We start from the raw sequence: 57,671 nt of genomic DNA, 5'->3' as shown, positions 1-57,671 counted from the left end.
ACCTTTTGAAAATAAGAAAAAGAATATAAAAGCAAAAACAATTGGAGGTATAGCTCTAATTATTGACATTATTGCTCTGAAAGGATAATATACTAATTTATTCTTAATAAAATTCTTAGAACTTAAAAGTGCTAGAGGCACCGAAAAAAGAATACCAAGAATTGTGCCCAGTACGGAATAGGAAATTGTAGTTCAGAGATATTCTAAACTTCGAATAAAAGTTTCTTGAGGAGTAAAAGTAGATGCTCCTATAGAAATGGTTTTATTTAAATCAAAAAAGTGTGCTATTTGTTTTCAAAATTTAGTTCAATTTTGAAAATCAGGTCTAGTAAAAATTATTACACCAATAATAAGTGCAAAAATTACAATAGAACCAATAATCTTATCTCATGGAAACTTTTTAGTAACTTTTTGATTATCAATATCAGTAAATTTTGGATTGAAATAATTAATAAAAGATTCAAAATTAATTTTATTTTTTAGATTTTTTTCGCTTTTGGTTTGAGCTTTCTTCACTTTTTGATTGTTCATTTAATTCTTTCATTTTTTGAATTTTTTCAATTATTTCATTTTGAATTATTTGTCTTTTACGACGGTTTTCTTTGAATTGTTCTTCATCGAATTGTTCTAGTTTTTCACCATAAATTTCTTTAAGTTTATCTAGGTCAACCTTATCTCAAGTATCATTAAAAATGATACGACCTTTTTTAACACCAACAATTCTATCGGCATATTGCAAGGCTAAGTCTACGTGGTGTAAGTTAGCAACGATAGTAATTTTTTCCATTTGATTAGCTAATAAAAAACCATCCATAACGCTTTTAGCCATAATAGGGTCCAAAGCACCTACAGGTTCATCAGCTAAAATAATTTTAGGTTTTTGAGCTAGAGTTCTAGCTAGCGCCACACGTTGCATTTGCCCACCACTTAGATCCTTGGCTAAATCATAAGCATTTTCTAAAATGTTCACTTTGGCAAGTGATTGATATGCCAAATCAATATCACTTTTACTATAGATGCCAAAAAGAGCTCTGAATTTATTCATTTGTGGAAGTCTAGCGGAAAGTACATTTTGCAAAACTGTAATATTTTCAACTAAATTATAGTTTTGAAAAATCATTCCAACTTTTGTTCTAAATTTTCTTAGTTCAGCGCCTTTTAAATTATTAACCTCATATGGTCCCACTTTCAGTGTGCCTGAGGTAATGCCGCTTATCTTATTAACTGTTTTAATTAATGTTGTTTTACCAGCTCCAGATAGTCCAATTATCGCAACAAACTCCCCTTGTTTAATAGAAAGATTGACTTCCGTCAATCCTTTTGTTCCATTTGGGTAAACTTTTGAAGCGTTTTGTCAGACTATGTCTCAATCTTTGTTTAAATCAATTTTGTCTAAATTTTTGGATTTCATTTTTATAACCAAAATTTAGTTAATTATTTAAGGAAACTCTTAAAGCCCTTAAAGTGTTTTTTAAATCATTGTTCTGGGTAGGTAAATGAAGCAGCTGATGTTGTTGATGTATATCCATATATAATATGTTTTGCTACATCATTTCATTCTAATTTTCAATCTGAACCTTGTTCTTTTAAAGCTTTGGTTACAATTTTGTAGATCTCAGAATCCTTACGAGCATAAATATATGAACGATAGAAACCAACTTTTGGTAAATCTACATTTTTGGTTTTTGCTTCTTGGGCAATTGCATCAATAACATCTTTAAGTTCTTTTGGATATCCTTTTGCTATTTTACTTGGGTTTTTTGTACCGTCTTTATTAATATATAATGAATTATTATTAAAAATTTTGTATTGATTCATAGCTTCAACTAATAATTTTTCATCAGTGAATTTTGGAGATGAAGGATTAGCAATTGAACTATATGGGTCAATTATTTGTACATCACGACCTGCCTGTAAAATAAACATTGAATCTCCTGATTCTCTTGCTCATGTATCAACAGGTAAGAAAGCAACGTCAGTTGAAGATGCTTTCAAGGCTGCTGCAGCAGCATTATAAGACGTTGAAACTGAAATGTCAATATTACTTAATTTTTTTGTATCTTTAAAATATTTTGAAAGTTTTTCAGTAGCGTTTTGTACTAATGTAGCATCTGAAGAAGGTATGAATAACACTTTTAATGTTTTTGAATCTTTTACTTGTGTGTGAGTTTTGGTGGTTGCATCATATTGAATGTATTCACTAGCACCAGTTGGTTTAGTTTTATAAGCTTTCTTTTTATTACCATTAATATCAAATGCAATTTCAGCATTTTCATCAACAACACTATATGCATCGTGATTATAAATTTTAAAAATACTTTGAATTTTTCCTTTTGAATCTTTATATGTTAATTCTCCTGGTTCTGTTGCTTTAGCATCTGTTAAATCCTTGGCTTCTTTGGCGGCTTTAGCAACTGTTTCTGAAAATAGTGCTTGTAAAGCTGAAATATCACCTTTTTTAAGGTCATGTCTTACTTGAATACCGTCATTTGAAATATATTGTGTAGCTCCGATAACTACTAGGTCATCAGCTTTATCTTTAGCGTAAAATCTAGCATCTGATCATGCTCCTGCTACTGTGATGGTTTTATTAGCCAATTTTAGCATTTGGTCTGCATATCCAGCAGTTTTTTGTGTTTCAATTGAAACTGTTCCACATTTAGCTGCAATTAGTCCTAATGGAATAGGTGCAATAGCTGCTGTTAGAATAGTAGGGATTAAAAATCTCTTTTTATTTGATAATTTCATATTTTTTATTTCTTTCTCCTATATAAATTTAATCTTTGTTTTTATAGCAAAAATTATATATTGGGAATAAAAAAAAGCCAAAATTGTTACTTAATTGAAACAATTTGGCAAATGAAATTTTTGTTTTCATTTTTGGCTAAATTATTATACACAAAAAAACTGCTTTTTTGTTTTCATTTTTATAAGCAATGAGCGACTTTATAATTAATAAACAACAAGTTTTATTTCATAAACTTTATTCTTCTTTTTTGGTATAATTTCGTGTTTTATAATTATGTTTTTAATCTGAATATATTCATTTGGATTGAAGAAAATTAATTTAATTAAAATGCTAAAATTTTTTATTTTTTTAAATAAATGCCCGTTTTTGTACCCTTTTTATTAAAAAACTGTTCTAAATTGTCTAAAAAAATACAATAAAATATTATTTTCATTAAAATTTACGTAATTAAAAAAATAAAACTTTTTAAAAAAAATATTTTGAAATTAAGGAGAAAAAATGAAATCCAGTGCGGATGTAAGCAAGACTAGAATCTTTAATGATTACAATCCTTTTTTTCTTGGTCGAAAAAATAACTTGACCGTTAGAATTTATAAATGAATTTTACTATCATTGTTGGTAGTTGGTTTATTGATGGTTCTAATGTTTATCCAGGAAACCTTTTTTGCTAGAAAAATGTTCAGTGATTGAACTGTTTTAGATTTCTTAAGATTTGATAGTGCGGAAAACAAACAACGAAATGTGTTGATTTTGCTGCGCTTTGGCATATTAACTTTTGTATTTATATATGCAATTTGAAGGAACTATGTAAATATATACTTTCAAAAGGAAGCAATTAAAAAGTATTGACCATGATTTACTAGCTACTTAGTAATGTCAATTACTGCTTTCATACTATTATTTACCTTTTATAGTTCTGAACCAAGTAGAATTGCATATTTATTTTTCATTTTAATACCACTATTTGTACTAAATTTAGCTTATTCTATTTTTAACTACAAATTGAAGAAAAAAACAGATCCAAATTCACATAACAACAAAATTTCACTAATTGTTGGTTTAGTATCACAGTTTTTATTAATTGCAGTTGTAATTATTGGAATTTTAATGTGAGTTTGAAGTGCAAATTCAAAAACTGCAACCAATGAGATGTTATTTGTTAACAATGCATTTTATAACTTTATAAGACAATTAGTAAATGGAGAACAATCAGGTTCGATGTTTATTATATTTGCCTTTGTATTGTTTGTTTTATCAATTGTTATTGGTTCAAACTCAAATACAATTTCATTCTTGGCATTTAAGCAAAATAAACAAGAATACTTTAAGAGCTCAATCTTATTTACAATTACAATCTTTGTAGCTATTATTGCTTGAACAATAAGAATACTAACTATCAAAATAGATAACACTTCAGTTTTAGGTAAAAGTTTAAATAACTACTATTACTTATTTGAAATTCTATTTGCAACAATTATAGTTACTTTATATATGCTATTCCAATTTTTAAATCGTCTAAAATCTAATAGTCATATTATTAACACTGTAAATCTAACTTTTGCACAAGCAATATTATGAGGTTCTTTATTATTAGTGACAACTATGAGCAAGAATAATGATTTTGTTAATTTAATAAATCTATTCTTTGTATCGGTATCATCATTTGTAATTATTGCTTCATATTTCTTTAAAACTTTAAACTACAACTTAGTACTTTCAAGTTTTCTAAAGTTTGGCATTATTGTTATTGTTTTAGCAATTGTAGTTTTCAATATAAACCACATTATGCTAGCAAACAATAATAAGACTTTCCAAATTATAAATTCAAGTTTAGAATTTACACAGTTCTTTACATTAATAGCTTCAGTAGTATGAATTCTATTTCTATTAGGTTCAACAATTTGACTATTGCTAGTTGCTAATAAAATTACATTCTTTAAAAATAAGGTTAAAAAGAACATGAGATTTTCTGAAATTGAAGAGGGGGTGATCATAGATGAAAAAGAATAAAAAAATAAGTCAAGAATTATTTGATGTTTATGCAGAATATAAGGAAGCTAAAACAAAAGAAAATTTAACAACATATAACCAATTAGTTACTTCAGCATTATTTAAAAACAATTTAGGTTTCCAAAGTGAACTATATTTAAGATTTTTAGATTTATTAAATGAAGCAATGAATAAAAAATATGACATCGTTTTTGAAAAATTTGTTGTGACTTTCAATTTAAATCTTAAGTTTAGTCAAACTGTTATGGTACCTATGATTTCAAATGTTGAATCATCAAATACTGAAGCAGTTAATTTTAAAGACTCAACTAAGAGTGATACATATAATCAATTCTTATTAGATTTAAATGAAGAAATTGCTAAAGCATTAAACGCTGGACACTATGTTGAAATAATTCCTGAAATATTAATTTACATTTCGCCTAATACAAATGAAATTAAACTTTTATTTAGCGAAAATATTGTTGTTCCATTAACAGAGACTAAATAAAAGCGAGGTATTTTATGTATTTAAAAACTTTAGAAAAAAAACTATCTAACCTTAAACATATTAGAATGAAAGTTAATAATGACCGAAGTGTGCTTTTGATTTCAATTATGAAAATGACAAAGCAATTACGTTTCTATATTAATGATGCAGTGTTAAACAAGAAGCTTATTACTTCTTTAAACCAAAAATATGATTTAAACGATTCTGTTATTGGATCGGAACTTAAATTTTTAGACGGAAACATCCACACTAAAAAACGTAAAGTAAAACCTTTTAATAAAGAAAGACAAATCTGGATTTATTTAACTGAAGAACAAAAATATTCAACAGACTCATATTCTAGATATGAAGAAAAAATTCTAGAAATGACAAACAAAATTAAAGTGGACTTTATTACTATCGGTGAACAAGCCGCAGAATTCTGTAAGAAAAATAAATTTAATATTTTGTTCGGATTTAAAAACGAAGATGCAAATTTAAAATTTGCTTCTAAACTAGTTCAAGTTATTAGAGCTTTATATGTAGAATCTAATTACACAAAAGTATTTTTTGTAATTAATACTAATAAGAGTTACAACGAACCATTTCAAATTCTTCCAATTCAACAATTTAATTTAACAAGATTAGCAAATATTGATGAATCTAAAAACGTGGTAGATTTAACTAAGTTTAAGATTTATCCTAACATTGAAGAATTTATCGATGCTCAAATTAACATATTTTTAGAAAACTCAATTCACTCATTAATAATTGAATCTTCGTTTTATAATGCTAAAACAGGTTTAGTAATAGCAAATAAATCAATCAACAAATTAGATGACTCAATTACAAAGCTAAAGAAAAAATTAAGATTAATAAAACAAGAAAATCAAATTGAAGAAATTGTTATGTTAACAAGAAAAATGTCAACAGATTTAGATGATATAGGAGACAGTGATGAGCAAATATAGTGAAAAAAGCTTCGATATTCAAATTAACTTTTTAGCTGATAAACCGTTTATTTTAAAAAAGGGCTTAATTTACATTAATTTGAATAGCGAAAACTTATGAGAATTAATTGATAATGAATCAATAGCTAGTTATCCTAACACTATTATTAAAATTGTTGATTTGGTTAATGACGAAACTTGATTTATGTTTTTAACCAACGCAAGTATTTTTGTTGATGAAGATAAAATTGAAATTAATACATTTTCAAAATTCAATCGTTATGTAACTATGGATGTTAAAAAACCAAAATCTGCTGAAATTCTTAAAGCTGTTACTAAAGAAATTGAATATTTTGGTGCAAAACAAAACTTTGGACTGGACTTTAATCAATTTGCTTGATTAAATAAACTAAAAAAAGAACAATATGCACAAAAAATGATTGTTTTACTTAAATTACAAAAAGCAGAAAGGGAGTGAAGATAATGTCTAAAAAACTAAAATTATTTTTATCACTTTCAAGTGCTTCAGTTATTATTGCGCCAACAATTTCATTAGTTAGTGCTAAACCAAAAGAAGTTGACCCAAAATTTGACACTTACTTAGCTAAAGCTAAAGAAGAAACAAAGAAAGCGGTTGAGAAAGCTGTAGAAAATGCGATTAAATTTTTAGAAACCAAACTTGAAGAAGCTAAAAAAGCTTTAGCGACACTTGACCCAAGTAATGCTAGTGAAGTTCAAGCCAGATATTTCTATTTTGAAAAAATTACAAACTTCTATAAAACTAATAAAAATGACATTATAACTAATCCTTCAAAATATGGGGTTCACACCGAATTGCCATTTGTAATTTCACAAGATAAAGATTTACAAGTTATTAAACTGACTTATAAAGGTAGAGTGTATGAAAACGTTAAGATCGGTGTAAGTAGACTTGCTGCTTATGAAGCCGAACTTAAAAAACATGATGATAAAGTCCAAATCGAAAAAATTAAAGTAATTAAAAACACTTTAACAGAAGCAGAATTTAATCTTTCATTAAAAAAATATACCGATAGTTTAGTTGAAAATTTTAATAATATGATTTATCAACAGGCTGATGTACCTAAGTATGAATGAAAAATTTCACTTAAATGAAATCCTGCAACTCAAAAAATTGAAACCGAAATTAAAGCTGAATGAAAATTACCTGAAGGTTTCACTACTTGAGAAGATCATTTCAAAAAAACATTAACTCCAAGATTTAATGAATTTGATATAACACACAGTAAAGAAACAGAATTTGTTCAAGAGGAAGATGAAGATCCTGAAAAACCAGAACATATTCCTTTAGTTCCTGGCGATAAACCAAAACCTATTGAAAGAGATGATATTGACGCATTGCCACCATTGGCTCCATTAGTAAGATCAGCGAACTTAAAACTTAGTGTAGCTGAATTAATTGCGCAATTTAATAAATTAAAATCAGAGGGTAAATTAGCAGATGCAAATAAATTATTTATATTTAATAACCCTGTTAATACTCGATACATATATGAAATTGAGGAATTAAAAGACAGTTCCGGAGCACTAAGTGCTAAAATCAAAATTTCTGATAGTGTTAAAACTAAGAAAAAAAGATTTTATAACACAATTGTAGAACTAAATTCAGCGGATGATTATGTAAAAGATAGACTGATTTTAGAAAACCAAATCGAAGAAATTCAAAGAGTATTTAAAAAGTTCTTTGTTTCATTAGATTTAGATGAAAAAATTGATTATGACCATTTAGGTAATGACAACCTTCAAGAAACAGTATTTACAATGGTTGAAATTGCTGGTAAATTAATTAATTCTGACAAAGAAGGTGTAGATTTTAGAAACACTTGACAATTAGATCGTAAAAATCTAAGAGCAGAATTGAATAGTGCTTCAACTGACAGCGTTATTCAAAAAGCAAAAGATAACATAAAAGATTTATTTATATTAAGCTTGCTTAACTCTGTTGTAAATCTAAATTACAAAGTGGGTGACAAAAAAGTTGAAGAATCACACCGTTACTGAGATTCAGTTACTAAAGCTTATGAAAAAGTTTTAGACCAATTCAAAGATTCAATATTTAAAAATAGAGCGATTATTGAAAATAATTTCAAATCAAATAAACTTAAATCAAGAACACTAGAAAACTTATTTGAAAAAGTTAAAAGAGATTTACTAAAACTTAGAGGTGAATCAGTTGAAAAAAACCCAATTAGTGTAGATGCTTGATATAACAGATATTTAAGTTTAGTTAAAGAAATCAAACACGAATTTAATGTGTTAAGAGATCTTGCAACAATTAAAAAAGCTGATGATACAGACAAAAAAGAAAACAAAAAATTTCTTGATGCAAACGCTGCAGCTAACAAAGTAATTAAAGATAGTAATTTTGCTCAAAGTAACTTAAGAAAAATATTAGGTTCAGTATTAATGGCTATAGGAGCACTAAGTACCTTAATCTCATTAATATCAATGCTAGCAAAATTAAAAACAAATAAAAAACGTAAAGTATTAATAATTTATATAGTAATTTTAGCTATATCGCTTGCTCTATTAGCATCAGGTATAACATTATTTGTTTTAGGAATTAATTAATGAAAGGAAGAAAAATGCCTAAAGAAAAAGAAAAGAAAATTATTTCTGAAGAAGTTGTTCAAACTACAACAACAAGAAAATATGCAATTGGTGCTAAAAAACCAATTACTACAGTTAAGAAAGAAGTTATTAAGCCTGCCTTATATGTGAAATTAAAGGGTATTGGTTCAGAAGAAGAAACTAAAGAAAAGAAAACCAAAACCACTAAAGCAACTAAGGCTGCTAAAGTGATTAAGGCTAAAAAAACAGAAACCAAGGCTACAAAATCAACTGTTGCTGAAAAAACTGTTAAGACAAAAAGAACAACCAAATCTTCAAACCCTCAAGTAGTATCTATTTTTGATTACATTGTTAAAGTTGAAGGAGATTTTGCTTATGAACAAAAACAAATGTTTGTTTTAGCTAAGGATCCTCAAGTTAAATTCTTATTAATTAGTGCTACTAAAGACTCAGCTTTCTTATTATCTAATGCCAGAAGCTCAAAAATTGGTGATGAAGTTGTTTTAGTTAAATCAAAAACAGATGTTCGCACATCTTCACAATACTACGGAAAAATTATTAACATCTATGGTGATATTGTTTTACCACAAAGAATGGAAGTTAATTTATCTGAAGACTTACCTTCAAGTCCAATATTTAAGACTGCTAGCCATTTAATGTCTGTTAAAACATTAAACGAACAACTTTATACAGGTATCACAATTGTTGACTTATTAATCCCAGTTGGAAAAGGTCAACGTGAATTAATCATTGGTGATAGACAAACTGGTAAAACTCACATTGCACTTAATTCAATAATTAATGCAAGTAAAAACGGTATTAAATCTGTTTATGTTGCTATTGGACAAAAAAGAGAATCAGTATCAAGAGTTTACAAAGTTCTAGAAGAACATGGAGCACTAAAAAATACTATTATTTTATATGCACCAGGTACAAACGTTTACGAACAATACTTGTCACCATATATTGGTATGGCACATGCCGAAAATATATCTAAAGATGATGACGTTTTAATAATATTTGATGACTTAACAAAACACGCAAACATATTTAGAGAAATTGCTTTATTAACAAACAAACCTGTTGGTAAAGAAGCTATGCCTGGAAATATGTTCTTTGCTCACTCATCATTACTTGAAAGAGCGGGTTCATTCGAACATCACAAAACTATTACTGCATTACCAATTGTTCAAACAATTGACGGAGATATTACAAGTTTAATTTCTTCAAATACAATTTCAATTACTGACGGTCAAATTGTTACAAGTTCTGAACTATTTTCAGCTGGTAATTTACCTGCTATTGATATTGATTTATCAGTTTCAAGAACTGGTTCAATGGTTCAAAGTAGAACAATGACAAAAGTTGCTGCAGATATTGGTAAAACATACCGTAAATATAAACAGCACTTAAAATTAGCAATGTTAGACTATGACTTTAATGAAGAAACTACACAATTACTATACAAAGGTAAGATGATTGATAAAATGTTCTTACAAAGAGGTTTTTCTCTTTATTCACAAAGATTTTTATTATTAATGTCAAAACTAATTTCATGAAATATTTTAAGTGGAATTAAGGACGAACAAAAAGCATTAGAATTTTTAAATGTTCTAATTGATACTAACGAAGAAGCACATAAAGCATTTGAAACTATTAGAGATACAGCAGATTATGATGACAATATTATGCGTGGATATTTTGCATATGCACTTCAACAATATTCAAATTATGTTAATTTAGGATGAGTAATTAAGCTTGATCACAAATATGTTAATTTTGAAGATTCTTATTTAGAAGAATTAGCAAAAACTTTAGGAGATAAATAATGACTGGAACAATTAGTAAATTTTGAGCAGATATTGTTGAAATAGAATTCAAAAAAGGTAACTTACCAAAAGTTGACCAACTATTAACCTTACATAATGGCACAAGCTTCTTATTAGTAAAAAGAATTATTGATAGCACTACTGTTAGAGCTATTGTAATTAACACAAGTAAAGACATTAATATTGATGATGAAGTAAAAAGTACAGAACAAAGTTTTATGGTTCCTGTAGGACGTAGTTCAAAAAATAATATTTATAACTTCTGAGGTGAACCTCAATTACCTGTTACAGGGGCAAATATTAAAAAAGTTGAGATGAACTCAACAATTAATACAACAAAATTCTTAGATGACAAATTAGAAATTGTTGAAACAGGTATTAAGGCTATTGACTTCTTTATTCCTATTATTAAAGGATACAAACTAGGTATCTTTGGAGGTGCTGGAGTTGGTAAAACTGTTTTAATGAAAGAAATCATTTTTAACGTTAATCGTAAAAATGAAAAAACATCAAATATTTTCATTGGTTCAGGTGAACGTTCACGTGAAGCTATTGAATTATTTAATGAGCTAAAAGATTCAGATTTAATGAAAAACTCAGTAATGTATATTTCAAAAATGAACGAATCTCCAGGTGCTCGTATGTCTATAGTTCCAATTGGTGTAACTGCAGCTGAATACTTAAGAGACACTGAAAGAGAAGACGTTTTATTATTCATTGATAACATGTACCGTTTTGTACAAGCTGAAAACGAAGTTAGTGCTTCATTAGGTAAAAGACCTTCTATTGGTGGTTACCAATCAACTCTAGAAAGCGACGTTGCCAAAGTTGAAGACCGTATGTTTAAAAACGAAAATGGTTCAATTACTTCTTTCCAAACAATATTCTTACCTATGGATGACTTGAGTGATCCATCAGCTGTAGCAATATTCAACCACTTAGATGGAAACCTAGTTCTTTCAAGAGCACAAACAGCTAAAAACTTATTCCCTGCTTTTGATCCACTTGCTAGTTCATCTAACTCTGTTGACGAAAACATAATCGGTAAAAGACATTTCAATGCCATAATTGAAGCTAAAAAAGTTTTAAATGCATACAAAAACTTAGAAGATGTTATTTTAATTCTTGGTTTTGATGAATTGGATGCTGACAGTAAAATCACTGTTAAAAAAGCATTACAACTTGAAAACTTCTTTACTCAAAACTTCTTTATGACTGAACAATTTACAAAAGCTCCAGGTTCATATGTTCCTTTAGAAGAAACAGTTGAAAGTGTTATAAGAATTTTAGAAGGTAAATATATTAAACAAAGTCCTGATATATTCTCATATGTTGGTTCAAACCTAGACATCCCTACAGATGAAGAATTAGGCTTATAATTTAATCACGAAAGATGCAAAACAAACTATGCATCTTTTTATTTATGCTTAGGTGCTCTAAAGCCTTATTTTTAGCGTTTTAGGTGTATAATTTATGTATTATTTAAACTAAGAAATTAATAAAAAAATTAATTTTACAATGGAGAAAATATGAAAGCAAAAATAGCTATTAATGGTTTTGGAAGAATAGGTCGTCTTATTTTTAGACAAATATGAGATGACAAAAATATTGAAATTGTTGGAATAAACGATTTAACGGATGCTAAAACATTAGCACACTTACTAAAATATGACACAGCTCATGGTGTTTTTGCACCTAAAGTTACAAGTAAAGATAATGCAATATTAGTTGATGGAAAAGAGTTTCCTATATTTAGTGAAAAAGATCCATCTAATTTACCTTGACAATCTTTAGAAGTTGATGTGGTTGTTGAAGGAACTGGTAGATTTTTAACAACAGAATTAGCAGGTCTACATATTAAAGCAGGAGCTAAAAAAGTTTTAATTACCGCACCTTCAAAAAGTCCTGAAGTTAAAACAATTGTATATTCAGTTAATGAAAACATTTTAACAAAAGATGATGTAATTGTCTCAGGAGCTTCATGTACAACAAACTGTCTAGCACCTGTTTTAAATGTAATGGAAAACAAATTTGGAATTGTTAAAGGATATATGACTACAATTCATGCTTACACAGCAGATCAAAGATTACAAGATGCACCGCACTCTGATTTAAGAAGAGCAAGAGCAGCAGCTTCAAATATGATACCTACTACAACGGGTGCTGCTAAATCAATTGGTAAAGTAATTCCAAGTCTAAATGGTAAACTTAATGGTATAGCTCTAAGAGTACCTACAATTACAGGTTCAATTATTGATTTAACAATTGAACTAAAAAAAGATACTACAGCACAAGAAATTAACAAAGCAATAAAAGATAATGCTTCAGAGTCTTTAGTATATACAGATGAACCAATTGTTTCAAGTGATATAATCGGTTCTAGCGCTGGTTCAATTTTTGATTCATTACTAACACAAGTTTTAGAAGTAGATGGCAAAAAATTATATAAACTATATGCTTGATATGATAACGAAGCATCATTTGTACATCAATATATAAGAACCTTAAAACACTTAGTTAATTTGAAATAATTAAGATCTAAAAAATACTCGCAAGCACGAGTATTTTTTTGTCTATTATTTTCTAAAAATTTCATTAAATATTTCTTCATAATATTTAACAGGTACAAAAGTAACCTCTTTTTTAACTTCTTCAGGAACATCAATTAGGTTCTTTTTATTTTCAAATGGAATAAAAATCTTTTTAATTCCATATTGACAAGCTGCTAATGATTTTTCTTTTAAACCACCGATAGGCAACACTTTACCTCTTAGTGTAATCTCTCCCGTCATACCAATATTAGCTGGGACTTTTTTATTTGAAAGTGCACTTATAATAGAAGTAGTAAATGTTACACCTGCTGAAGGACCATCCTTTGGAATCGCACCTGCAGGAACGTGAATATGAATTGCATTATTTTCAAAATCAAAATCAATTCCAAACTTAGTGGCATTAGCTCTTACATAAGCTAATGCAATTTGAGCAGATTCTTTCATAACATCTTTAAGATGCCCTGTAAGCTTTAAACCTTCTTTTCCCGGGAATTTAGTTACTTCAATTGCTAATGTTGAACCACCAAAACTAGTATATGCTAAACCATTAACTACACCAACTTGGTCCTTATTTTCATTTTCATCATCTTCAAATTTAATTGGACCTAAAAATTCAATTGCAATTTCCTTGGTAACTTCAAAACTATTTTTAACTTCCTTGTCAAGAATTTTAACAACAATTTTACGAGCAATATTATCAAGAATTCTTTTTAATTCACGCACTCCACTTTCTCTTGTGTATGAACGAATTATAAATTCTAAAACACTGTCTGATAATTTGATTTGCTCTGGTTTTAAGGCATTTTGTGATATAACTTTTGGCATTAAATGGCTTTTAGCTATTTCTAATTTTTCACGTGTTGTATATGTTGATAATTCTAGTAATTCCACACGATCTATTAAAGGGGCAGGAATTGAATCATAACTATTGGCTGTAGCTATAAATAGAACCTTAGATAAATCATATTCTAAATCTAAATAATGATCTTGGAAATTAGCATTTTGTTCTGGATCTAAAACTTCAAGCATTGCGCTAGTTGGATCTCCTCTAAAATCCGAAGACATTTTATCTATTTCATCCAACAAGATAACAGGGTTAGATACACCTGCTTTTTTAATAGCTGAAATAATTTTTCCTGGCATAGCACCAACATAAGTTCTTCTATGTCCCCTTATTTCACTTTCATCTTTTACACCACCTAAAGAAACTTTAATAAATTTTCTTTTTAGAGCTTCAGCAATTGATTTAGCCAGTGTGGTTTTACCAGTACCTGGAGGACCTATTAATGTTAAAATAGGAATATTATTAACAGGATTGTTAAATGTGTCGCCAGTTTTATTTACAAAAAGTTTATTGTCAATAAAGTGCTCATCATCGCCCTTAATAGGACTATATTCATTTTCAGGGTTTTGAGCTTTAGTATGTGTTAAAACTGAAATAAATTCTAAAATTCTTTCTTTTGGTTTTTCTAGACCGAAGTGATGTTTATCTAGTATTTCTCTTACGTAATTGATGTCTATAAGTTCCTTGCTCACTTTTCTTCAAGGTAATTTTAAAATCAATTCAATAAAGGTTTTAGAAACATTAGCTTCTGGACTTGAAGCCATCATGCCCGCTAATCTTGCTTGTTCTACTCTAAGTGCTTCTAAAACATATTTAGGATATCTCTTGCTTTGTTCAGGGTCATTTTCTAAAGCATCAGCATTTTCACCCTTTTCATCACTTAGCATACTTCTTAGATGCTTCATTTTCTCTCTTAGTAAGAAATCTCTTTGAGAATTTTCCATTTCCTCATTTAGTTTCTTATTAAGTTCCATATCAACTTGGTTAGATGTTATTCTTAGTGACATTATTTTGGTTAGACCATTAATAATTTCTTCACCAGATAATGGAAATAAACTTAGTAGTTCTTCTTTAGTATAAAGCTTTCTATTTTTTTGAATGACATCTCAAATATGAATATCTGCCATTTGTGCAAAATCTTCATTATTATAATCTTCAAAAATATATCCAAGTTGTTCAAAGTTTTTAAAATTAATTTCGGTAGGCTTTTCTGGCATTATAATACCAAAGCCCTTGCCTTTAGCACTTTCTTTGTGTTCGATTGTCTTAAGTTTTAAAAGGTCTAATGATTTTTTGAAACTTTCGATATTAAATTCTTTTTGTTTCTTAACCGGTTCATATTCTAAATATAAATAAGGATTATTGTCGCTAAATTCTTCTTTTTCATTTTTAAGAACTAATTTCTTAATTTTAATTGGTTCTTTGGTGTCAAATGTAAGCTTATAAACACCTGATTCTGAAGATGTTTTTTGTATTACAGCAATTACCCCATATTCTTCCAATTGTGAAGAATCATTTATTGTATCATCATTAAAGTGTTTTTCTTTAATGAATGTAAAAGCAATTTTTCTTTTATTAGAAGTTGCTGCCATTGCAACTTCCATAGCCATAATTGAATTAGGTTTACCAACTCTGATATTATCAAAGTCATGTGGTAAAACAATTTGTTTTTTTATTGGTATAAATGGTAATTTCATTTTATCTCTTTTCTATGTTTGAATTTTATTGCAAATTTATTATTAAATCTTTCATTTTAGGAAAAAAATACGAACTATTTAGAAAGTATTACTAAAGCAGGTTTAATAACGCGGTCATTTAATTTATAGCCTATATTTTTTACTTCTAAAATTGTGTCTTTTTCCATATCTGAAGTCACCACTTCATATACCTGGTGAAAATCAGCATTAAATATTTCCCCAACTTTAGGTTCTATTTTTGCTAGTCCTATATCAAACAATTTGTTTTCAATTTGACTAAATAACATTTCAAAACCAACAATAAAATTTTTTAAAACTGGATTGTCGTTTTTCTTAGCTGCTAATATAGCTAATTCAAAATTGTTCAAGGGCATAATTAAATCTTCAATAAAAGATTGCAAGGCATATTTTTTAATCTCATTAATTTGTTCTTCTTGGTGCTCAGTAGTTTTCTTTTTGTGCTCACTAACCATTTCTTGAGCCTTAGCTTGAATATTTAAAACTTCTTGTTTAAATTTGAGTGTCTCTTCTACATTTTTCCGGCTTAATTCTTCATTTTTAAGTTGTAATGAATTTATAGTTTCTTTAGATACTTTTAATTCATTACTCAAGGTTTTAAGATTGTTTTTTAGACCTTCTATATTGTCAACCAATCTCTTATTTTGTTCATCTAATTGATTAATTGAATTTAGCTTTAGTATATATTTTTCATTTTTTTGAGCATATGTTAGTTCATTATCTTTAGTTAATTTACCTTTATTTATAATATTTAGTACTAAAGGTTCTAACTCATCAAATTCTCATATGTAAGAGTATTCATTAACTATTTCTTGAGGTTCTTTTTTTGTTTTCTTTGAAGTTATTAATGAAAGTTTTATGACATCATATTTATTAAATTTTCACATTATTTACATCCTTTTTCAACTAACTTTTCCAATACTGTAATAGCTTCTAAACCCTCTTCGATATCAATATATTTAGGTCCAACAATTGATATTTCTTTTATATTTTTATCATTTTCAAAATTAATTTTTTTACTAATAATATTTAAATTAGGTCTCGAATAATCAAGTTTAATATTGTTGTCTTCATCAATGTTGTTTTCAATCGTTTCCCAAACTGATTGGTGTTCAATAAAATCTAATACCTTAACTATTTCATCCCGTGAAATGTTTTTAGATAGAATTATAGCATTTTTGTTGTATGTTTTATTTTCGATTTTTTCTTCAAAAGTAAATATAGTTTTAATAAATTTTTGAATGATTAATTCATAGTTACTAATGCGTTCTTTGAACAATGGTAAAAGTGCTTGAGTTTTGGAAGCTAGTTCAATTAGGGGTGTATCTATTAATCTTTCTTTTAGTAAACGAATTGCAATTCGTAAGTCATTTAGTTCAATATCTTTTTCAAAATTGAAAATTTTATTTTGAACATTACCACTGCTTGTAACAATAACAATAACTGCTGATAAATCATTAAGAGGTATCAGCTGAATACTTCTTAGTTTTTCATCTTGATTGTTTGAAGAAGCCACAACAGTAAAATGAGCCATTTTACCAATTAAGTTAGCGGCTTCATCTAATGTAGTATCAATACTTAGGCGCCTTTTAGCTAATAGGTCTTCTAGTTTTTTGTTTCAAAATTTTTGTGGATCATAGGCAATATTTAAAGTGTAGTATTCCAAACCCTTAGTTGAAGGTATACGCCCACCAGAAATGTGTGGCTTTTCTAAAAAATCAATTTTTTCTAGATCTGACATTATATTTCTAATAGTAGCTGAAGAAATTTTTAAGTTCCTTAATTCAACTAATTTCTTAGAACCAACTGGTTCTCCTGTTTCAAAATACATTTCAACAATCATTTTGAAAATCTCTAAATGCCTGCCTTTTAGGACATTATCTTTATTATTTTGCATTTATCCTCCACATTAACAAATATATTTTAGCACTAAATTAGCACTTTCGTCATTTAATTGCTAAAAATATATTATTCAGAGCATTTTTTGAATATTTCAAGTTTCTTTTCTTGATAAATAGATATTCGAATGTAGTTAGGAATATGTTTAAGTAAAATAATAATAGAAGCAAAAACTAAAATATAACTATGTGACCATAGTGGAATGTCTTTGTTCATAAAAGCTAATAATCAAGTGCCATAATATTGAGGAATAAAACTAATAAAAGCAAAAATGATAGTTGCAATTACAGAGCATAATGAAATATATTTAATTGTTAAAACAAAAATTAAATAAATTAAAACTAATCATAAAAAAGTAGGAAAATCAAAAGCTAAGACTAGTCCAAAAAATGAAGCGACTCCCTTACCACCTTTAAATTTAAAATATAGAGGAATAATATGACCTATAAAAGCTCCAAGTCCTGCAAATAAAGGAATAATATAACTATTTTTTGTAGTAACTTTCACTATAAAAACAATTAGAGTTGGTATAAAAGATTTTAATAAATCAAATGCAAATACTAAAGCTGCAAATTTAAAACCAAACACTCTTAAAGCATTAGTAGCGCCTGCATTTTTAGAGCCTTCTTGTCTAATGTCTTTATTTTTTGTTTTCGAAAGAATAATACTAATATTAATTGAACCAATAAAGTATCCAATAATTAAAATAATAAAATTAATTCAAACATACTCTCATTTAAACATAAATATAATGATACATTATATTTGGCACTTCTAGTAACAAAAATCTGGCTAAGCCAGACCTTAAAAATTATTTTTTGATAATAAACCTTGCTGTGTTTCGAACAATAATGTTTTTATTTTGCAAAAAATCATAATTAAAACTAATTTCAGTAGCATCAATACTAACATTTAATAAATAAGCATCCATAAAAAAAGATTGGTTTTCAGAAAGCTTAAATTCATTAGAAATATATGTGTTTTTAATCATATGCAGACTTTGTTTTGCATATGATACTTTTATTTCATTCAATGAAGCTAGTAGTTTACAATTTTGTAAATTAGGGTCGGTGAATTCAATTTTTATGAATTTATCTTCAGTATCCTCAAAATAATCCACATATTCTGTTTCTACAACAGTGTTTTTAGTACCATCAATTTCTGATTCTAATATATATTTTAGTTTCACTTTTCTAATCTTTCAAAAACAACATCTTTACCAAAAAGAAAAATTGCTTTAGCTAGCTCCGGACCATGCTCTTCATAGGTTGTCGCAATTCTTATCGGCATAAATAATTCTTTACCTTTTAGATTTAGTTCACTCTTAACTAAATCAATGCAATGCTGAATTTTTTCTACACTAAATTCATTATTTTTTAAATGGCTATAAAACTTGGTTACAACATTCATATTACCAATTTTCAAATCGGTACTCTTCTTAGGGTTTTTATAAATTGAAAGAGATTCTTGAATGCTTTGAATTGTTGGTGCTGATTGTTTGTATGTTTCAATAAATAAATTGTTTCATTCTTCATCAAAAGGAGATTCTATTTGAGACATTATTACACTATTGTCCATCTGTTTCATATATTGTTTTGAAAATCATTCCATTTTTACGATGTCGAATTTAGAAGGAGATTTAGAAAGTCGTTCGGGATTAAATTTTTCTATTAATTCTTCATGTGACATAATTTCATTATTATCACCCGAAGTTCAACCTAATAAGGCTAGAAAGTTAAATATTGCATGATGGTGGTAGCCCTCATTACGATAATCTTCAATAAATTGTTTAAGAGTCTTATCTCTTTTAGACAGCTTCTTACCTTCCATATTAGTAATAATTGTCATATGTCCAAAAGCAGGAGGGTTTCAATTTAAAGCTTCATAGATTGCCAATTGCTTTGGAGTGTTAGTTATATGTTCTTCGCCTCTAAGTACATGACTGATGTCCATTTGGTGGTCATCAACTACAACTGCAAAATTATATGTAGGATATCCATCACTTTTAACGATTACAAAATCGCCAATATCATTACTGTTAACTTCAATTTTTCCTCTTACAATATCTTGTCATTCATAAATAGTATTTTTTTTAAGTTTTAGTCTAATTGAATATTGATGTTCTTTATCACGACGTTGTTTTTCTTCTTCAGATATTTGTAATCAGTTTGGGTCGTATCTGAAAGAAGCAATTTTAGCCTCTTCTTGTTCTTTACGTTGTTGTTCTAATTCTTCTGAAGTATCATAAGCCTTATAAGCACAGTCCTTATCAATTAATTTATTAGCAAAATCTTGATAAACCTTAAGTTTTTCTGATTGGCGATATTTTCCATATTTTTTATTTGGTGTTAAGGGACTTTCATCGGGAATAATGCCCAATCATTTTAAATTTTCTAATTGACTTGCTTCTCCACCTTCAACATTACGTGCTACATCAGTGTCTTCTAATCTAAAAATAAATTGACCACCATAGTGCTTTGCAAATAAATAATTAAATAACGCAGTTCTAGCACCACCAATATGTAAAAAACCCGTTGGACTAGGTGCATATCTAGTTCTTATAGTTTTCATTATATTATTCCTCCTCAAAAAGAACCACTAATGGTTCTGTAACAAATTCTCAAAAGCCCCTTCGATTAGTTTCAATAATACCTTTTTTAAAAGCTCACGGCGCCTCTTCTAATCTTTCTGGACCAGCAACTTCTGGAAAAAACGTTTTTGAAGGTTCAAGTATTTTTTCTTTCCAATTTGGAGCAGCTTCTTTTGTTTTATCAACCCAATATAAAACAATATAAACAGCTTTAGTATTATTTTTATGTTTAGTATATTTAGATTTAGTTGCAACTCCAGGTATATTTTCAACTAAATCATCATATTTAAATGAAAAAACTCGATAACTGTAAGCGCCAGTTAAATTATCTAATTTTAAAAATTTAAATGATTCTTTCAACTGAAATTTATGATTAGTATCATGCCTATTATTTAGTCTACTACCATCAGGTAAGTAAAGCTTATAAAATTTATCTTCACCACTTATCGGATTAAAAAGTCTAGTTGTGTTTAAATCATAAAAATCTTTTGCGCTACCTTTTGCTACTCTAACATTATCAATAACCGTTGTATATTCATCGTCTTCCGAAAGTGAAATATAAGGTTTTGCATGTGCACAAGAAACAACAGCAACAGCTGGTATTACAAGTGCTGCGCCAGTAATAATAGCATTAAGCAAAAAAAGGTGCTTTTTTTTGTTAGTTATTTTCATAATAAAAATTGTATACAAAAAACATATTCTTAGGGCTTTTTATTATATGTTTCTTAAAGTTTTATTAATTTAGAACAAAAAATGCCTAGGTAATGTAACAATGACAATATGAAAATAAGGAAGCAAGAATATGTTAAGGATTGTGGTATTTTTGTAATTCAAGGATTACATCATTTTTATTATAAAAAATGGCTAAATATAAATGAACTAAAATATTTAGCTAATTATGATAGAGACGGTATTTCAATATCTAGTTTTATTGATTTAGCAAAAGAAGCAAAAATTAACATTGAAGCATATAAAGCTTCTTGAAATGAATTTCTAGACAATAGTTTTAAATTTCCTATTATTACTATGATTGAAATAAATGGATTATTACATTACATTTGCATAGAGGAAATTACTAAAAATCAAATAATAATAAATGATTCAGTAAATGGCAGAAGAATCATGCAACTTGAAAATTTTAAGCTTATGTTTACGGGAATTATTTTACTATCTTCAAAAGCAAATGATAAACCAATAAATTCAAAATTAATCACCAAAGATAAAATAACTTTTCTAACTAAACCTAGTTTAGTAATTTTGAGCCTTATAATTGGTTGTGCTCTACCATTATTGCACTACTGTCTTTCTTTTATAAACAAAGCAATTTTTAGTTATATTGAAATTAAAAATTTAAATTTTGCAACGCAAAATATTATTTTGTTTGTTTGAATTTCTATAGTTACTATTTTGTTAACTTGAATTAACGATCTATGTATTTCAAAAATTAAAAACTTGTTTCAAAAAAATATAAAACAAGAATTTTCAAATAAACTAAACAAAATAGACCAATCTCAACTTAGAAAAATAAATAGAAATGAAGTTTTAATTAGATATAACCTTATTGAGATAATGAGTGGTTTCTTAGCAAATAAATATTTTTTATTATCTAATTTTGTTGTCTCTTTAAGTCTTGCTTGTTCGTTATTTTTATCTATTGACCAAACAACAATTTTGTTTATCTTTTTATTTTGTTTAGTTAGAATTTTAATTTCAGTTATTATTGATTTCAAAATAAAACAATTAAACCAACTAATTTTAAAAAACACTATTGAAGAAATTAATGATATTTCTTTTCTTGCAAATAATCAAAGTAATTATGATTCTTACATTTGGAATCAAGAAAGAATAATGAACTTTAATAATTGCTTATTAGTAAATAATAATTTTCATAAAAAAATGGACAAATTTTTATCTTTTAAAAAGCTACTAAATTCCGTTTTTGTTTTGATTACTAACTTTATAATAATTTATTTTTTTATCCAATATTCAAAAGAACCGATTTCACATTTGTTTTTCATTATTAGTGTTCAAGGACTGATAAATAATCCAATTGTTTTAGTTCAAGGTTTTTTAACAAATAAGTCAATTAATGAAATTTTTAAATCAAAAATTTGTTTCATTTTAAATGCTCCCCAAAACGACATAATTTGTTCAAATATTATTGATAAAACAATTAACAAAATTGGTATAAAAAATTTAACAATTTCTTATGGTAGCAAAGAAATAATTCAAAACTTAAATTTAAACATTGAAAACAATTGCAAAATTGTTGGCAAAAATGGAGCAGGAAAATCTAGCTTAATTAAAACATTAGCGGGTAATTTTATTCAATATAAAAACAGAGTATTTTTCAATAATGAAAGCTTGAATAAAATTTCCAATTATTGGTTAGAAAGTAATGTATTTTACATTGACAATAGTTTTAATTTTCCTAATGTTGACTTATATACTTACTTATTTTTAAATATAGACAAAAAAATTGTTGATATTTTATTAAATGATGCCAAATTTAAAGAAATTTTAAATACTCTTAATTTAAGCATATTTTCCAACTTAAACCATTCAGAAGACAAACTATCACTTGGTCAAAAGCAACTCATAAAAGTTTTACCATTAATAATCAGAAAATATAAAATTATTTTACTTGATGAAGCGTTTGAATTTATATCGTGAAAGCTATTTAAAAAACTAAGAGAAATAATAATTCATTTTCAAAATGAAGCACTGATTATTGAAACTGGCCATTCACAGAGATTTATAGATAAAAAATCTCCAATAATTACAATTTGCCAACCTTAATAATTTAAGGTAATTTTTATAGATTAATTTATAATTATCTTTATGAATAAAATTACCTTCAAAAATAGCAGTTTTTCGACCTTTAATTTCATGAAGGAATTTTTAGATATTTTAGACGCTTCAGCTAAAGAATTTGGAGTGCAAAAAAAACTATTAGTGGATGTTTTATTTGTGAACAAATTTAAGATGAAAAAATTAAATTTTAGATATCGAAATAAAAACTACACTACGGATATTTTAAGTTTTCCATTGGATGCACAAGATGAGCTTAGTTTTTTAGATGAAATTTATTTAGGACAAATAATAATATCCCCTTGAAAAATTAAAAAACAAGCCAAAGAATTTAATCATAGTATTAGAAGAGAGTTTTGTTACATATTTGCACACGGCATTGCACATTTATTTGGTTATGACCATCAGACTGAACAGGAAGCTTCTACTATGAATGCACATGTTGATAATATAATGAATATTTTAGGAATAAAAAGACAATAAAAAGGTGGTGAAATGAAGAAAGTTTGTTATGTTAGTTTAATTGGTAGACCTAATGTAGGAAAAAGTACATTAATCAATGGAATACTAGATTATGAATTAACTATTGTATCTAATCTAGCACAAACTACAAGAGACAATATTAGAGGAATATACAACGACAATGATTCGCAAATCATTTTTATAGATACTCCAGGAATACACAAGCCAGAACAATTGCTATCTGAAAAACTAAACCAAAAAAGTTATGATGCTATTGAAAACACAGATCTAGTTTTATTTTTAAGTCCTGCAGATGAAGAATTGGGTAGAGGCGATGAATTCATTATTAACAAAATTAAAGAATTAAAAATACAAAATAAAATTGCCATTATTACAAAAGTAGATTTGATAAAAGAGCATCAAATTTTAGATCAAAGGGCAGCAAAATTAAAAGAGCTAGGATTTCAAGTAGTTTTAGGCGTGGGTAAAAACCTAAAACAAAGCTATAAGGATTTAATTGAAGAAATTAAAAAATATGCTTATGATTCTGAAACTATTTATGAAGAAGATCAAATTGGAGACATTAGTTTAAGGTTCATGGCAAAAGAAATAATTAGACAACAAGCTATTGAAAATTTATATGAGGAAGTTCCACATTCAATTGCCATAGTAATTGACGAGTTCAAAGAATCTGAGGAAGAACCAATTGCAATTAATGCCACAATTTTGGTTAAAAGTGAATCGCAAAAGGGAATTGTTATAGGAAAAGGTGGGTCTAAAATTAAAGTCATTTCAATGAATGCTCGAAAAAAAATGTCCGAGTTATTTAACCGGCCCACTAATTTGTTTTTAAAAGTAAAAGTTGATAATGATTGAGTTAATAAAGAACAAAAAATTAAGAAATATGGATATTAATAAAGGGAGAATAGTATGGATAAAAAGAAATTAAAAATTGAAAATGCTCCTATTATTGAATTAGTTGACATTGTTAAAGAATATGAAGATAAAACTGTTTTAGATAATGTTAATCTAAGTATTCAAAAAGGTGAATTTATTACTCTTCTTGGTCCTTCTGGTTCTGGAAAGACCACAATTTTACGCATTATCGGTGGATTTGAATGAGTTACTCGTGGAGAAGTTAAACTACATGGTAAAGACATTAAAGATTTGTCGCCCCACAAACGTGATGTATCTACAATTTTTCAAGATTATGCGCTTTTTCCACATTTAAATGTTGAAAACAATATTAAATATGGACTTAGATTAAGACGTATTAGAAAAGATAATATTCCTAAAACTTTTGAATCAAAATTAAAGGTTCAAAAAAGAAAATGAAAAAAATTTGCTCTTCAAAAAATGAAAAACTTAGACAAAGAATTTGAGCTTTACGAAAAAGAGCTAAAAAATAATCCTCAACTGTCACAAAGAAAAAAAGATAAATATCAAAAATGAATTGACGATATGGATTTTACATATTCATATTGAGAAAATTATGTTGACCTAAAAACTGAAGCATATGAGAAGCGTTATTTAACAAGAAGAATTAATAATGAAGAAATGGATGCCGAAGTTCAAAAAATAATGAGTTTGGTTGGTTTAAGTGGAAACGAAAAAAAGAATGTAAATTTTTTATCAGGTGGAATGAAACAGCGTGTAGCTTTAGCTAGGTCTTTAGTTATTGAGCCTGAGATATTACTTCTAGATGAGCCATTAAGTGCGTTGGATGCCAAAATTAGAGAGAGGATGCAAAACCTTTTACGTGACATTCAACAAAAACTAAAATTAACATTTATTTTTGTCACTCATGACCGAAATGAAGCTTTGCAATTAAGCGATAGAATAGCTGTTATTAGAGATGGTAAAGTGGAGCAATTTACTACACCAAGAGAGTTGTATGACTACCCAATTAATAAATGAGTAGCTAATTTCATTGGGGATTCAAACTTTTTTGAAGCTACTTATTTAACAGCTAACAAAGTAAAATTTATGGGCAAAACATTTGACACCATTCATAATGAATTTGAAGAACAAGAAGAATTAGATGTTCTAATACGCCCTGAAGACATATTGATTACCCAAATAAAATCAAAAGCTAAATTGATTGGAAAAATTATTAAGTCAACATATGGTGGAAGTTACTATAACTATGATGTTGATGTAAATGGTAAAATTATTCACATTGAAACTTCATCTAAACATGATGTTGATAAAGAAGTATATTTGGATTGAGATGTTGATTCAATTCACTTAATGAAAAAAGACAGAAAAATGGAAGCAATGGAAAAAGAGTTGGAGCAAACTAATGAAATTTAGATCATTCTTGGCTCAAAAAAAGAAACATAGCAAGGTTTCTGTGCCAATTACAAAATTACAAATTTCTTTATTAGTTCCATATATTATTTTTTCAATACTTTTTATTGTTTTGCCCCTAATTTTTGTTTTTATTTATGCTTTTAAACCTCTTAATAATCAAGGTACTGAACAGAACTGAGAAGTAGCGTTTAAACCTTCTACTTGAATTATTATTGTTCGTTCGTTGGGCACAGGAATTTTTGCTGGTTTTTTTGCTTTAATAATAGGTTTTCCTTATGCATACATCGTTTCAAGGTCTAAATCCAAAACTATTAAAATTTTAGGTTTAACGCTAATTTTAAGTCCTTTAGCAATATTTACAATTTCAAAAGCATTAGCAATTAGAGGTTTATTTTCTGCGATTTTTGATGAAAATATGCTTAATAACAATTTCTTTATGGTTTTTGGAATGGTTTATTTATATTTACCTTTTATGGTCTTGCCTCTTTATCAAGTTTTAAAGGATATGCCTAATAATATCTTGGAAGCTTCTGAAGATTTAGGGTATTCTAAATTCAAAACTATTTTCACAGTAATTCTTCCTTATTGTTCTAAGGCTATGCTTAGTGGATTTGGAATTGTTTTAATGATGTCAGCAACTTCAATCATTATTTCAGATAAGTTATTACCTAATGGTTCACAAAAACAATTGATAGGTAATTTAATTAATCAGTTTGCCAACACCGCAAATCCTTTTGATTTAGCAAGTTCTTCAACATTAGTTATTATTACTCTTGCAGTTCTGCTATCAATTTATGCAATTATTTATGGCATTCCATATTTAATAACAAAGAAAAGACAAGGGGGTACTTATGAATAGACTGAAATCATTTTTCAAATACTCATATGTATTTTTTGTCTTAGCTTTCTTATATATTCCAATAATTTTTGGAGTTATTTTTAGTTTTAATGCTCCTTCATCAAAAGGGACATTTTCAGTCACAACTTGAAATAAGTTTTCTTTTGAAGCCTATTCAGAACTTTTTTCAAAATCACATGGACTAGCATTTTTAAATTCATTTTTACTTGGTATTGCCACTTCAGTTTTAGTAATCACCATTTCATTATTAACTGTGTTTGCTTTATGACGTCACAAAAATAAAACTTCTAGAACTTATGTTCAAGCAACTTCTAATATACCAATGATTAACCCCGATGTTATAACAGGGATTACCTTAGCAATTGTTTTAAACTTCTTATTTTTTGGAACGCTTAAAGCGACAAGTGAAGGATTCTTTAGGTCAATAATTGGTCACACAGTTATGTGCCTACCATATGGAATATTAATTATGTTACCTAAGAGTGATAAGTTTTCAAAAAATATTTTTGAAGCTAGTCAAGATTTAGGATATTCAAAATTTAAAACGTGGTTTAAAACATATTTTGTTTATATGTTAGGTTCAATTGGCTTTACTTTTGTTATGACAATGACTTTATCATTTGACGATTTTATAATAGCTAGAATTGTTTCAAATACAGAAACGCTAGGAACTCAATTATATGAAGGACAATTTCAAGCCTGGTCATTAGCAATTGGTGCAATTTCATTACTATTTGTTGTTTTTGGAAACACAATTTATATAGTTATTAAAAGTTCTCAAAATGCAAGAGCCAAAAAAGCAATTCAGTTATCTAAAAAGCAAGTTCAAAGAGACTTCTATAAGGAGGTACTATAGAATGAACAGACGAACTTGAAAAATAGTTTTGTTATGGACAGGACTTGGTATTTTTATTTTCTTATTTATGTTCGCTTTGATATTTAAACTAACAAATGCCTATCGTCCTAGTATTTATAATTACGAAGCCTATTTGTCTCCTACCATAATCAATAAATTAAAGAAAAACTATAACTATAAAGAGTTTAAAGAGATTAATGAATTTACTCAAGCTTTAGTACAAGATAAAGCCATTGCAGGTGTCGGAAGTGATTTTCAAGCGGCACAATTAATTCTGGATAAAAAAATAAAAAAAATAGACTTTTCAAAACTTTATGGAAGTAAAGAATTATCTTCATGAAATAAGCGTAAAAATTTATTTACTGATAATATTCAAAATCATTTAGAAAAATTTGATGAATTAATTTATTCTAAAATTGAACAAATGAAAGATGCGGAAAGAAAAATTAAAGGTTTTGAAATTAACACAGTCGAAAAAAAGTGAAGAATGATAGAAAAAAATAGACCTTCCAATGATTGAGATCATTTTTATGATTTTGTAATCCCTTATTATGTGCAAGATAAGGGCATAGCATATAACTTTAATAAAGATTCTAGACCTCATTTAGATTTAAATACACCTGAAATTCAAACTTTAGAAGAAAAAAGCACTCAACTAGATTGATTTGAAATATTTTCAACATTAAAAAAACATAATTTTAAGCGCGTAGCTTGAACAAATGCATATGTGGATAATCTAATGATTGGTGTGTTTAATTATATGCACAAACACCCAACCGAATGAAAAAAAGTATTTACAAAAAACGGCAATGATAAGCTACTGGATTTTAACGAATCGAATTATAGAATAGCTATTGACTCTTTTGTCTCATTTGTGAAAGCAGCTACAGACCATTCAATAAAAAATACCCAATACAATTTTATAAGTAGTAATGGGCTAGAACTATTAAACCACTTAATTGAACCTAAACCATCTAGATCAGATTCTGGAGTAATTTATAATGGTGATGCCTTGGATGCATATTATTCAGAAGACAACTTTGCAAGTGTGAAAAATGGAAATATTAGATTTATTAGACCTAAGAATAATTTTATATTGGTTGATTGTTGAATAATTTCAAATAAGCTTGATAATAAGGACACTGATAACTTCTTAAAAATGTTAGGAGATAACATTTATAGAAATAATCATAGATATTCCACTAAGTACTCAAAAAAAGTTGCTTTAGATAATTTAGAAAAAGATTTTATTCAAAAAATGAGAACAAAACTAACTCCAGAAGAGTTTCAAAAAGCTAAAGAAATTATTAAAAATATATATGAAAACAATAAGGACAATTTGATTGATAATTTAAAATTATTAGATCCAAGTATTGACTGGGAAAAATTAGAAAATTGAACTAAAGAAATAGATAATTTTGAAAAAAATACACAAAGCACTTATTTCATTAGTTGACTAAAACAAATAAGAAATGATTCTGAGGAAGGATATTCTATATTTGAAGAGGCATTTGAAAATTTATTTAATGATATTGAATTTTCAGAAATAGCTAATTTTAACTATATTTCATATACTCCAGCAGATGATTTAACATTTTCATTTATTTATTACTGGTATTTTGGAAATGATGGTATGGCTAAGCAAATTTATTCAGTTTCAAAAAGCGATCCTTCTTATCAATTATTTAATTACCCAATAATAGATAACAATTTGAGAACAAAAATTTCAGCATATTATTTTGAAACTACAAAGTCTTAAGATAGGGGTAAAAATAACCTCTATTTTTTACTTAAATTTATGTTTAATTTTAATAATCCGGATTTTAAAACTATTGCTATATTATTCTAATAATCATTACAATAATTAATTATTTAAGTATAATTATTGATTATAAAAATAATAAAAATAATTAGAAATTAAGGAGAAAATATGACACTTAAAAAGCTGCTGGAATCTGAAAAATCAATTAAAGAGCAACAACCATATAAAATTCAAGGATGAGTTATTTCAAATAGAGGTAATGATAAAGTAAGGTTTGTTACTATCAACGATGGAAGCACCGTTGCTAATCTCCAAGTAGTAATCAAAGGCAATAACATTAATAAATGAAATATTGAAAACTTGTCATTGGGGTCATCAGTTAGTGTTGAAGGTCAAATACACTTAACTCCTGAAGCAAAACAACCCTTTGAACTTGTGGCTACATCATTTAATATAATTAATGGTGTTGATCAAGATTTTCCAATTCAAAAAAAAGAAACATCATTAGATTTCTTACGTGAAATTCCTCATCTAAGACATCGTACTAATTTATTTAGGTCAATAATGTTAATAAGAAACTCCTTAACATACGAAATTCATAAGTATTTTCAAGAACATGACTTTTTAAATGTAGCTTCTCCTATTATTACTTCAAATGATGGTGAAGGTGCTGGAGAAACACTTTTAGTAGATGATGAAACCAAAGACTATTTTTTCAAGCAAAAAGCGTTTTTAGGTGTTACTGGTCAACTACATGCTGAATCATATGCTGCGGGTTTCAAAAAAGTATATACTTTTGGCCCAACGTTTAGAGCCGAAAATTCACATACTTCTAGGCACTTAGCTGAATTTTGAATGATTGAACCTGAAGTGGCATTTTATGATTTAAATGATGTCATTTTATTAGCTGATGATTTATTAAAAACAGTTATTTCAAATACACTAAAAAAATATCCTGACGAAATGAAATACTTAAATTCTTTAAATGAAGGCTTAATTTCAACGCTTCAAAATTTTTTGAATAATAAATTGACAATTATTGATTATAAAGATGTTGTAGAAAAATTGAAAAACTATAAAGAACAATTTGAAGAAAAAGAAATTTTCTTTGGAATGGATTTATCTTCAGAGCATGAAAAATTTTTGGCTGAAAAAATTGTTAAAGGTCCAGTAGCTGTAATAAACTATCCTAAAGACATTAAAGCATTTTATATGTTTCAAAATGATGATAATAAAACAGTTAGAGCTTTTGATTTCCTAGTACCTGGAATTGGGGAATTAATTGGTGGCAGTCAACGTGAATGCAATTATCAAAAACTAGTTAATAGAATGAAAGAACTGAAGATTCCACTAGAACCTCTACAATGATATTTAGACTTACGTAGATTTGGTTATGCTGTTTCAAGTGGTTTTGGTATTGGATTTGAGAGATTAGTAATGTATGTGACAGGTGTAAACAACATTAAGGATACAATTCCTTTCCCACGTGTTGCGGGACAAATTAAGATGTAGATTGGATATGAATATGAGCAAAAATCTTACTATTATAGTTCCTATATACAATCCTGCAATTCCAATATCTTCAATTTTAAATAATCTATACAAACAAAAAAGCCAAAATTTTGATGTTGTTATAACAATAGATAGACCTAAGGATGAACACTTTTTTGAAATTGATGAATTACAACTTAAATTTAAAGACCGTTTAAAAGTTATATTCAACACTTCACACCAACATATTGATTTAGTTATTAAACAAGCATTAAATCTTGTTAAAACACCTTATATTTTTATTTTATATTCTTATTGTCATATTAAAAGTGAGTTCGTTCAAAGAATTGATAATTTTTTGAATAACGAAAAAACCAAACCTGATTTTGTAGAGCTTCCTGGTTCAATTAAGGGTGTTCCATTTTTTGGTACTAAGTTAAACAACAACTTTAATTCTCAAGTTATTAATTTAAAAGACAACAAAGAACCCTTTGTATTTGTTACACCTTTTGTTTTTAATTATTTTGTTAAAACAAATATTGCCTTAGAAATTTTTAGCAAACCTAAAATTAAAGAATCAAATTTGGAATATTCACCTAATTTTGTATACAGGTCTTTATTAGAATCTCAAACATTTGCTTTTTTTGAAGGCACATGAGTTGAAAATTTAAATTATAGTTTTGTAACTTTTAACCCTAAATCTTTAACTCGCTGCTGAAATTCAGTTTTTAGTTGTTTTAGTGATATAGATCAAGAAACTAAAGAAGCGCTTGAATTTGCTATGTTTATGAACTATTGTTATTACATTAGTGGTTTTATTGGAATTTTTAAAACTAAAAAGGGTACATTGGCATCTAAATCACTTAACAACATTAAAGCAGCATTACTTAAGGAAATTGAAACCTTAAAACCTAAATGAGAAGAACAAATTAAAAATAATTCTTATTTTTCAAGATTTAGTATTACAAACTTAAAAAAATTAACAAATGATTTTAAAACAAAATGAGAATTAATTTTTAAAAAATTCACATGATAAAAAAAATAAATAGAAAAGCTCATTTTTGAATAAGAGTTTTAGCTAGCTTAATAGATTTAACTTTATTTATTATCTTTGCAATTGGAACCTCGTTTTTAGTATTTAATTACAAAAACGTAGACTTTTACACTACTAATATTTTAAATAGAGAACTTATTTATAGAATGTGACTTTTTAGCTTGATTTTAGTCTTATTTCTATTGTATATACTAATTCCTGTCATATTTAAGGGTCAAACTATAGGAATGTTAACTTGCAAAATTAAGATTATTTCTACAAAGTCTAAAAGAAAACTATGAAAAACCGTTTTTGACAGACAAAGACTTTTTTCTTTTTTGTGAATGTTTGTATTGTTGGCATTTATGTTAGTTTCTACAGATGCTTTTTTAAAAGCAACTAAAGGTGACAAATTAAATATGGTTGAAAAAATTGTTTTTTCTTTACCTACCACTTTAGCTACAATAGCAATAAATTTGGAAATAATAATGATTCTGAGTGGAGTAGGTGCTTCTAGACTAAATTGAAATGATAAATTTTCACAATCTCAGACAGTTTGAATTAACAAGTATGATGAAATAGATATGGAAGAAGAGTTGGATAAAAAAATTTCTCCAATAAAAAGAGAAATGCCAAAAATTAATTTTTTTACAAAATAGCCAAGAAATTAGGCTATTTTTTTGCGTTTACAAAGCCTAAAAATACCTTATTAATGTATAATTATATTATGCTAATATAAATTTTACAACAGGGGGATTAGAGATGATAAATTTAGATAACTTAAACGTACAACAGCGACAAGCCGTTGAGTATAACGATGGACCATTAAGAATTATAGCTGGTGCTGGGTCAGGAAAGACTCGTGTTTTAACTCACAAAATTGCATATCTAATTGAAAAACTAAATATTAACCCTGCTAGAATTTTAGCTTTGACTTTTTCTAACAAAGCTGCAAACGAAATGAAACAAAGGGTAAACTCAATGCTTGATAATCCTGGACAATTACCACTAATAAGTACATTTCATGCAATTTGTGCTCGAATTTTAAGACAAGAAATTCATTTGCTTGGTTACAATAATGACTTTCAAATTGTTGATGAGTTAGACCAAAAAGCAATTTTAAAATCTGTTTATAATGAATTAGATATATCTCACATTGAATATAGTTATAGTTCAATGATAAGTTATATCCAAAACAAGAAAAATGCTCTTTTCGATTTTTTAGATGTGGTAGATGAAAAAATAAATAAATCTCTTTCTGATTCAGAAAGAAAAATTTTTGAAACTAAAGATAATATATACAAGAAATATCAAGAAAGGCTTGAAAGATCTAGAGCTTTAGATTTTGATGACTTGCTAGTTTTTGTACATCGTTTGTTTTATGATCCCAACTATGACAATATTGCTAAAAAATGGGGAAAAAGATATGACCATATATTAGTTGATGAATTTCAAGACACTAGTGTTATTCAATACAAAATATTGCAAAAATTGTCAACAAGTGACCATTTAACCATTGTTGGAGATCCTGACCAAACAATATATAGCTGACGTAATGCTGATATAAACATTATTGTTAATTTTGATAAAGATTATCCAAGTGCTCTAACTGTAAAATTAGAAGAAAACTATCGTTCAACTAAGAAAATTCTTCACCATGCAAATAGTTTAATTTCAAAAAACAAAATTAGATTAGATAAAGCCTTATATACACATAACGAAGATGGTGAAGAAGTCGAATTTTACTGCGGTCATAGTGAAGATGCTGAAGCAAGATGAATTGCTCAAAAAATTTCAGAACTAAAAAGATCAAGAGTTCAATTAAAAAATATTGCAATACTATACAGAACTAATAGTTATTCTAGAGCTGTTGAAGAAGCTTTAATTAGAGAAAATACAATTTATAAAATTTTTGGTTCAATTAAGTTCTATCAACGAGAAGAAATCAAAGATGCTTTAGCTTATTTACGTGTTATTCATGATGGAAGTGAGTTAATGTTATTAAGAATTATTAATAAACCTTCTAGAAAAATTGGTGATGTCACAATTGATAAACTAATTGAATTTGCTAGATCTAAAAACACAGACTTATATAGTGCAATAGAAAAACATTTTAGTGAAATACAAAAAACACTAAGAGTTTCTAATTTAACAATTACCAAACTGGCAACTTTAATTAATGCTATCAGGTGAGCCAGAAAAGCTCTAAAAACAAATTCTATAAGTGATACCTTAAAAGAGTTTATGATTAATACAATTAAGTATTTTGAAATTTTTAAGAGCTCAGAAGAAGAATATGAATCAAAATTAGAAAACTTTATGAGTTTGCTAAATGTGATTGAATCTTGAGAAAAAAATAATCCTCATGGTTCTATTGATGAATATCTACAAGAAATTACTTTAATCACTGACCGTGATGTTGAAGATGATGCAACCAGCTTTGTTTCATTAATGACAGTACACAACGCAAAAGGATTAGAGTTTGATTATGTTTTTATTTGTGGACTAGCTGAAAATATTTTTCCACTAAGAAGAGCAATAACAATTGCTCCAAATAAAGACTTTATTTTTCTAAGTCATTCAAGTACTAAAAAAGAAAATTTTGAAGGACTGGAAGAAGAAAGAAGATTGGCTTATGTTGCCATTACTAGAGCTAAAACAAAATTATTTTTATCTTTTGCTATTAACCGTAGCGGTTATACCAAAGGAAGTAGATTCTTAAAAGAAGCTGGAATTAAAACTCAAAGTAGTAGCATTGATATAGCTAATGATTTTTCAATCGCTGAAGAAAACAATAACAATAATAGTGATTTAATTGTTGGTGATGAAATTATGCACCAAACTTACGGTAAGGGTAAAATTATTGAAATGGTAGATACAATAATTACCATTCATTTTCCTGATTTAAAAACTACTAAACAATTTGAAAGATCACATCATTCAATTAAGAAATGGGATAGTAAAAATGTCACCGAATAGTATTAAAATAATTTTGGTAGTTTTTATATTATTAGCAGCATTTAGTACTGTTGGTTTTATAGGATTTTTTGCTTATCGCAGAAGAACAAAAACATCTAGCGATAATGGTTTTATGTGTTTTTTAATTGACACTAACAAAGAAAGAATTAAGGCTAATAATAGCATTCGAGAAGTCTGAACACAGCCGGCTTTTTTGAAAAAAATAAGTTTTATTCATAATAAGTGAAGAAAGTTACAAGATTTCTTAGATTTATTTGATAGAAAATCAAAATCAACATTAAGTATTGCTATTAAAAATAAGAATTTAATAAAGGTAAGCACTGAAATATCTAATAGCAAATCGCGTTTCTTAAGCACTAAAGTCAATATAACTTTTGATACTATTCAAGACGAATACATATTTTTAACCTTAAACTGATATGAAAACGATTCACGAGAAGATAAGGTATTTGAAGCTACAAATACTAATATAGATTATTTGATAGATAAAAACAATCAATATTTTGCTTATGGTTTTATTTTAAATATAAAAGATATTGAAAATATAGCTAACTTTATTGCTTTATTTAAGGCTAACTGTGTTAAAAAAAGAATGTATAACATTAAAGTTTTTTTAGACTGAAATAAACTGTTTTTTGTTATGCCTTTTAATAAGATATCAGAATCACAAGCAATGAGATATATTAAATATTTTTCAAAATGAAGTATTCCATATAAACACTTATATAATAAGACATTTAGTTTCAAACATACTTTACTTAAAGACCAAGATTTTGTTTCATATCAAACTTTGTTTGATTATGTTAAATCTAATAATTTAGAGCTTAAGAATGATTTTTTATTAACTTATAAAATTTATGAGGATTACAATTTTTTAGTTTTTAAAGAAAAATATGATTATGTACTAAGTGAAATTAATAATAGTCATAGTGCAAGTTTTGAAACTCACAATATATTAAGTTTTGGTGATAAGAAATGAAAAATAGATACAATGGACCTTGATGAAAAATTCGAAGTGCTTAACATCGATTCTTCTGATACATTAGCAAATTTAGATATTTACAAAAACTTTTATTTAAAAATTTTTAGTGAACCTAAGGGATTTAAATTAAATGGTAAACTAATAAATATTAATGATTTTGTATTTAACTTAATTGAAAATAAAAAAATTGAAGATTTATTAGCTAAATACAAATCATTTATTCAATTAATAATTCCTAATTCAAAGAAAAATACAATTAAAGTGAAGAAAAAAATTGAATTAATTCAACAAGAGTATCCTGAGGCTGGTGTTGGTTTAAGAATAATTAATATTAATAATGATTTAGTTTCAATTATTGATAAATGAATTAAAGTTATTTGAGTGGATGAAAACTTAGTGAATAATTTGCATAAACCTGAAGCAATTTTATATATTAGTATGCTTTATAAAAAAGCTGAACAACATAAAATTAGTATAATTTTTGATAAACTTGATTTTAAAAATTATCGAAAGATTTTACAAAATGAAAACTTGAATTTATTTTTTACAAAATAATTCCAAAGTTCAATTAGAAAGGAACAAAATATGAACAAAGACTTAATTAAAGACAACTTCTTTGAAGCCGTAAATGGTGAATGACTAGCTAAAAATAAAATTCCTGATGATAAACCAGGAACAGGTTCTTTTGAACGCTTGGATAATAGCTTAATCAAACTAAAAACTAAATTATTAAATAAATGATTAACTGATACAACAGACATCAAAGATAACCCGATATTACTTGAAATGACTAAATTCTATAATTTAGCAAAAAACTGATCAGATCGTCGTAAATTTGGAATCAAACCAGCACTTGCTATATTGGATAAAATTTCAAGTTTTAATAGTTGAAAAGACATAGAAAGCAACTATGATTTTCTAACATTTAATAATTTTGAAACACCTATTCCTTTATTTATCGAAACTGATTTTAAAAATTATGAACAACAAGTATTGTATGCTTCTTGCCCTTCAGTTATATTGCCTGAAAAGAACTATTATTCAATACCAGAAAAGAAAGCAGACCTATATGAAAAATGATCTGCAATGACTAAGAAACTATTAAACAAAGTTAATAGAAGCAAAAGATGAGCTGACAAGTTAATTAAACAAGCTTTATCCTGAGATTCGGAAGCTGCAAAATACATTTTATCTGCTGAAGAATGAGCACTAATAACAAAAATATATAATCCAAAACTTGTTTCTGAATTTGATGAAAAAATTAAAACACTATCTTTATCAAATATTATTAAATCTGTAATTGGAAAAAACTTAACATCTATAATTTGCGTTTCAGATGATTTAGCCAACCACTTTTCAAAATTACTTTTGGAAGAAAATTTTGAAAACTACCGTTCTTTCTTATACGTTAACACCTTAATTTCATTAGCTCCATACTTAGATTATGATAGTGCAGTAATATCAGGTGAATTTGCAAGAAGTTTAAGTGGGCAAGTCAAACCACTTGACAAAAAGCAACAAGCAGTTAAATTAAGTGCTGACAAAATGTTTACCATGGCTTTTGGTAAATATTACGGTGAAACATATTTTGGAAAAGAAAACAAAAAAAATGTTGAAAATATGATTGCTAAGATGATTGGTATTTATGAAAATAGACTAAAAAATAACAATTGATTATCTCCTAAGACCAAAGAAAAAGCAATTTTGAAGCTTTCTAAAATTGGTGTTTATGTAGGATACCCTGAAGTTATTGATAATTTCTATTCTAAACTAATTGTAAAAGAATATAATGGCTATGATGACCTACTTATGAATGTTTTAGAATTTAATGAAATTAAAAGAAGATCTGAATTTGCAGAATATGGCAAAAAGAAAGATAAGAACTTATGATCAATGACACCAGCAATGGTTAATGCTTATTATAACCCAACAAGTAATATCATAGTATTTCCTGCCGGAATACTTCAAGCACCGTTTTATAGTGCTAAACAATCTTCTTCAGCTAATTATGGAGGTATAGGATCAGTTATTGCTCATGAAATTTCTCATGCTTTTGATAATAATGGTTCTAACTTTGATGAAGTTGGTAATATGATTAATTGATGAACAGAGGAAGATAAAAAAGAATTTGAAATTCGCGCACAAAAAATGGTTGAGCTCTTCGAAGGTAGAGAAACAGAAGTTGGAAAATGTAATGGTAAACTAACTGTATCTGAAAATATAGCTGATGCCGGCGGTTTATCATGTGCACTAGAAGCTGCTAAAACCGAAAGTGATTATAGTGCTAAAAAATTCTATATTGCTTATACAACTAATTGAAGAGCAAAATACCGCCCTGAATTTCAAAAATTATTATTAGATATTGATGTACATGCTCCAGTTGTTTTAAGAGCAAATGTTCAAGTTCAAAACTCAGATGATTTTTATAAAGCATTCAAGATTAAAAAAGAAGACAAGATGTTTCTTGATGCTTCAAAGCGTGTAAAAATTTGATAACTAAAAGCCACCTTATATAGTGAATTCTTCAGTTTAACCTAGCAGTGGTAAAAACTCGATGAGTTCGCTTTTTTGTATTTTTATAATAAAAAACATATCCTTCTTTTGTGGTAGTTCACTAGTAGAGGATATGTTTAAATAGAGGAAATTTTCAAATTCTCTTAGTATTATTCCTTGTCCTTAAGAAAAATAATCACATTTTCTTCGCGGCTTTTTCGGTTTTCTGAAAAGTAACTTTCTATAGCTTGCTTTCCATTTTCTAAATAATAAGTTGATTTATTTGCTTTATGTTCATAAGCTTTTCTAATATATGGATATATTCCAAAATTATTTGGTTTTCCAGACAAACTTTTATCTAGTTCCTCAGTATTTTTGTCTAATTCTTCGAAGTAGTTAATCAAAATTTTATTTGTATTAGTATCTAGAATATCCGAGCCCATGAAAAAAGTAGTATCTAAATTTGAGACACCATAAATATATATAGCATTTATTTTTGGAATATTTGAATTTCACATTGGTCTTGAAGAATCGGCGCGCTTATTACCATTTTCGTTTTTACTAAATTTCGTTTCTATTGGAATTATATTTGTTGGAGTAAAAATTAAAAAATCAGGAAAATTCTGAGAACCATAAGGTTGATAAATAAAATGACTTCTTACATTTTGAAACGGATTGGAAACAGGTTCAACAGATGTTTTAGATAAAATACTTTTTTTGATTTTTGTTAATTGAGTAGCAACTTTTGTATTGGAATCATTTTCTAAATTTGCTATTTCGATTAGCCCTTTGCTAAAATTTTCTCCTGGAATTATTTCACTATATGATTTCTTAATTAAATTCCTAAATTTTTGTTCAAACTCGTTACCGTTCGTTACAGCGCTAAAAAAATCTCTTTTTTCTTTAATGTTTTTAAATATTTCAGTAAGCATTATTTTTCCCCTTTTAATTTCATATACTCTTCCACAAAATCGCTAGTAGAAAAACCATAGACCTGTGTGTTGTTTTTTGATAATTTTTCAAAATTAATTTTATTTATAATTTTTCTAGCTTCATTATTCAAAATTTTAACAAAGAAATACTGTCTATTAGTTTTTAAATCTTTAGGGTCAACTATTTTTAAATTGTAATCATAATAGCCCTGTCTATGAACGGCAAAATCTCATTTGTAAATGCTTTTTTCAAAATATTTTAATGTTTGTGGTGTATTGTTGTAAATAAATGTCTGAAAGTCCTCATGCCTTATTACTGGCTTATTTTTAATTCTAATATTTTTGGCATATGTGTTTTTTGTGGTTCAAATTTGAAAAACACACTTTACGCCATATTGCTTATCGTTTAATATAAAAGATTTTTCTAATAAATTTAATGAAAAAATCAATTTTGCTTCAGGTAAGACCTTCTTTTGAATTGAATATCTTTTAAATATATTGGGAAATATCATAGCAACATAATTAGCCTCAGTTAATCCTTTATTCAAGAACTCTAATGCAGTTTTTCCACGATGCCCAAAAGGTGGATTTCCTATAATAAATCTATTTTCACTAAAAGGAATGTGGACATTTAAATAGTCTTGTTTAATTATTTCATGTGATTTTGGATCAATATCATAGGCTAAAATTTTTGTTGGTTTAACTCCTGACGAAACCAACGCATCAATAAAGTTCCCCGTTCCAGCAGACGGTTCTAAAATTTCGTTTTGCAACTGACTAGGAATTAAAGATTGCACAATTTCAATTAAAGAGTTACAAATTATGGGATTTGTATAAAATTGGTCTAATTTAATCTCTTTTTCCATATAGTTACCTTCTCCCTTAATTATTATGTTTTATATTAATCATCTTAAGATTAAAACAAAATATTAAAATATGCACTATTTATATTTTAATATAAACAGAGCGGCATTTAAATTTATATTTTTTTATCTAAAATAACTCCACTTGATTTGTTTCACTTAATTCATTTAATATACCTAATTTCTTCATTTCAGTACATATTTTAGAATTTACTTTACCTCGTTCAATTAGATCTTGAATTGAAAGGAAATAATAATCATTTCGAGCTTTTACTATTGCTTCAGCAACAGTATCTCCTAATCCGTCTATAACTATAAATGGAGGAATTAAAGATTTTGTTTTTTTATCGATTATTCAATCACTAGCTAATGATCTTTTTAAAGATATATTTTGAATTTTAAAACCTCTTGCATATAACTCTTTGGTAATTTCAAAAGTTCCAATAAGCGAAGATTGCTTTGTACTTAGAGGATTTGAACGGTCATTTTTACGTCTTTTATATTCTTCTAATAGATTATGTATTTGATTATATCCTGCTGACATAGTAGATATATCAATAGCATCAGGCCTTATACTATAATAAGCTGCATAAAATTCAAGGGGATAATAAAGTTTATATCAAGCAATTCTTCATGCCATAATTACATAAGCAGTAGCATGAGCCTTAGGAAACATATATTTAATTTTTTTCAATGAGTCAATATATCAAGCTGGTATTTTGTTTTCAACTAACAACTTTTCTTGTTGTTCACTTAAACTTCGACCTTTACGAACTCTTTCCATTATTTCAAAAGCAATTAAAGGGTCGATGTCTTTCTCAATTAAGTTTTGCATAATGTCATCACGACAACAAACACAATCTTTTAGTCTTAAACCTTCTTTAACTAATTCTTGAGCATTTCCTGCCCACACGTCAGTTCCATGACTTAGACCACTCAAGAGTATCAAGTCATTAAAAGTTCGCGGCTGCGCTTCTTTTAACATGCCTCTAACGAAGTTTGTACCAAACTCTGGTAAACCATATGCCCCTGTAGTTTCTCCATCGATAGAATCGGGTTTTATACCTAATGATTCTGTTGTATAAAATAGTTTCATAACTTCAGGATCTGATTTTGGAATGTTCTCAACTTTTGTATTAGTCAAATCTTCTAGCATTTTAATTGTGGTTGGATCATCGTGACCTAATAGATCCAATTTTAAAACATTGTCATGAATAGATTCAAAGTTAAAGTGCGTCGTTTTTCAAGGACTACTAATATCATTGGCAGGATAATTAACGGGACTAAAATCTTCTACATCAAATTCCTTAGGAATAATTATAATTCCTCCAGGGTGTTGTCCTGTAGTTCTTTTAACACCTTCTGATTTGCATGCTAAAAAATCTAAAAACATTCTGGATCAAGGCTCTTCTCCTGCTCTAACTTCATGCATATACTTTTCACAAAAACCATATGCTGTTTTAGTAGCTATTTTCGAAATAGTTCCCGCTCTAAAAGTATGATCTTCTCCAAATAGTTCTTTAACTAAATTATGAATTGTGGGTTGGTAATTACCACTGAAATTTAAGTCTATATCTGGCACCTTATTAGCTTCAAAACCTAAAAAAGTTTCAAAAGGGATATTGTGTCCATCTTTTGATAATAGAGTATTACACTTTGGACATTCTTTGTCTTCTAGGTCTCATCCTGAATAAACATTAGAGTTTTTAGATCATTCAAAATATTTACACTTAGAACATAAATAATGAGGTGCCAACGGATTAACTTCAGATATTCCTGCTAAATTAGCAACTATAGAAGAACCTACTGAGCCCCGGCTACCTACTAAATAACCGTCTTCATTAGATCTCTTAACTAGTTTATGGCTAATCCAATAAATAACTGAATAACCATATTTAATAATAGGATTTAGTTCTTTTTCAACGCGTTCAATAATACTTGAATCAACATTATCACCATATTTAATCTTAAGATTTTCATAAACTAAGTTCCTTAGTTTCTTTGGTGAATCATCAAAGGTTGGAACATATAATTTATCTTTAATTACTTGGATTGGCTCAATCTGTGCTGCTATGGCTTTAGGATTATTAATTACAATATCTTTGATTATTTTCTCGTCACCTAAAAATAGAAACTCATCTAACATTTGTCTTGTGGTTAAATATCTAAAATCTGGTTGAGATCTGTTTTTAAGTCAGTGCATTCCTCCACCTAAAGCAGGAGCATTAATGTATATAGCATGAAACAACTTTTGATAATCATAAACATATCTAGCATCCGATGTTGCTACACATGGCTTATTTTGTTTTGAAGCTTTTTTAATTAAATCTTTGTATGCTTCTTGAAGTTGTTCTCAAGTGATTTCCTGATCTTTGACTTCATATACAAAACTACCTATAGGCGGAAGTTCTATATAATCATAATTTTTTATTTCTTCCTCTATTTCATCATCAGTGCCAAATAAAACTTTTTCTCAAAGTCTTGATTGATGTGTCGCTGAGCCAAAAAATAAGTTTTTGTATTGATTTTTATTTTCAATAAAAAATTTTGGACCATTAGCATAATCATCAGTTAAAGAATTAGATAAAATCTTAAACATTTCTTTTAGACCTTGTTGGTTTTTGGCTAGTATTCTAATTAGTGCAGACCTTCGGCGTTTACTTCATAATTTTGGATCAGTATTATTTATTTGTTCAGATGTAAGAATATTATGTTCTTGCGCTAAACGACTAATCATTTTTTGTCATACTTGTGCTAAAACATTAGCATCATAATCAGCGCGGTGAGCAACACTAACATCATAAGCAACATTATGTCTTTTACATACTTTTTCTAGACGATGAATTCTTTCTTCAGTGTCAAGAAAATATGACACTCTTAAAGTGTCTATACACATTAAGTCACTGGTATCTCAATTTCTTTCCTTAAATTTTTGTAAACAAAAGCCCATATCAAAAGAAGCATTGTGAGCTACTGCTATTCTATTTTTTAAAATTTCATAAATTTTTCTTAAGCCTTCTTCTTGGCTCAAACCTGTAATTAGCATGTCGTCACTTATGTTTGTAAGTGATTTAATTTTTTCATTTAATTTTTTAGGTGTTTGTAAAAAGAACTGTATTTTTTCAACTTGAATTCCGTTTTTTATAATTGAAGCTCCAAATTCAATAATATCTTCAAATCTTGGTGATAAACCTGTTGTTTCTAAGTCAAATACTACATATTCTGCGGATTTTAAATCAAACGGTTTTTTATAATTAATAAAAATTGTATTTTTGTTTGAAATTGTTGAAACTGTTAGTCCAAAAATAGGTTTAATACTTGGATCTTTTTTTAGAGTATTATAAAAAAATGGAAAACTTTGAACATTATCTAAATCAGTGATTGCAACAGCTTCATGTCCATAGTGTTTTAAAACTTTAATATATTCTTCTGCTGAAGACATACCATCTTGTGCACTCATATTAGTTCTAATTGCTAAATCAATTCTTTTTTCAGGTTCATTATCCTCAGGCAATTTAACAAATGATTCAGTAATTTGATATCAATTTTTACCTGAAACACTTATGTATTTAGCTTTTGTGTATATATCATCTGATAGAGTACCTTCAATATAAATGGTGTCCCCTATTTGTAAATCTAATTTTTCATCATCATTATTTTGAAAACATTTAACGGTAATTGCTTCTTTGTAATCAGATACCTTTAGTGTTACTATACGTTTTTTATTTTTGGTTGATTTATATTCAATAAAATATATTTCACCTTTTATTAAAACTTTAATTTGTTCAAATGTATTTATAGCTGTTGCAATGTCCATTTCAATTGCCTTTTGTTTTGAGGTATAGTTACGTCTTTTTTTAAATTCAAAAGAAGAACTATTTTCAAGCTCTTTACTATTGGCATTCTTTTTAATTTCTGAAACTGAACTAATAAGTTTATTTAGTATATTTCTATTTTCTTCTGATGCTTCACGTAGTTTATAAACTGGTGCTAAAAAATCATAACCAATTTTTGCAATTGATTCTTTTATTAATGCATCATTATTTTTAAATAAATCATAAGTGGATTTAGTTGGTAAAATAAAAGAAATATGTGTGTCACTTAATTCAACGTTTTTAGCTGAAATAAAACTATTAAACTCTTTTAAGGGGTTATTCTTTTTGGATATAACATAAGCTAGATAATCACATATAGTTTGTTTATCCAAAACAACATTTTGAATTTTTAAACTTATTTTAGATTGCGGAAATCTATTGTCTAAGGCTTTAATAAAATTCTTATAGTCTTTAATATTGATTAATTCATCGAATTGAAATTCAAAAGATCAGTTATTTAGACTGCTTGGATTAGGAGTTACTTCCGATATAAAAACACCATTAAAGCTTTCATTAGGCTCAAATTTTATTTCCTTGCATAAGTTTAAAAATCCAATATCTTTTTGTCGCATATGTTTCCTCTTAGTTTATTAATAGTATTGCTGATGTTGCCATAATTACACATGTAAGTGAATCAAATCTATCCATAAATCCGCCATGTCCTGGTATTAGATTTGAAAAGTCTTTTATGTCATATAATCTTTTAATTAATGAAAATAATAAATCACCTAAAATAGAAATAATAGGTAAAACAAATATTCCCACAACTAATTGTTTTCAGTTTGTAAAAATTGTAAATGTTTTATTGTTAGTCATTTTGCCTAAATACATCACAATAAATACAAATAAAGCTCCAAATAAAAAGCCTATAAATGTACCCTCTCATGATTTTTTAGGACTAATTCTAGGTGCCATACCAACCTTAATAATTTTTTTACCTAAAAGTGAGCCTCCTACATAGGCCATTGTATCAGTTACAATTGGAATAATTGCAATAGCAAAAACATAATACAAACTAGCTCAATTGTAAATAAACAAGGTTTTAAATGCTAATGGAATAAAAATTGTGGCAAATAGTGCTACAAAAAAAGAGACGGCAATTTTTTTTGCTTTATATTTAGCTTCTTTGATTGTAAATAAATTAATTAAATATATAAGGCTTATCACAGTGCTTATTATCAATATTTGCAATGTTCTAAAACTAGTCAAAGTATCATTTCCAAAAAACACTGCATGTTTCAGTTGAATTAATAATTCATTAATATCAAACCCTGTTGCAGATTTATTTATAAAAATATTGTTGGAATCATTAGCATTATATCAATCTAAGGGCATTGCTCAAATTAGAGTAGTAAGTAGTGTTATTAAAATGTTTTCTCAACGTTTTAGCACACTATGACTTAACACTTCATAAGTCGCTCAAGCTGCTAAAACAGCAAAAAACGATAAACCAATAATTTTGCCAGGTAGTTTAGCAAAATAAGTAATAAAAAAGAATGGTATTATTATTGAAAATAATATTATTGCTGATTTAATTCTCACTCTTATGTTTTTCATATTAAATATTATATATACCTTTTGACAGTATTTAAATATATATAAAAAATTATTTTTATGTCCAAAAAAGCATAATAAAAAATAGCAAAACTGCTATTTTAAACTGTCATTAATTCCTTTTGTTTTTCAGCAGAAATTGATTCAATTTTTGCTATTGATTTATCAATTTCTTTTTGAATTTGATCTAAATAGTTTTTTTCTAAATCTTCTGAAAGACTGCCATCAGCTTTGATTTGCTTATTTAAATCCTGACGTGTTTGTCTAATAGCAATTTTTGCTTGTTCAGTAATTTGGTTTAGTTGTTTTGTCATTTCTAAACGTTTTTCAGTTGTAATTGGAGGATATATTAATCTAAGTTGGTGGCCTTGATTAACAATATTAATATTTAGTTTTTGGTCAGTAATAGCTTTTTCTACTATTTTTAAAATTGCCATATCATATGGTTTAACCAATAACTCTAATGCGCTTTGTGAACTTATAGAAGCTAGTTCATCTAGGTTCATTCAAGACTCATAGTAATTAATTTTAATCTTATTAATTAAAGCAGGGTTTGCTCGACCAACTGCTAATTTTAAAGTTTGATTTTCATAATTTTCAATCGCTTTTTCAGCTTGTTTTTTTAGTTCTTCAAGATAGAAACTTAATTCCATAATATTTCCTTATTTCTTTTGTTTTGTAATTATTGTATTAGGTATTTTATTTTCAATAGCTCTTAATAAAGCATTAGTTTCATTGATATCAAAAATAATAATATCAATATTGTTATCTTTTGCCATTGAAGCTGCAGTTTGATCCATAACTTTTAAATCTTTTTCCAGAAGTTCATCATATGTTAAAACATCAAATTTTTTAGCTTTCTTATTAAATTTAGGATCTGAATCATATACGCCATCAATATTATTTTTGCCCATTAAAATTGCATCAGCTTCTATTTCTGAAGCATATAGTGTTGAAGCGGTATCAGTTGTAAAGAATGGCCTACCAGTACCACCAGCAAAAATTACTACTTCCCCTGCTTTTAAGTATTTCTTAGCTTTTTCATTAATATAAACTTCACAAACCTTTGGGTCCATTGTTAAAGATGAGAGCACTCTAGAATTTAGTCCATTGTGTTCAAATCCTGATTGTAATGCCAAAGCATTCATTGTTGTAGCTAGCATTCCAATGTAATCTGCTCTTACTCTTTGGATACCATTTTTAGCAGCACTTGTGCCTCGCCAGAAATTACCTCCGCCGACAACAATTGCAACTTCAACATTATTCTTAATGATTATTTGCAATTGCTTTGCAAATTTATCAACTAGTTCATAATCAATTGCCAGGTGTTTTTGCTTATTTGCTAAACCTTCACCAGACAACTTGATTAGCACTCTTTTATACTTATAACTCATTTTATTTAAACTCCTCAATAATATAAGTCTTATAAAATTATATATAATTCGGTTTTTTATTTTAAGAATTAAAAATAAAACGATATTCTGCAATTGCTTATTGCTAAAAGCACAATTCAAAAATTAAACTGTGTTTATGTATTAAAATTGTATTTATGAAACCACAAAATTTTGAAAACAATCAAGAACAAGAAAAGTTTTATTTTTTTGCTTATGACTTAATTGAATATCCTGAATTCTTTAATAAAATGTTTGGCTCTAATGTAATTAATAAAAAAGCAACTCTAAATGGTTTTGTAAAATGCATAAGTAATGACCAACATTATCTATTTATTAAAAAAGATAAACAATGTTCATTGAAAGGAACATTATTTGAAATTTCAAAAGACCAACTATTTCTAGTTGACAGATTTTATAATCTACCTTTATATGAACGTTTTTTAGCTAATGTACTTTCTAATGATGACAATCAAATAGTTGAAAATGTATACGTGTACACTAACATTCAAATTGAAAATTACAAGATAATTAATGATGACTTCAAACCAAGCAGCGATTATGTTGAAAAAAAATATACATGATTCAAAGAAATTCTAGAAGAATCTAGAAACTTAGAAACAATTTATGATTACACATTTGTATACAAGTGTAATCATGATGAAATGTCTCAGTTACAATCTTTGAACTCAACTGTGTCACTTATAGAAATTGGTGTTACCATGAATAATGGTACACAATCGAACATATTATTAATAGGAGCTATAAATCATTTTGTTAAAGACACTCAGGCATATATAACACTAAGTATTTTTAATCACAGACAAAACATGAATCCTCTTTTTTATAAAGATATATTTATGAATCCTTCAAACCTTAGCATTTTAAAAGAAGTTAAATTAAGCTTTGTTGATTGTTCAACCGGTAAGCAAATAGAGTTTTTTAATAAACATAAACCAAGTGTATTATTATCTATGGAATATGATAAGCGTTTTATTAAAACTGATGGATGATGAACAAAAGAAAAAGAAATGATGGGTATTAAAACTCCTGAATTTCACGAGCACCATTGAACAAGATATGATGCTTTATTAAATTTTTTCTTTGATTATAAAGATAAATAGTCACTTTAAATGAAAATGACAGACACTCGTCCGTCATTTTTTAAACTAAATTTTTAGCCTTTAATAATTTTGTCAATTGCATCATCATCGTAGAATTTATCATATTCTAATTCTACATCTGGTCTAACACCATCTTCAATTGATTCGTTTTTAGGACCAAATACTGCATTGTTTGGTGAAGAAATTGTTATTGTTGTACCATCGGCTAGTACAATTGGCATAATAGCAGACATACCACCACCGGTTGTTTTACCAATGATTTTTGCAATACCCATTTCTTTAACAATACTTGTTAATTGGTTAGCAGCACTAAATGTGTTTAAACTTACTAAAAGATGTCAATTATAGTTTTCATAAGCATCGTTTTCGTATTTTCCATCACCGTCTGTATCAACTTGTGATTTAGTTAAATAACCAATTCTGTTTAAAACATCATATTCACGGTTTAAAACTGGTTTATCTGTCATAAATCCTAATGTTCTAACCATTGATTGAACACTGCCACCACCATTAATAGCTAAATCTAGAACTATGTTCTTAATTTCTGGTTTAGCTTTTAGTTGGTTCATTAAGTGTCTCATTAAGAAATATGTGTCATGTTTTCAAGCATCTGGACCTTTAATTTGGTCTTTGGTTCCATCTTCGAAACGTAATAGAGTTACAAATGCTGTGTTACCATGGAATCTAATGTAATCATCTGCTCCAAAGTCACTAATTTTTTTACCAAATTTAGTTTCAAATTTTTTGGTTAGCATTTCTCTATTTTTATAGAATCTTTCACGGTATTCACCGTAGTCATCTGGACTTTTTAGTTTATCTCTTAAAGCTTCGGTTGGATTTGCTTCGTAATATGAAAATGAATTCATTCTTGTATGTAATTCATTTAATTTTTTGTGGAATAAATTAATGTAAGCTTGGTTATATACTTGAGGATCAGTAGATAATAATTTAGCTTTTTCATCTTTACCTATATATTCTTCAAATGATTTAATTTGTTTGTGGTATTTTAGACCATAGAAGTAATCCATTGTAAATAATAGGTGATTGTAGTTTACTTCTCTTTCTTTAGCAGTTGGTTGCTTACCATTTAGAGTTGCCACTTCTCTAATTCTTTTTCTAGCTTCATCTTCTGTTTTGCCAAATGAATCCATACCGGCAAAAATATTGGTGAATGTTACACCATTGTAGTACAAGTTTGTAAATGCTTGTGACATAAATAAAGTATTAAAAATGGTATATGGTAATAAAACTTTGCCGTCTTTATATAGAATGTCAAATTTATATTTGTTTAAATCAAATAGAACACCCTTGTCATCTTCTGGTTTTTCTTCATATTCATTTTTTAAAAATTGACCACTATCGGTTTTTTCTTGAGGTTTAAGAATAAGATAGAAAAATCCTGTGCTTGGTGTATGTATAGTATTTTTTTCTCAGTTAATTTCTAATTGAGCAGCTAATTCTCCACCAATAACAACTTGATATACTTTTCTATTTCTGGTTTCATCAATTGCAGTAGTTATCTTAGAATTGTCGATATATCCATCTAGTGCTTTTAAAAATTCATCTACATCAACGTATGTAACTTCACTTTGATTTTTAACATTATATGCCTTAACATTTTTTTCAGCAATTGTATATTCATCGTTGTAGTTCTTAAAACTAACGCTTTTTTCTTCGATTTCTTTTTTGTTATCGTTTTGAGGTGCAGCACCGTCTAATTCTTTTATAATGTCTTCGATTTCTTTAATTTCTTTTCTATTTTTTTCAAGTTCTTTATCTTTTTGAGAAATTAATTTATCTTTTTCTTGGATTTCTTTGTTCTTAGATTCCAGTTCAGCTTGTTTTGCGTTAAGCTCTTCCTGTTTCTTTTTAAGTTCTTCTTTTAATTTTGGATCTTCACATCCAGCTGATAATAAAGCTGCTGGAACCACTAATCCAGTAGCTGCTGGTAAAACCGTAAATAATAATTTAGATTTAGTTGATTTTTTCATTTATTGTTTTCTCCTCCTTTTTCTATATTAAAATAAAAACTGTTTTTTTAAAAAGATTTTTAATAATTTTTTTAAACCTAACCTTTTATTTTATAAATAAAATAAAAAATAAGACCGAATAATTGTGGTCTTAGATGAGTAAATCTAAAGTTTTAAAAACTATAATAAAAACTTTAAAAAAAGACATTATTTTGCACTAAATAGATTATTAGCAGGCAAAAATTTTGAGGAATAAAATATTATCATTTTTTTGAATTTTTAAACAAAATTTTTAAAGCATTTATTCTGTTTCTATTTTTTTAGCAAATTCAATAAGTTTTAGTTTTGCTTTTTTAACTGCATCATAAGCTCCTGATCTAGTCATTGCTAGTTCAACTCCTATTTCTGCAAATGATAGATCTTCGATTAAATGTAAATATAAAGCTTGTTTTTGCGATTGTGCTAAAAGGTTACCATATTTTTCATATAACTCAATTATTTTGTTTCTTTCATCTATATCTATCATTAATCTGCTATACCTTTCATTAATCCATATATATATGATTCCAAATCAAATTCAACAAGGTCTTCTATTTTTTCGCCCAAACCAATTAGTTTAACGGATAAATTGATTTCATCTTTAATAGTTAAAACTATTCCACCTTTTGAGGTTCCGTCCATTTTGGTTAAAACAATTCCTGTTAAATTCATTATTTCACCAAAAGCTTTGGCTTGTGAAACACCATTTTGACCTGTTGTGGCATCTAATACTAATAAACTTTCATGAGGAGCACCTTCAATTTTAGATTCTAGAACTTTGTTAATTTTGGCTAACTCATTCATTAAATTAACTTTGTTTTGCAGTCTTCCTGCTGTATCAATAATTAAGACATCATAATTTTCATTTTGAGCTTTTTCAATTGCTCTATAAACCACAGCTGCAGGGTCTGTTTCATTTTCTAAGGGTTTAACAATATCTGCATTTACTTTTTTAGCTCATATTTCTAATTGGGCAACTGCTGCAGCTCTAAAAGTATCTCCAGCTGCTATTAAAACTTTTTTATTATCATTAATTAATTTGTGAGCAATTTTTGAAATTGAAGTTGTTTTCCCTGAACCATTAACACCAACTACTAAAATTACATTTAGTCGATTGGGTTCAATATTTAATTGTGTGTTCAGTATATCATTTGAAGTATAGATTGTAAATAGTTTATCTGCAATTATTTCACTTATAAGTTTAGGATCTTCAATATTTTCATTTCTGACTTCTTTTTTACATTCTTCAATAATTATTTGAACTAATTTGATTGAAATGTCAGACATTATTAATATTTCTTCTAGATCATCAAAAAAGTCTTCATCAATTTTATTATATTGATTTTGAAGTTGCTTAATACTTTCGGCAAAAGATGAATTAGATTTTGATAGCCCTGCTACATAGCTATCAAGCTTTTTCTTTTTATTTAATTCTTTTTCTAATTGTTTTTTTTCTTTAGCTTCAATTTTTGCTTGTTTTTTTGCAATTCTTTCTTCTTTAGTACCAAAAAGTTTTTCTTTTAAATTTGCTCAAAAACCCATATTATCTCCTTAAAAATAAAACTTGTTTAATTATGTTTATAATTTTATATTAAGATTATTTAAATTAATAAATTTATCAAATTATGGAAAAAGAAATTTCAAATAGTACAATAAATAAAACTTTTGAATGAAAGACTGAGTTTAAGTATATTCTTAAACTTTCTTTTCCTATTTTTATTCAAATGTTTTTCTTTGCTATTGTGGGTATTGTAGGTTCATTAGCTACAACGCTTTATAACCGGGTTTATCACTTTGATGGCTCATATAATGGTTATTATTTTTATTTATTTTCCAAGATTTTTGTTGTTTATAAAATCATAACTTTCTTGCCATTAATTTATCAACTAGGAGTTTTGGTAATTGGTTCTAATTTATATGGACAAAATAAACAAAAAGAAATGCTTAAATTAATGTGATCTGCTTTTTATATTTCATTAATTTTAAATTCAATTATTTATTTGATTATATTTTTTAGCGCTTCAAAACTGCTTGAATTTGCAGGAGCTAAAAATGAACGATTATTAAGTTGAAAAACAATTGAGGATTTAAATAAATTTAAGCAAAATTTAAAATTGGCTAACATTAGTGATTTTTCAAATCTTCCCTTAAATCATTATGTATTTAAGGGTGGTATAGAAGGGTCTAAAGTTTTTCAAAACACTAATGTTTATGTTGAAGTTATGAATGAAAACAAATTTGCTACACAGTTTTTAAGAATTTCTTGTCTTGATGTATTTTTTGTATCAGTTGCTTTTATTTTGAATTCCTTATTGCAAGCAGTTAAGAAAAATAAGCTTGCAATAATAGGTGTTATATCAGCCTCTTTATTTAGATTAGTATGAGTTTTTTGTATTTTATTTGTTGCTAAAAATGCTACTTTAGCTTCGTTGGAAACAATTTTAGGAGCAATAATTAATATTGTGATTTCTTATATTTTGGTTAAAAAATTTATATTTAAGAAAATGACTATTCGTATCAAACAAACATGAAATAGCGTTTATATAAAAGAAATTTTTAAATTAGGGGTTCCAATTGCTTTGGAAACGGGTATATGGTTTGTATCACAATATTTACTTTCAAAAGCTATACCTGATGCTAATTTAAGTGATAAATTTATTGGGCTTTGACGAGCTACAAATGCACTATATGATATTTTTACAGCTTATTTATTAGCTTTGGCTTATGTCACTTCTTCGGTAGTTGCTACAGAAATTGGAAGCAAAAACATCAATCGAGCCAAAGAATTTGGAATATTAAGTTTTAAGATGGGTTTAATTTCACAATTAATATTTTCAATAATTGGAATTAGTCTTACAAGTCCATTATTTAGCATATATTCAATTGATAAAGAACTAATTAATAAATATTGTTATTTTTTAATGGCTATTTTTATGGCTAAATCAATATTAGATGTAGGACCTTTAACTCTGTTAAGAGCTTTATGAGGATCGGGTGATGTTTGAATGCCAAACCTTGTTTCATTATTAACAATGATTGGACTTCAAATATCGCTAGTATATGTACTAATACTGTTTAAATCACCTTTATTAAGCGATGGTTTATTTATTATTTTCTTAGGCTTAATATCTTTAGCAGATCCTTTATTTCGAACACTTCTTTATTACTTTAGATGAAATTCAAATGTATGAACAAAGTATGCAAAAATGCTATAAATTTGCATATTTTTTTGTTTTTTTGTGAAATTTAGCTTTTCTAATTTTCAGCATTTTTTTACATTTTAGGCCCAAAAGTGCCCTAAAATCGCCAAAAAACCTCTAAAAATACCAATATATATATATATATATATATATATATATATGAAATTGGGTATAATTAGGCATTATTTTAAACACAACAAAAAAGAGGTTTTATGAATAACTCAATTAAGAAAAAGAAAACAGCTATTATTGTAGGAGCAACAGCCAGTGTGCTAGTTGTTTCTGCAGCTGTAGCTGGTATTATATATGCTAAGTATGGCAAAAAATCTAAACCTAGCATCTATAATAAAGACAAGCCAGATGTTATTGTTGACATTAAAGATCAAGAACATGGCGAAGCTAGTACTTGAGATGCTAACGTTGATGAACAATACAAAAAACTTAGAGATTATATCCAAAAGTTGGTTAAAGCTCTAAAAACTGGTATTACTAACGTCAATAAGAATTTAAGTTTAGAAGATTTAGAAGATCAAATTAAAAAACTAGAAAAGCACATTGCAATTGGCGAAGAATTAGATCTGATTTTAGATAGAAGCATTAAGACTTTAAAAAGTGACACTAAAAAAGTTGAACTTCAAAAAGATAAAGATTTACTTAAAGGAATTGTTAAAGAAGCTAAAGATGCTTTAGCAGCTGCTAAAGAAAAGCAAAAAGATAAAATTAAAGATCTAGAAAAAATCAAAAAAGAAGCCAAAGCTTTAATTGAAAAAATTAATAAGGCAGTTGAAAAAGCTTCTAAAGCTAACACCAAAGCAGAATTTGAAAGTCTAATTAAAGAACTTAAATCATTAGTAGATATATCACAAAAATTAGAACCAAAATTAAAAGATTTTGGTGCTTTTAGTGAAGCTAATGAACTAAAACAAGCTATCGATAAAGCTAATAAAACTATTAAAAAACTGGAAGATAAGCTTAAAGCTCAAACACTTGAACAAGAAAAAGAAGCCTTAAAAGAGTTTGCTGATAGATTTAAACAACAAGTAGACACTTTAATTACAGAAACAGATGCTGCTGATTCTTTAGATGAACTTAAAAAAGCTCTTGAAGAAATTGAAAGTCTAGCAACTCCTGGAAAAGAAAATTCAAAACGCGCAAATGAACTTAACTTGACTGACATTAAAAAATCTATTGATGAATCTTTAGCTAAATTAGAAGCGCAAAAAAATAAATTAGATGGTAAAAAACAAGTCAAAGAACTAGAAGCACAACAATTAGCTACAGAAGTCGAAAGTTTAATTAAAGAAATCAAGGAAGTAATTCAATTAGCTAATAAAGCTAATTCTTTAAGCGAGCTAACTTTAGCTAAAGCTAAGTTAGATGAAGTTTTAGCCAAAGCTGTTGAATTAGATAAAAAACTAGCTAAAGCTAAATTAGATGACTTAAAACTAAAATTAGAACTAGAAGTAAAAGAAGCTAAAAAAGTTCTAGAAGCTATAAGCCAAAAGCTACAAGAAGAACAAGATAGAATTAAAGCTATTAAAGATGATTTAAGTTCAAAAACTACTAGTCTTAATAAACTTGCAAAAGAAACTAAAGATGCTTCTGATATTCCATCATTAGAATCTAAACTAGCAGCTTTAGGTGCTTTAATTACAACTTCAAAAGAGCTAGAAACTACTCTTTCAAGTGATAAATCTAAAGATTCATTTGAAGTTGAATTTGATACATTCAAAGATGCTCTAAAAGCAGCTATAAAAGAGCAAACTGAATCTAAAACTAGATTACAAGCACTAAAAGATGCCAAAGATGCACTAGACCGAATTGTTAAAGAAGCCCTTCAGCAAGCAGATAATGCTTTAGAAGAAGCTGAAAATAATAAAAATAGTGAAGATAAAGCAAAATTAACTGAAATTCTTGGAAAATTAGCAGGCGCTAAAACAAAATTAGAAGACGCCAAAAAAGAAACAGAAGAAGCAGGCGATGTTGCAAGTACTAAAAAAATTACAGATAAAATTGCTGAAATTAATGCTAAAAGCACTCTAATTGAGAATAGAAAAGCAGCAGTTGAACTTAAAGAACAACAAATTGCCGCTGAAAAAGCTAAAATTAAAAAGCAAATTGAAGATCTAGAACAAAAAACCAAAGACGTTGAAGGTGTTTTAAATTCTTCTAATAAATCAGATATAGTTAATGCTAAAAATTCTCTTGAACAAGAAATTAAAAATGCTCAAGAACTATATGATAAAAATAAAGATGAACCTAAACTTAATGATGATAATAAAACCTTAAAAGATAAAATTGAAGCTGCTAAAGAAGCTTTAAATAAAGCAGCTGAAGCAATTGAAAAAATTGAAAATAAAGAACAAGAAATTAAAACTGAAATCCTTAATGCTACTACAGAACTAGATAAAGCTAATGAAGCTGCTAAAGAAGCCTTAAAAGGTGAAGATTTAGATAAACTTAAAGCAGCTCAAAATCCTTTAAATAAAGCAATTGAAAAAGCTAAAGAAGCTATTCAAAAAGCTAAAAATAATAATTTAGAAGAAGAAGCTAAAGATTTAAAACAAAAACTACAAGATGCTGAACAGACCAAACAAGCTCTAGATAATAAAATAAAAGCTAAAGAAGCTGAGGATCTGGCAAGTAATAAGCAAAAAATAACTAATGCTATCCAAGGTTTAGATGATGCCATAAGTGAAGTAAACGAAGCTTTAAAAGCTGAAAACAAACATAATTTAGCTAAAGCAACTGACGCATTAAACAAAATAAAAACTGCTTTAGAAGCAGCAAATAATACTAAAAATGAACTAGAGCCTAAAAAAGATAATTTTAAAGCTGAGTTTAAAGAACTAGAAAATAAAATCAAAACTGCTGAACAAAAACAAGCAGATATTTTAGCTCGCAAAAATCAAATTGATCAAGAAAGAAATGATGCTAAACAACAATTAAAAAATATTCAAAAATCTTTTGAAGAAAACTCAAATCACTATGATACTAACAAAGATAATTTAGCAGAAGTAGAAAAATCAATAACAGCTTTAGAAAAAAATAAAACAGATATTGAAAAATTTCTACAAAAACTTGATGAAATTAAATTTGATGAACCAAAAGCTGAAGCTGACACTTTAAAAACCAATATTATAAATAAACTAACTGAAGCGAGAAATCAAAAATCAGCACTAGAAACAGCTGCAGAACAAGAAAGACAAAGAATTGCTCAACTAAAACAAAACTTAAATACTGCCAAAGAAGCTTTAAAACAATTAACTGAGGCCTTAAATAAGGCAGTTGGTTTAGATGATAGACAAATAGCACTAGATGATTTAGAACTAAAATTAAATGAAGTCCAAAACCTAGTTAACATTCCAGAAGATGATAAAACTAAAAATGCAAAAAATGAATATGATGCTTTCAAATCAGCTTATGATGATGCTAATAATTTAGTTACAACTCAAAAACAACAAATTAAACAAGCTAAAGAAGAAATTGAAAACAAAGTTAAAGAACTAGAACAAAAAACTCAAGAAGCTATTCAAAAAGCTGACAATGCTATTGCTAATAATAAAGCAACTGACTTACAAACTTCATTAACAGAATTAGATGACTTAGAAACTAAACTAGATGATTTAGTTAAAGAAATTGAACCTAAAAAATACAAAACTCAAACTGATAAAGCTAAAGATTTATTAAAAGATGTTAAATCTAAAAAAGATGAAGTTAACCAAAAACTAAATGCTGAAACTAATAGAATTAATAAAGTTAAAACTGAATTAGAAAAAGCTAAAACTGATTTAGCAGTTGCAAAACAAAAAGCAACTGATAATATTAACAATATTGATGAACTTAAAAAAGCTATTGTTGCTTTAGAAGCCCAAAAAACTACTTCTCAAGGCAAATATGATGAACATAATATACCTATTAACCAAGCTGTTGGTGAACTTCAAACAGCTTTAGATAATCTAAAAGATGAATTAAGTGGTATAGATGCATTTATAACTGACTTAAAACAAAAACAAGCAGATAATGAAAAAGAAGTTAAAGAAAAATTGGATGATGCTTTAAAGAAAGCAGAAGACGCTATTAAAAAAGCAGATGAAGCCGGTACTGATAAATCGAAATTAGATGAAGCTAAAGATAATTTAGAAAAAGCTAAAGAAGCCTTAGAAAAAGCAAAACAAAAAGCTGAAGAAAAAGGTGATGCTGATTCAGCTAAAAAAGCTGAAGATAAGGCAAAAGAAGTAACTGATAAATTAGATGAAATCAATAATAAATTAGATGATACTATAGCAAAAGAAATTGATGGTGCAACTACAGCATTAAGAGACGCTATTAGCAATTTAAATTCAAAAGATGGAGTTGATGAACTAACTACAGAACTGCCAAAATTTGAAGATGAAATTACTAAAGCTAAAGCCGTTTATGATAAATATAATAAAGATGAATACAAAAACAAAGTTTCAGTCCC

General features: G+C 27.4%; 43 protein-coding genes (1 of these 43 running past the window's edge). 24 read left to right on the top strand and 19 right to left on the bottom strand.

The window, feature by feature from the left end:
• The 3 genes in view from JXZ91_RS02525 to JXZ91_RS02515 are tightly spaced (at most 23 nt apart) and all read right to left on the bottom strand, a layout consistent with a single transcriptional unit that may run on beyond the window.
• A protein-coding gene (locus JXZ91_RS02525) for a PhnE/PtxC family ABC transporter permease (protein WP_205851445.1) crosses the window boundary here: on the bottom strand, positions 1–531 show its beginning. Its footprint begins 1,665 nt before the window's first position; only the first 531 of its 2,196 coding nucleotides appear in the window; its start codon is at positions 529–531; the stop codon falls past the left edge of the window.
• Positions 473–1,411: a phosphonate ABC transporter ATP-binding protein gene (gene phnC / locus JXZ91_RS02520; protein ID WP_205851444.1), complete on the bottom strand. Its 939-nt coding sequence runs from the start codon at positions 1,409–1,411 to the stop codon at positions 473–475. The genes JXZ91_RS02525 and phnC overlap by 59 nt, the downstream gene beginning before the upstream one ends.
• A 23-nt stretch (positions 1,412–1,434) precedes the next feature.
• A complete protein-coding gene (locus JXZ91_RS02515; protein ID WP_205851443.1) occupies positions 1,435–2,748 on the bottom strand; it encodes a type 2 periplasmic-binding domain-containing protein in 1,314 nt (437 codons plus the stop codon).
• Positions 2,749–3,247: 499 nt separating this feature from the next.
• Between JXZ91_RS02515 and JXZ91_RS02510 the strand changes: the two genes are divergently transcribed.
• The 8 genes from JXZ91_RS02510 to gap all read left to right on the top strand — a co-directional run bounded on the left by JXZ91_RS02510 (position 3,248) and on the right by gap (position 13,148).
• Positions 3,248–4,759 carry an MSC_0624 family F1-like ATPase-associated membrane protein gene (locus JXZ91_RS02510; protein ID WP_205851442.1) on the top strand — a complete coding sequence of 504 codons (1,512 nt, stop codon included), beginning with the start codon at positions 3,248–3,250 and terminating at the stop codon, positions 4,757–4,759.
• Complete coding sequence (locus JXZ91_RS02505) at positions 4,746–5,249, top strand: DUF2714 domain-containing protein (protein ID WP_205851441.1); 504 nt, start codon at positions 4,746–4,748, stop codon at positions 5,247–5,249. Before JXZ91_RS02510 ends, JXZ91_RS02505 begins: the two co-directional genes overlap by 14 nt.
• Positions 5,250–5,263: 14 nt before the next feature.
• Positions 5,264–6,199: an MSC_0622 family F1-like ATPase gamma subunit gene (locus JXZ91_RS02500; protein ID WP_205851440.1), complete on the top strand. Its 936-nt coding sequence runs from the start codon at positions 5,264–5,266 to the stop codon at positions 6,197–6,199.
• Entirely contained in the window at positions 6,186–6,662 is a 477-nt protein-coding gene (locus JXZ91_RS02495) for an MSC_0621 family F1-like ATPase epsilon subunit (protein WP_205851439.1), read from the top strand. The genes JXZ91_RS02500 and JXZ91_RS02495 overlap by 14 nt, the downstream gene beginning before the upstream one ends.
• On the top strand, positions 6,662–8,788 hold the full coding sequence (locus tag JXZ91_RS02490; protein WP_205851438.1) for an MSC_0620 family F1-like ATPase-associated subunit: 2,127 nt from the start codon (positions 6,662–6,664) through the stop codon (positions 8,786–8,788). Before JXZ91_RS02495 ends, JXZ91_RS02490 begins: the two co-directional genes overlap by 1 nt.
• Entirely contained in the window at positions 8,788–10,617 is a 1,830-nt protein-coding gene (locus JXZ91_RS02485) for an MSC_0619 family F1-like ATPase alpha subunit (protein ID WP_241006275.1), read from the top strand. Before JXZ91_RS02490 ends, JXZ91_RS02485 begins: the two co-directional genes overlap by 1 nt.
• Positions 10,617–11,996, top strand: a complete 1,380-nt coding sequence (locus JXZ91_RS02480; protein WP_205851437.1) for an MSC_0618 family F1-like ATPase beta subunit — start codon at positions 10,617–10,619, stop codon at positions 11,994–11,996. Before JXZ91_RS02485 ends, JXZ91_RS02480 begins: the two co-directional genes overlap by 1 nt.
• Before the next feature lie 150 nt (positions 11,997–12,146).
• Positions 12,147–13,148, top strand: coding sequence for a type I glyceraldehyde-3-phosphate dehydrogenase (gene gap, locus JXZ91_RS02475; RefSeq protein ID WP_205851436.1), 1,002 nt, complete (start codon positions 12,147–12,149; stop codon positions 13,146–13,148).
• 45 nt (positions 13,149–13,193) lie between these two features.
• Here gap and lon read toward each other — a convergent pair whose 3' ends face one another.
• From lon to JXZ91_RS02440, 7 genes are all read right to left on the bottom strand, one after another.
• Positions 13,194–15,710, bottom strand: a complete 2,517-nt coding sequence (gene lon / locus JXZ91_RS02470; RefSeq protein ID WP_205851435.1) for an endopeptidase La — start codon at positions 15,708–15,710, stop codon at positions 13,194–13,196.
• Between the two features lie 74 nt (positions 15,711–15,784).
• On the bottom strand, positions 15,785–16,615 hold the full coding sequence (locus tag JXZ91_RS02465; RefSeq protein ID WP_205851434.1) for a nucleotide exchange factor GrpE: 831 nt from the start codon (positions 16,613–16,615) through the stop codon (positions 15,785–15,787).
• Positions 16,615–17,625 (bottom strand): heat-inducible transcriptional repressor HrcA, encoded by a 1,011-nt coding sequence (gene hrcA, locus JXZ91_RS02460; RefSeq protein ID WP_205851433.1) that lies wholly within the window; start codon positions 17,623–17,625, stop codon positions 16,615–16,617. The genes JXZ91_RS02465 and hrcA overlap by 1 nt, the downstream gene beginning before the upstream one ends.
• Before the next feature lie 71 nt (positions 17,626–17,696).
• On the bottom strand, positions 17,697–18,371 hold the full coding sequence (gene plsY, locus JXZ91_RS02455) for a glycerol-3-phosphate 1-O-acyltransferase PlsY (RefSeq protein WP_205851432.1): 675 nt from the start codon (positions 18,369–18,371) through the stop codon (positions 17,697–17,699).
• A 67-nt stretch (positions 18,372–18,438) separates the two neighbouring features.
• Entirely contained in the window at positions 18,439–18,816 is a 378-nt protein-coding gene (locus JXZ91_RS02450; RefSeq protein WP_205851431.1) for a hypothetical protein, read from the bottom strand.
• Complete coding sequence (gltX, locus tag JXZ91_RS02445; RefSeq protein WP_205851430.1) at positions 18,807–20,198, bottom strand: glutamate--tRNA ligase; 1,392 nt, start codon at positions 20,196–20,198, stop codon at positions 18,807–18,809. Before gltX ends, JXZ91_RS02450 begins: the two co-directional genes overlap by 10 nt.
• Before the next feature lie 4 nt (positions 20,199–20,202).
• Complete coding sequence (locus JXZ91_RS02440) at positions 20,203–20,856, bottom strand: hypothetical protein (protein WP_205851429.1); 654 nt, start codon at positions 20,854–20,856, stop codon at positions 20,203–20,205.
• Positions 20,857–20,997: 141 nt separating this feature from the next.
• On the opposite strand from JXZ91_RS02440, the gene JXZ91_RS03720 reads away from it, so the two are divergent.
• The 13 genes from JXZ91_RS03720 to JXZ91_RS03335 all read left to right on the top strand — a co-directional run bounded on the left by JXZ91_RS03720 (position 20,998) and on the right by JXZ91_RS03335 (position 38,261).
• Positions 20,998–23,016, top strand: a complete 2,019-nt coding sequence (locus tag JXZ91_RS03720) for an Mbov_0121 family peptidase domain-containing ABC transporter (protein WP_205851428.1) — start codon at positions 20,998–21,000, stop codon at positions 23,014–23,016.
• Positions 23,017–23,058: 42 nt separating this feature from the next.
• Positions 23,059–23,511: an rRNA maturation RNase YbeY gene (gene ybeY / locus JXZ91_RS02430; protein WP_205851427.1), complete on the top strand. Its 453-nt coding sequence runs from the start codon at positions 23,059–23,061 to the stop codon at positions 23,509–23,511.
• Between the two features lie 12 nt (positions 23,512–23,523).
• Complete coding sequence (gene era / locus JXZ91_RS02425; RefSeq protein WP_205851426.1) at positions 23,524–24,405, top strand: GTPase Era; 882 nt, start codon at positions 23,524–23,526, stop codon at positions 24,403–24,405.
• Between the two features lie 15 nt (positions 24,406–24,420).
• On the top strand, positions 24,421–25,803 hold the full coding sequence (locus JXZ91_RS02420) for an ABC transporter ATP-binding protein (protein WP_205851425.1): 1,383 nt from the start codon (positions 24,421–24,423) through the stop codon (positions 25,801–25,803).
• A complete protein-coding gene (locus JXZ91_RS02415) occupies positions 25,793–26,662 on the top strand; it encodes an ABC transporter permease (RefSeq protein ID WP_205851424.1) in 870 nt (289 codons plus the stop codon). Before JXZ91_RS02420 ends, JXZ91_RS02415 begins: the two co-directional genes overlap by 11 nt.
• Entirely contained in the window at positions 26,655–27,518 is an 864-nt protein-coding gene (locus tag JXZ91_RS02410; RefSeq protein WP_205851423.1) for an ABC transporter permease, read from the top strand. The genes JXZ91_RS02415 and JXZ91_RS02410 overlap by 8 nt, the downstream gene beginning before the upstream one ends.
• Before the next feature lies 1 nt (position 27,519).
• On the top strand, positions 27,520–29,277 hold the full coding sequence (locus tag JXZ91_RS02405; RefSeq protein ID WP_205851422.1) for a hypothetical protein: 1,758 nt from the start codon (positions 27,520–27,522) through the stop codon (positions 29,275–29,277).
• Positions 29,278–29,448: 171 nt separating this feature from the next.
• Complete coding sequence (gene asnS / locus JXZ91_RS02400) at positions 29,449–30,792, top strand: asparagine--tRNA ligase (protein WP_205851421.1); 1,344 nt, start codon at positions 29,449–29,451, stop codon at positions 30,790–30,792.
• 13 nt (positions 30,793–30,805) lie between these two features.
• On the top strand, positions 30,806–31,807 hold the full coding sequence (locus JXZ91_RS02395; protein ID WP_205851420.1) for a glycosyltransferase family 2 protein: 1,002 nt from the start codon (positions 30,806–30,808) through the stop codon (positions 31,805–31,807).
• Entirely contained in the window at positions 31,801–32,463 is a 663-nt protein-coding gene (locus tag JXZ91_RS03715; RefSeq protein WP_205851419.1) for an RDD family protein, read from the top strand. The genes JXZ91_RS02395 and JXZ91_RS03715 overlap by 7 nt, the downstream gene beginning before the upstream one ends.
• Positions 32,464–32,566: 103 nt before the next feature.
• The gene (locus JXZ91_RS03490; protein WP_205851418.1) at positions 32,567–34,783 is read left to right on the top strand and encodes an ATP-dependent helicase; all 2,217 of its coding nucleotides are present in this window, start codon (positions 32,567–32,569) and stop codon (positions 34,781–34,783) included.
• Positions 34,770–36,320 carry an MHO_4530 family protein gene (locus JXZ91_RS02380; RefSeq protein ID WP_205851417.1) on the top strand — a complete coding sequence of 517 codons (1,551 nt, stop codon included), beginning with the start codon at positions 34,770–34,772 and terminating at the stop codon, positions 36,318–36,320. Before JXZ91_RS03490 ends, JXZ91_RS02380 begins: the two co-directional genes overlap by 14 nt.
• A gap of 30 nt (positions 36,321–36,350) precedes the next feature.
• Positions 36,351–38,261, top strand: a complete 1,911-nt coding sequence (locus JXZ91_RS03335) for a M13 family metallopeptidase (RefSeq protein WP_205851416.1) — start codon at positions 36,351–36,353, stop codon at positions 38,259–38,261.
• A 167-nt stretch (positions 38,262–38,428) separates the two neighbouring features.
• Here JXZ91_RS03335 and JXZ91_RS02370 read toward each other — a convergent pair whose 3' ends face one another.
• From JXZ91_RS02370 to pyrH, 6 genes are all read right to left on the bottom strand, one after another.
• Positions 38,429–39,190: a hypothetical protein gene (locus JXZ91_RS02370; protein WP_205851415.1), complete on the bottom strand. Its 762-nt coding sequence runs from the start codon at positions 39,188–39,190 to the stop codon at positions 38,429–38,431.
• Entirely contained in the window at positions 39,190–40,056 is an 867-nt protein-coding gene (locus tag JXZ91_RS02365) for a hypothetical protein (protein WP_205851414.1), read from the bottom strand. The genes JXZ91_RS02370 and JXZ91_RS02365 overlap by 1 nt, the downstream gene beginning before the upstream one ends.
• Positions 40,057–40,183: 127 nt before the next feature.
• Entirely contained in the window at positions 40,184–44,500 is a 4,317-nt protein-coding gene (locus tag JXZ91_RS02360; protein WP_205851413.1) for a PolC-type DNA polymerase III, read from the bottom strand.
• A 10-nt stretch (positions 44,501–44,510) separates the two neighbouring features.
• Positions 44,511–45,485, bottom strand: coding sequence for a phosphatidate cytidylyltransferase (locus tag JXZ91_RS03710; protein WP_205851412.1), 975 nt, complete (start codon positions 45,483–45,485; stop codon positions 44,511–44,513).
• Between the two features lie 98 nt (positions 45,486–45,583).
• The gene (locus tag JXZ91_RS02350) at positions 45,584–46,135 is read right to left on the bottom strand and encodes a ribosome-recycling factor (RefSeq protein ID WP_205851411.1); all 552 of its coding nucleotides are present in this window, start codon (positions 46,133–46,135) and stop codon (positions 45,584–45,586) included.
• Positions 46,136–46,144: 9 nt separating this feature from the next.
• Positions 46,145–46,876 carry a UMP kinase gene (gene pyrH / locus JXZ91_RS02345; protein WP_205851410.1) on the bottom strand — a complete coding sequence of 244 codons (732 nt, stop codon included), beginning with the start codon at positions 46,874–46,876 and terminating at the stop codon, positions 46,145–46,147.
• A gap of 155 nt (positions 46,877–47,031) precedes the next feature.
• Here pyrH and JXZ91_RS02340 point away from each other — a divergent pair, with 155 nt between their 5' ends.
• Positions 47,032–47,997 (top strand): hypothetical protein, encoded by a 966-nt coding sequence (locus tag JXZ91_RS02340; RefSeq protein WP_205851409.1) that lies wholly within the window; start codon positions 47,032–47,034, stop codon positions 47,995–47,997.
• A gap of 53 nt (positions 47,998–48,050) precedes the next feature.
• Here JXZ91_RS02340 and JXZ91_RS03705 read toward each other — a convergent pair whose 3' ends face one another.
• From JXZ91_RS03705 to ftsY, 3 genes are all read right to left on the bottom strand, one after another.
• Positions 48,051–49,988 carry a S41 family peptidase gene (locus JXZ91_RS03705; RefSeq protein WP_205851408.1) on the bottom strand — a complete coding sequence of 646 codons (1,938 nt, stop codon included), beginning with the start codon at positions 49,986–49,988 and terminating at the stop codon, positions 48,051–48,053.
• Positions 49,989–50,268: 280 nt separating this feature from the next.
• The gene (locus JXZ91_RS02330; RefSeq protein WP_205851407.1) at positions 50,269–50,493 is read right to left on the bottom strand and encodes a hypothetical protein; all 225 of its coding nucleotides are present in this window, start codon (positions 50,491–50,493) and stop codon (positions 50,269–50,271) included.
• On the bottom strand, positions 50,493–51,548 hold the full coding sequence (gene ftsY / locus JXZ91_RS02325) for a signal recognition particle-docking protein FtsY (RefSeq protein WP_205851406.1): 1,056 nt from the start codon (positions 51,546–51,548) through the stop codon (positions 50,493–50,495). Before ftsY ends, JXZ91_RS02330 begins: the two co-directional genes overlap by 1 nt.
• Before the next feature lie 83 nt (positions 51,549–51,631).
• Here ftsY and JXZ91_RS03700 point away from each other — a divergent pair, with 83 nt between their 5' ends.
• Positions 51,632–53,221, top strand: a complete 1,590-nt coding sequence (locus tag JXZ91_RS03700) for an MATE family efflux transporter (RefSeq protein WP_205851405.1) — start codon at positions 51,632–51,634, stop codon at positions 53,219–53,221.
• A gap of 197 nt (positions 53,222–53,418) precedes the next feature.
• Positions 53,419–57,671, top strand: a 4,253-nt coding sequence (locus JXZ91_RS02315) for a coiled-coil domain-containing protein (RefSeq protein ID WP_205851404.1), incomplete at its 3' end; no start/stop codon positions are given.

This window comes from Mycoplasma enhydrae (genome assembly GCF_017116825.1).
Lineage (GTDB): Bacteria > Bacillota_I > Bacilli_A > Mycoplasmatales > Metamycoplasmataceae > Metamycoplasma > Metamycoplasma enhydrae.
The sequence above is the reverse complement of the archived record's forward strand: the minus strand, read 5'-3'. Positions and strand labels throughout refer to the sequence as shown.